This window comes from Gynuella sp. (assembly GCF_050297175.1).
GTDB lineage: Bacteria > Pseudomonadota > Gammaproteobacteria > Pseudomonadales > Natronospirillaceae > Gynuella.
The window spans coordinates 1-57,671 of record NZ_JBNKSF010000016.1; the positions used below are offsets into that span (position 1 = coordinate 1).

43 protein-coding genes are annotated in these 57,671 nt (G+C 48.3%); 13 read left to right on the forward strand and 30 right to left on the reverse strand.

Features of this window, described 5'->3' with window-relative positions; all coding sequences use genetic code 11:
• Window positions 1-585, reverse strand: a 585-nt coding sequence (locus tag ACQY6I_RS06020; protein ID WP_428240568.1) for a transposase, incomplete at its 3' end; no start/stop codon positions are given.
• A 155-nt stretch (window positions 586-740) separates the two neighbouring features.
• On the opposite strand from ACQY6I_RS06020, the gene ACQY6I_RS06025 reads away from it, so the two are divergent.
• Window positions 741-917 carry a hypothetical protein gene (locus tag ACQY6I_RS06025; protein WP_428240569.1) on the forward strand — a complete coding sequence of 59 codons (177 nt, stop codon included), beginning with the start codon at window positions 741-743 and terminating at the stop codon, window positions 915-917.
• A gap of 155 nt (window positions 918-1,072) precedes the next feature.
• On the opposite strand, the gene ACQY6I_RS06030 is transcribed toward ACQY6I_RS06025, so the two are convergent.
• The 20 genes from ACQY6I_RS06030 to ACQY6I_RS06125 form a co-directional block, all read right to left on the reverse strand.
• A complete protein-coding gene (locus tag ACQY6I_RS06030; RefSeq protein ID WP_428240570.1) occupies window positions 1,073-1,510 on the reverse strand; it encodes a hypothetical protein in 438 nt (145 codons plus the stop codon).
• A gap of 2 nt (window positions 1,511-1,512) precedes the next feature.
• The gene (locus tag ACQY6I_RS06035) at window positions 1,513-2,439 is read right to left on the reverse strand and encodes an RHS repeat-associated core domain-containing protein (RefSeq protein ID WP_428240571.1); all 927 of its coding nucleotides are present in this window, start codon (window positions 2,437-2,439) and stop codon (window positions 1,513-1,515) included.
• 12 nt (window positions 2,440-2,451) lie between these two features.
• Window positions 2,452-5,193, reverse strand: coding sequence for a hypothetical protein (locus ACQY6I_RS06040; protein WP_428240572.1), 2,742 nt, complete (start codon window positions 5,191-5,193; stop codon window positions 2,452-2,454).
• A gap of 1,721 nt (window positions 5,194-6,914) precedes the next feature.
• The gene (locus tag ACQY6I_RS06045) at window positions 6,915-7,553 is read right to left on the reverse strand and encodes a response regulator (protein WP_428240573.1); all 639 of its coding nucleotides are present in this window, start codon (window positions 7,551-7,553) and stop codon (window positions 6,915-6,917) included.
• A gap of 45 nt (window positions 7,554-7,598) precedes the next feature.
• Window positions 7,599-8,849, reverse strand: a complete 1,251-nt coding sequence (locus ACQY6I_RS06050) for a sensor histidine kinase (RefSeq protein WP_428240574.1) — start codon at window positions 8,847-8,849, stop codon at window positions 7,599-7,601.
• Between the two features lie 8 nt (window positions 8,850-8,857).
• Window positions 8,858-11,974, reverse strand: coding sequence for an efflux RND transporter permease subunit (locus ACQY6I_RS06055; protein WP_428240575.1), 3,117 nt, complete (start codon window positions 11,972-11,974; stop codon window positions 8,858-8,860).
• A gap of 11 nt (window positions 11,975-11,985) precedes the next feature.
• Window positions 11,986-13,263, reverse strand: coding sequence for an efflux RND transporter periplasmic adaptor subunit (locus ACQY6I_RS06060; protein ID WP_428240576.1), 1,278 nt, complete (start codon window positions 13,261-13,263; stop codon window positions 11,986-11,988).
• Window positions 13,264-13,392: 129 nt separating this feature from the next.
• Window positions 13,393-14,106 carry an ABC transporter ATP-binding protein gene (locus ACQY6I_RS06065; protein ID WP_428240577.1) on the reverse strand — a complete coding sequence of 238 codons (714 nt, stop codon included), beginning with the start codon at window positions 14,104-14,106 and terminating at the stop codon, window positions 13,393-13,395.
• A 5-nt stretch (window positions 14,107-14,111) separates the two neighbouring features.
• Window positions 14,112-15,398, reverse strand: a complete 1,287-nt coding sequence (locus tag ACQY6I_RS06070; protein WP_428240578.1) for an ABC transporter permease — start codon at window positions 15,396-15,398, stop codon at window positions 14,112-14,114.
• 3 nt (window positions 15,399-15,401) lie between these two features.
• Window positions 15,402-16,616, reverse strand: coding sequence for an ABC transporter permease (locus tag ACQY6I_RS06075; protein WP_428240617.1), 1,215 nt, complete (start codon window positions 16,614-16,616; stop codon window positions 15,402-15,404).
• Window positions 16,616-17,893: a TolC family protein gene (locus ACQY6I_RS06080; protein WP_428240579.1), complete on the reverse strand. Its 1,278-nt coding sequence runs from the start codon at window positions 17,891-17,893 to the stop codon at window positions 16,616-16,618. Before ACQY6I_RS06080 ends, ACQY6I_RS06075 begins: the two co-directional genes overlap by 1 nt.
• A complete protein-coding gene (locus tag ACQY6I_RS06085) occupies window positions 17,883-19,013 on the reverse strand; it encodes an efflux RND transporter periplasmic adaptor subunit (RefSeq protein ID WP_428240580.1) in 1,131 nt (376 codons plus the stop codon). Before ACQY6I_RS06085 ends, ACQY6I_RS06080 begins: the two co-directional genes overlap by 11 nt.
• Window positions 19,014-19,450: 437 nt before the next feature.
• Window positions 19,451-19,927, reverse strand: coding sequence for a DUF4234 domain-containing protein (locus ACQY6I_RS06090; RefSeq protein ID WP_428240581.1), 477 nt, complete (start codon window positions 19,925-19,927; stop codon window positions 19,451-19,453).
• Between the two features lie 420 nt (window positions 19,928-20,347).
• The gene (locus tag ACQY6I_RS06095) at window positions 20,348-20,824 is read right to left on the reverse strand and encodes a DUF4234 domain-containing protein (protein ID WP_428240582.1); all 477 of its coding nucleotides are present in this window, start codon (window positions 20,822-20,824) and stop codon (window positions 20,348-20,350) included.
• 423 nt (window positions 20,825-21,247) lie between these two features.
• Complete coding sequence (locus ACQY6I_RS06100) at window positions 21,248-22,081, reverse strand: ABC transporter permease subunit (protein ID WP_428240583.1); 834 nt, start codon at window positions 22,079-22,081, stop codon at window positions 21,248-21,250.
• A complete protein-coding gene (locus ACQY6I_RS06105) occupies window positions 22,068-22,979 on the reverse strand; it encodes an ABC transporter permease subunit (RefSeq protein ID WP_428240584.1) in 912 nt (303 codons plus the stop codon). The genes ACQY6I_RS06100 and ACQY6I_RS06105 overlap by 14 nt, the downstream gene beginning before the upstream one ends.
• Complete coding sequence (gene potA, locus ACQY6I_RS06110; protein WP_428240585.1) at window positions 22,976-24,115, reverse strand: polyamine ABC transporter ATP-binding protein; 1,140 nt, start codon at window positions 24,113-24,115, stop codon at window positions 22,976-22,978. Before potA ends, ACQY6I_RS06105 begins: the two co-directional genes overlap by 4 nt.
• Before the next feature lie 57 nt (window positions 24,116-24,172).
• A complete protein-coding gene (locus ACQY6I_RS06115) occupies window positions 24,173-25,270 on the reverse strand; it encodes an extracellular solute-binding protein (protein WP_428240586.1) in 1,098 nt (365 codons plus the stop codon).
• Between the two features lie 40 nt (window positions 25,271-25,310).
• The gene (locus ACQY6I_RS06120) at window positions 25,311-26,678 is read right to left on the reverse strand and encodes an aspartate aminotransferase family protein (RefSeq protein WP_428240587.1); all 1,368 of its coding nucleotides are present in this window, start codon (window positions 26,676-26,678) and stop codon (window positions 25,311-25,313) included.
• A 23-nt stretch (window positions 26,679-26,701) separates the two neighbouring features.
• Window positions 26,702-28,054, reverse strand: coding sequence for a glutamine synthetase family protein (locus tag ACQY6I_RS06125; protein WP_428240588.1), 1,353 nt, complete (start codon window positions 28,052-28,054; stop codon window positions 26,702-26,704).
• 596 nt (window positions 28,055-28,650) lie between these two features.
• Here ACQY6I_RS06125 and ACQY6I_RS06130 point away from each other — a divergent pair.
• The 3 genes from ACQY6I_RS06130 (at window position 28,651) to ACQY6I_RS06140 (ending at window position 33,820) form a co-directional block, all read left to right on the forward strand.
• A complete protein-coding gene (locus tag ACQY6I_RS06130) occupies window positions 28,651-30,012 on the forward strand; it encodes a glutamine synthetase family protein (protein ID WP_428240589.1) in 1,362 nt (453 codons plus the stop codon).
• Window positions 30,013-30,397: 385 nt separating this feature from the next.
• Window positions 30,398-31,609 carry an ammonium transporter gene (locus ACQY6I_RS06135; RefSeq protein ID WP_428240618.1) on the forward strand — a complete coding sequence of 404 codons (1,212 nt, stop codon included), beginning with the start codon at window positions 30,398-30,400 and terminating at the stop codon, window positions 31,607-31,609.
• Window positions 31,610-32,413: 804 nt separating this feature from the next.
• On the forward strand, window positions 32,414-33,820 hold the full coding sequence (locus tag ACQY6I_RS06140) for a BspA family leucine-rich repeat surface protein (protein ID WP_428240590.1): 1,407 nt from the start codon (window positions 32,414-32,416) through the stop codon (window positions 33,818-33,820).
• A gap of 148 nt (window positions 33,821-33,968) precedes the next feature.
• On the opposite strand, the gene ACQY6I_RS06145 is transcribed toward ACQY6I_RS06140, so the two are convergent.
• Window positions 33,969-34,775, reverse strand: coding sequence for a GNAT family N-acetyltransferase (locus ACQY6I_RS06145; RefSeq protein WP_428240591.1), 807 nt, complete (start codon window positions 34,773-34,775; stop codon window positions 33,969-33,971).
• Window position 34,776: 1 nt separating this feature from the next.
• Window positions 34,777-36,063 (reverse strand): NAD(P)/FAD-dependent oxidoreductase, encoded by a 1,287-nt coding sequence (locus ACQY6I_RS06150; protein ID WP_428240592.1) that lies wholly within the window; start codon window positions 36,061-36,063, stop codon window positions 34,777-34,779.
• 308 nt (window positions 36,064-36,371) lie between these two features.
• Here ACQY6I_RS06150 and ACQY6I_RS06155 point away from each other — a divergent pair, with 308 nt between their 5' ends.
• The 5 genes from ACQY6I_RS06155 (at window position 36,372) to fos (ending at window position 41,939) form a co-directional block, all read left to right on the forward strand.
• Window positions 36,372-37,874, forward strand: a complete 1,503-nt coding sequence (locus tag ACQY6I_RS06155) for an aldehyde dehydrogenase (RefSeq protein WP_428240593.1) — start codon at window positions 36,372-36,374, stop codon at window positions 37,872-37,874.
• Between the two features lie 103 nt (window positions 37,875-37,977).
• The gene (locus ACQY6I_RS06160; RefSeq protein ID WP_428240594.1) at window positions 37,978-38,412 is read left to right on the forward strand and encodes a Fur family transcriptional regulator; all 435 of its coding nucleotides are present in this window, start codon (window positions 37,978-37,980) and stop codon (window positions 38,410-38,412) included.
• 232 nt (window positions 38,413-38,644) lie between these two features.
• The gene (locus ACQY6I_RS06165; RefSeq protein ID WP_428240595.1) at window positions 38,645-39,646 is read left to right on the forward strand and encodes a cytochrome-c peroxidase; all 1,002 of its coding nucleotides are present in this window, start codon (window positions 38,645-38,647) and stop codon (window positions 39,644-39,646) included.
• 764 nt (window positions 39,647-40,410) lie between these two features.
• On the forward strand, window positions 40,411-41,415 hold the full coding sequence (locus ACQY6I_RS06170) for a cytochrome-c peroxidase (RefSeq protein ID WP_428240596.1): 1,005 nt from the start codon (window positions 40,411-40,413) through the stop codon (window positions 41,413-41,415).
• A gap of 122 nt (window positions 41,416-41,537) precedes the next feature.
• Window positions 41,538-41,939, forward strand: a complete 402-nt coding sequence (gene fos / locus ACQY6I_RS06175) for a fosfomycin resistance glutathione transferase (RefSeq protein ID WP_428240597.1) — start codon at window positions 41,538-41,540, stop codon at window positions 41,937-41,939.
• On the opposite strand, the gene ACQY6I_RS06180 is transcribed toward fos, so the two are convergent.
• Window positions 41,902-42,813, reverse strand: a complete 912-nt coding sequence (locus tag ACQY6I_RS06180) for a DMT family transporter (protein ID WP_428240598.1) — start codon at window positions 42,811-42,813, stop codon at window positions 41,902-41,904. The genes fos and ACQY6I_RS06180 overlap by 38 nt on opposite strands.
• A gap of 98 nt (window positions 42,814-42,911) precedes the next feature.
• Between ACQY6I_RS06180 and ACQY6I_RS06185 the strand changes: the two genes are divergently transcribed.
• A complete protein-coding gene (locus ACQY6I_RS06185) occupies window positions 42,912-43,418 on the forward strand; it encodes a MarR family winged helix-turn-helix transcriptional regulator (RefSeq protein WP_428240599.1) in 507 nt (168 codons plus the stop codon).
• Between the two features lie 10 nt (window positions 43,419-43,428).
• Here ACQY6I_RS06185 and ACQY6I_RS06190 read toward each other — a convergent pair whose 3' ends face one another.
• The 5 genes from ACQY6I_RS06190 to ACQY6I_RS06210 all read right to left on the reverse strand — a co-directional run bounded on the left by ACQY6I_RS06190 (window position 43,429) and on the right by ACQY6I_RS06210 (window position 50,657).
• Entirely contained in the window at window positions 43,429-45,210 is a 1,782-nt protein-coding gene (locus tag ACQY6I_RS06190; RefSeq protein ID WP_428240600.1) for an EAL domain-containing protein, read from the reverse strand.
• Between the two features lie 11 nt (window positions 45,211-45,221).
• Window positions 45,222-45,935, reverse strand: a complete 714-nt coding sequence (locus tag ACQY6I_RS06195; RefSeq protein WP_428240601.1) for a sensor histidine kinase — start codon at window positions 45,933-45,935, stop codon at window positions 45,222-45,224.
• A 53-nt stretch (window positions 45,936-45,988) separates the two neighbouring features.
• Window positions 45,989-46,411 carry a response regulator gene (locus ACQY6I_RS06200; protein WP_428240602.1) on the reverse strand — a complete coding sequence of 141 codons (423 nt, stop codon included), beginning with the start codon at window positions 46,409-46,411 and terminating at the stop codon, window positions 45,989-45,991.
• An 18-nt stretch (window positions 46,412-46,429) separates the two neighbouring features.
• A complete protein-coding gene (locus tag ACQY6I_RS06205) occupies window positions 46,430-48,379 on the reverse strand; it encodes a sensor histidine kinase (RefSeq protein ID WP_428240603.1) in 1,950 nt (649 codons plus the stop codon).
• A 646-nt stretch (window positions 48,380-49,025) separates the two neighbouring features.
• Window positions 49,026-50,657, reverse strand: coding sequence for a methyl-accepting chemotaxis protein (locus ACQY6I_RS06210; protein ID WP_428240604.1), 1,632 nt, complete (start codon window positions 50,655-50,657; stop codon window positions 49,026-49,028).
• Between the two features lie 358 nt (window positions 50,658-51,015).
• Between ACQY6I_RS06210 and ACQY6I_RS06215 the strand changes: the two genes are divergently transcribed.
• A complete protein-coding gene (locus ACQY6I_RS06215; RefSeq protein ID WP_428240605.1) occupies window positions 51,016-52,200 on the forward strand; it encodes an aromatic amino acid transaminase in 1,185 nt (394 codons plus the stop codon).
• 50 nt (window positions 52,201-52,250) lie between these two features.
• On the opposite strand, the gene ACQY6I_RS06220 is transcribed toward ACQY6I_RS06215, so the two are convergent.
• The gene (locus ACQY6I_RS06220; protein WP_428240606.1) at window positions 52,251-53,849 is read right to left on the reverse strand and encodes a methyl-accepting chemotaxis protein; all 1,599 of its coding nucleotides are present in this window, start codon (window positions 53,847-53,849) and stop codon (window positions 52,251-52,253) included.
• A gap of 1,106 nt (window positions 53,850-54,955) precedes the next feature.
• Here ACQY6I_RS06220 and ACQY6I_RS06225 point away from each other — a divergent pair.
• Both ACQY6I_RS06225 and cydB read left to right on the forward strand, forming a co-directional pair.
• Entirely contained in the window at window positions 54,956-56,521 is a 1,566-nt protein-coding gene (locus ACQY6I_RS06225) for a cytochrome ubiquinol oxidase subunit I (protein ID WP_428240607.1), read from the forward strand.
• Window positions 56,518-57,657, forward strand: a complete 1,140-nt coding sequence (cydB, locus tag ACQY6I_RS06230; RefSeq protein ID WP_428240608.1) for a cytochrome d ubiquinol oxidase subunit II — start codon at window positions 56,518-56,520, stop codon at window positions 57,655-57,657. The genes ACQY6I_RS06225 and cydB overlap by 4 nt, the downstream gene beginning before the upstream one ends.
• Window positions 57,658-57,671 lie beyond the last annotated feature (14 nt).

Genomic DNA, 57,671 nt, shown 5'->3' on the forward strand with positions numbered 1-57,671 from the left:
TGCCATCCCTGCCCGCACTGGATTCAGATCCACATAGGCCATACAGGTCAATAATGCGCCTTCATCCAATAAGGCCTGGGACTTAAAACGCCCTTCCCAAAACCGGCCTTTGCAGTTGTCTTCTTCATTGGCCATACGGGCGATAGTTTCATTCACACCGCGCATAAACCAACTGATGGCACACAACCGCTCTCGCCATTGGCTGCTGGTGACTGAGCCGGCCTGTAGCTCAGCGGGTGACATCGTCTCACGAATCGCCAGCCAACGATTGATCAATACATCACCGTTGTACAGCTGTAGCCAGCGCTCCACCACCTCATCATCCGACCAGCTTTGAGCACGCGCCTGATCCACATGCAGCACCACATGATAATGATTGCTCATGATGGCATAGGCACAGATATCAATGGCGTAGATATAGGATAAAAACCGCAAACGCGATACCAGCCATTGCTTGCGGTGATCGAAATTCTCACCGGTTTCAGCATCCACACCACACAAATACGCCCGCCGAACACAGCGCACCATACAGTGATAAAAAGACGTCTCATCCAGAGAGACTTGTTCGTTACGGGGTTTGGTCATGGTGGCGAATGCTAGTCGATGTAAAAATAAATGTCAAATTTATGGATGTCCTTTTTATATGTTTAGCTTAATGGCAAAAAGCAAGACCTGACCCTATCGCTCCTCCCCAGACGGTCGAGTCAAGACGCGAGTAACTGGAGCGGATCAGTCGGCAGTTGACGGAGGTCTTGGCGACCTTGGAAGGCAGCCAGGTGATTACCCGGATCATCATCGAGACCGATGAGGAACACAGCGCTCAGGTGGCGCGGTTGGTCTCCGGGGTGATTGGGTCCATCGAACAGCAACTGAACCGGGTGTATGGGGAGGTGGAGGCGGTCAGGCTCTGGCGGTAGCGGGTTGGGTCGTAAACAGAACAGCCCCGTGTGGGGCTGTTGTTGTGAAGGGGTTGGTCATTTAGCTTAATGGCAAAAGGCAAGACCTGACCCCATGGCTTGCATTAACTCGTCACACCCATCAATCGGCAGTTAACGCGTCTCCTTTATCTTTGTTATGTTTTATTCAGGCAGCTATTAATTTCTTCAATAATTTTATTATGATGAGAACAAGTATCCACTATCCAATTATCGCCTTTAACGATAATTCTTTCTTGTTCCCTATTTTGAAATGAAATTAGCAAGTAAGGATCAAGCATATAACTACCATTGAAACAGATCATTCGATCTCTCAGTAACGAAATCTCACTGACCAAATCAGCAGATAATCCACTACTTTCCATATCATCAATAGTTTCAATAATAGCCAAAGCTTCTGTTTTCATTAATGAGTCAGAAACAGTAACCAGATTTTTAAAAAAAGAAGCCAAATCTAAGAGAATTGATTTTGCATTATATGTATACGCATCATTTCCTATTTTCTTGCTTTCAATCACAAGAAAACACTTTCCATCATCTAAAGTTCCATCAAGCTCTACAGATATGTTGTTCATACTTATTTCCCCCAGGGAGAATTTTTGCCAGTAGCTTTCTCAAAACCCAGAGCTTTTCTTACTATGTCAGGGATTCTATTGCGCGTTAAGGGTGCTGAGACATCACGGGTACTTCCTGACCAATGATAAGTTCCATTTCCGTTATTTGAATATCTATATATTGCCTTTCCATCAGCACTTCTTGCGTATCGTACTCCATTGTATTCTATAGAATTTTTATATGCGTCAGCATAATCTTTAGGCTGCGTACCAGCAGATCGATTATACCCAGGTCGGCCAGGAATATGCTTATCATTAGTTTCTAATTCAGGTAAAGGATCTTCATCGTCCCCACCATTAGGAGGTGTTCCATATGTATCAGCTCCTTGGCGTTTGCGATAGTCGGGAAGCCCATTCAGTTTTGGCTGATCAACTTGTTGCTCAACCCACCAGCCAAGAGCGACACCCGCAGTAAACTGAATAAGTTCCCAAGCAGGTATTGCTAGAATCGCAAACTGCCCATCCGGATCAGTGTACTTATACGGATTATTATTCGCATAAGCATACCGATTGAAGGACAGTGGATTTGTCTCCACGAACCCCACCGGATCCACGGCATAAAACCTTCCCAACACCGGATCATAATAACGGGCCTGCATGTACGTCAAACCCGTATCCGGGTCATGCTCATGACCAGTATAGCCGATGCGGTTGTTTGTTTTCAGGTCCTGATTTTCGACCTTACTGCCATAAGGCATGTAGTTTTCTTTCCAGATCACCTTGCCCAGCTCATTAGTAGCTGCGACCGGTGAGCCCAAGGCGTCGTTATGGTAGTAGGTGGTCAGGATTTCGGCATGTGGCTGAGCTGCAAGAAAGTACAATGCCAAAACCATCAATCGGGATACTGAAAACGAATTCAATATCCGAAAAGTAGCTCTTAAAATATTCATAGTCTGCCCTCCTTAATGCAATATCAGACTGATAATGGCGACCATGGCACCGGCGTTATAACTCGGCATACTGTCTTCAGCATCAGCAATGCCATCACCATCGGTATCCGAATTGGTTGGGGAACTATGATATTGATTGACTTCTTCTGCATCGGTCAGGCCATCACCGTCGGTATCAACATTTTGGGGATCAGACCCTAGTGCAACTTCCTGACCATCCGTCAGACCGTCATCGTCATAATCATTATCAAATGGCAACGTACCTGCTTTGATTTCTTCAGCCCAGCTCAAACCATCATGATCAAAGTCTGTATCGGTTCCATCCTGAGGATTGAGCTCCCAGTGAATTTCTTTACAGTCTGACAAACCATCATGATCACTGTCTACGTCACTACAAATTTCATTGGAAGCGATTTTCTGTCCGGCTGAATATAAGTATATCGTTGGATGGCTGTCCGCAGCTTCTTCGTATACCAGTTGTCCCTGACTGTTGTATACGGAATAACGCTTAACCTTACCATTGAGTGTTTCCACAACTCGTCTACCATTGGTGTCATACTCATAGCCATAAGTGTTATTTCCCTTTTTTAGCGAAGTCATGAGTTGCTGCGCACCATATTGCATAGAGGCTTCACCATTAGCGATGACATTACCCACAGAGTCATAATCAAACTGATATGGCAAATCGCCTTTAACCTCATTCAATCGGTTTGTCTGGGGGTCGTAATCATAAGCTAAGTCTATACCGCCCGTATTTTTACTCACAATGTTGCCTAGTGCATCGTAACGAATTTTGCCTTTCGCCCAAGAGGGGCCGTAAACCGCAGTCAGCTGACCATGTTGGTCATAACGCAACGACCGGGCATTACCTTTCTCCAATACATTACTTAACTGCATAATTTGATTATTCGTGTAGAAGACATATTTGATATCGATAACACCGGGCACACGAATCTCTGAGCGGCGTTGACGGTCATCCATTGCATAGACAGCTGCTCCGTTTATACCGGGATACTTAATAGTGCTGGGCCGATTATATACATCGTGACTCAGCGCCCTAAATACCTCCACATGATCCTGTTGATAATTGGCGGTTGCTTTAGACAATCGCCCGGCATGATCGATATCCAGGGTATAGCTGAATGATTGCGGGTACTCTATTCGCTTTAGCTGGTCCCACTGATTATATTGATAGCTGATGTTGATGGTCTTATTACCATGGTTCAATAACTGCAGGCGTTCTGACTGAAGATTACCATTTGGATCATAGGTGTAACTCCATTCATTGATATCACTTCCCTTACTCTTTAATTGTCCTGTCGAGTAATAATTCAATACATACTTAAGTGCGCCGTTATCAAAATCCTTGGTGATTAAACGATTCAGTCCGTCATAACTATAAAGCGTTGCAGTCTGCCCGGGATAACGCCGTGAAACAAGATTTCCATTTGCATCGTAACGGACATCAACAACCCCGATCTCAGGCACTTCATAAGAGCTCAGTTGCCAGTCTTCCGCATAGTTGTATTTTTGTGACTGTAATAATCTGGCATTAGGACTTGTGTCTAAACCCGCTTCTTTCTCCAGTTTATCCACTCGTGTGATTAAACCAAGGGAATTGCGATGGATCCTGGTGACTGCATTTTTGTCAGACTCATGAACAGACCCACGGTAAGCATTAATATTGGAAATTGCTTCAGTCGTTATTAGGAGCTGCTCATCCGGACTGCCATAACTAAGGTAGGCATACCGGGTAGTCACACTTTCTTCATCAGTGACTTTGACCGAATTACCTGCCAAATATTGATAACGGATACTGGAACCATCAACATGAGTAATACTCAGCAAACGCCCCAATGCGTCATAGTCAAAAGAATCACCCTTATTTTGTTGACCAGGATAGCTTGCGAAGACCTTACGCCCATTATCATCGTACCTGTAATACACCGTAGCACTACGATTACTTTGATAGTCTTCCATGACTCGTCCCAAGCCATCAAGTTGTGATTGATTTATGGATTGTCCACCACGCAGAGCATTGGTTTTCAGCCCGTTACCGTTGTATTCATAACCCACGTCAATATCGCTGTCATCAGCACGTGCTGTAATAATTTTTGTCAGTCGGTTGGCAGCATCATAACGGTACTCGTGCTTCACACTACTCACATCTCCATTCGAAACTCTGGTAAAAGACTGTAAATTACCGTAATTATCAACCTCTTTGCGCACACTATATGCTTCAGGTCCACGGACATTACGCGCCACACCCAGCCTGTAATCAGAATAGCTGTATTGGTTATTTAAGGGGTCTGTTATGGAGGTTATCTGGCCAATGGAATTATAGGCATATGTCGTGGTATGTCCGTATACCGTTTTACTGACCATCCTGCCCTGATTGTCATAACCATAGTGGGTTTCCCCACTTATTCCGTCAATGGATTCAGTCTGCAATAATCCAATCACCCAATGCTGATCATTAGCAATATTGCGATAAGTTCGTCGGGTGACTCGTGCTGGGTTTGTGGTCCATGCACTACTACCCTCAAACTTAAACCGTGAGTATTCACTAATACTTCTGGGGTTGCCGAAACCGTCAAAATCTGAATAGTCGGTTACATATTGATCCTGGCCATCACTTTTATAGTCTGTGATTTTTACTTGCTTGGTTAAGGGACGATAAGTATTGGAGGATGAATTTAATGGGAAGCGCGAAAAAGATACATATACTTTTTGATTAGCACTTGAAACTTTCATAGACTGATATTGATATTCGATCTGTCTCAGCTTATTACTTTTACAATCATTACTTCCATAAATAACTTTTCGTTTTATAGTCCCAGCCAGATAAAGATCTTTTTGAGAGTTTGAATAGTATACGTTCTCATAACAATAGTTCTTCCCTTTCTCATAAGCGTATACTTCATCGTGATTATCAGCATAGTCATAATTAGTAATTATTACCCCATAACCTGGCACAGTCATCTTTCGAGAGTGCAACCTGCGTGAACTAGAGCGATTTATGGAGTAGTTTTTGTAGCCGTACTCTGCAACAACCCCCAACTGAGAAACAAATTTGTCACGCCTTGCGTCAGGCATAAATGAAGTACCATCAGCATATAACATACTCTTGATAGAAAAGTGACCATAAGAATTTTTCTGATATTTATATTCAATGATCGTTCGTCCACTTCTTTTGACTGACTTCAGAAGATAATGCTGAACTGGGTAGTTCTTTGGACGAGTGATTTCCATTTCGTAGTTAAAATCCAGTGTCAAACCATTTGAATGTTTTACTCTGGTTACGTAAGTCACATTGTGGTGTTTTGTTTCATCACTTTCTTTTTCAAGTAAAGTTTTACGGTCGTATGAGATATCAATATATGCTCCAGTATTACTTTCAATCTTTTCAACCAAAAAAGAGATGCCATGAATACCCAGAGAATGAATACCCAGAGAATACGTCAAGCCATCAGGGGAATGGACTCGTATTTTTCCATTATTTCCTTGACTACATGTCAAGGTCCATAAATCTGTTGATATTTTTTCAGCACCTCCAATAGATGAATAATAAAATGTCTTTATATAACCATTTGGCAAGCGAAAGAAAATTGACTCACCATGATCACATCCCTCCGAAGCACTTTTAAGGCTTATCGAACCAAAGAAGATGGAGCGCCCCTTAAAACTGTCATCAACACTGTACAAACTTAAAGCCAGGCCACCTGGATCCTGCAGAACCATATCAGGGCGATTATAGAGCATACTACCTGTATAAGGATCATAATCACCAAATGAACTATTAAAAGTAGGTCTGAAAGTCGCCAATCCCGGAGAAGAGTCCTCATACAAAACTTCATCGACAGCGAAAACGCGGGCTGAACAGAAAACAGCCACTACAGAAAAAATACAGGCAATAAACCGAAGTCGGCTTTGGGAGAAATCAAGCATGGGTAAATATACTCATTAATATATTCGCAGAAGTTCTGCTAAAAAAGCAGTTATCGTTTTAGGAGAATTTGACCAAGAGGAAGAGCCATAAACAGCTCGTGATATATCCTTACTGATAACCCCTTCCATCGACAGCATCTACATGTCCTTCATAGAAACAACCAAGTACAGACAACAACAGAGATGTGGTCGTCAGTTTTTTGCATGAAACAGGTACTTCAATACAACCAGCTTCTCATTTTTTGTGTGAAATAAACCAATATTTCCTGCCTACCAACGATATCGGATAGCCAGGGCCACCCCACCACCCTATATCGTCATACATGCAATCCATTGGCGATCAAATGTCTGGCATGATTTCATCACAACAGGATTTCAACCATTCAAAATAAGTCTTCTTGACACGCATTTATTATTGGTGAATTTTTAAACACAAAAATCCGTTAGCGTCACCCCAACTCTTCCAGCCTCCAACAACGCCAGAACATCAAATCAGCTGAAACAATTATTTTCATCGAACAGGCAAATCAACGATCCAAACCATGCTTAACCGCAAGAATAGCGGCCTGGGTACGGTCGGTGACTTCGAGTTTGTTTAGTACGGTGGAAACGTAGTTACGTACGGTGCCTTCCGACAGGTGTAGCCGGGTGGCAATACGGGGATTGCTGAGCCCCTGTCCGATCAGTTTCAATACGGCCAGTTCACGTTCGTTCAGTTCTGATAACCACGGTGGTGCCGGTGGCCGGCAAGCGGTATCGTTTTTAAAAAGTAAACCGGCTATCTGAGGATCAAGATAGTGTTTGCCATCCAGGGTTCCGCGAATGGCTTTGATGAGGTCTTCGCGCGTGGTGTCCTTAAGCAGATATCCACTGGCACCGGCAGCGAGGGCCTGGCTCAGCCACTCGTCGGTGTCATAGGTGGTTAACATGAGAACGCGCAGATCAACATGGTTTTCGAGGATTCTGGCGGTCGCGGCAATACCATCGAGCCTCGGCATGTGAATGTCCATCAGGATCAGATCAGGCCGGTGCAGGTCGGCGAGTTCAACAGCTCTGATGCCATCTTCTGCCGTGGCCACTACTTCAAAATCGGCTTCCAGCGAGAGGATCAGTTTTAATCCATCTCTGACGATGGCCTGATCATCAGCAACCAATATACGAATCACTCGATATTCCTCAAACAGGTTTTATAAAGGGCAAATAGGATGCCTTTAATCAATTGCAAATGTTGCCACCACCCGAGTTCCTTTTTCAGGCCGGGAGATCACCGCCAGTTCCCCACGTGCAAGTAGTGCCCGTTCTTTCATACCTTTGATGCCGAAGCTGTCACGATCTTGATCACTCAAGCTAAAGCCTCTGCCATCGTCCTTGATTTCCAGATAGATACGATTGAAATCACACTCCATACGCAGACTCAAATGACTCGCATTGGCGTGCTTTTTGACATTGTGGATCGCCTCTTGGGCAATGCGATATAGCGTATTCTGCAAGCCCTGATCAAGTTTATTGATGTCAGCCTCATCGGGTAGTAAAACCTCGACGTCAATGGTATCACCCAACTCTGTCAACAGTTTATTCAGTCCGGTTACCAGTCCCATTTGTTCAATCCGGCCGGAGCGCAGGTTCTGCAATGCAAAACGGGTTTCTTTCAGGCCATCGCGGGCCGTGTCCAAAGCAGTCTGGACGGCGGTTTTGGCCTGCTGAGGATCAGCATCAATCAGTGCTTTGGTAACTTCCAACTGTACGGTCAGTGCGGTCAGAGAGTGCGCCAGCGTGTCGTGCAGTTCTCTGGCCATGGATGCTCTTTCACGATTGGCCGCCAGTTGTTCCAGAGTGTCATGATAGTTCAATAGATGAGTGTTGGACTGCGCCAGGCGGTTACCCTGTTCATGAGCGTATTTCACCATTCCAGCCATAACGTGACCAATAAACAATATGATGATAAGGCGGAAACAGAGCAGGTACCAAACTTCGTGGTGCTCAGACATGGGATCAAGTACGAACCAGAACAGTGGCAAATCAATCAATGTGATTAGCATCGCAAACAACAAGACGCCTTTATGCCGGTAAAACCATGCGGTAAAGATCATGGCGACAAACAGGAAAGGAATCTGATGGTAGAAGTCAATAAAGACATCGCGCTGGTACGTCACCGGTTCAAGCCAGAACCGGGTATTGATCATGACGGCCGGAATCAACAGTAACATCGCGATAAACACCAATGGGTAGTAACTGCCGAACCATCTTTGAAAGACTGGCGCACTTAGAAAGAAGATCAGCGCCAGTAACGAGATGGGAAAAAACACCCGATAGGTATACAAATCCTCTATCCGTCCAAGAATAATTGCCATGATGACGGATACCACAAACTGAATCAAAAACCAGATGGTCAGGCTCTTTTTCAACACAGGAAAAACGTCATGGTCCCATTGGCTGACGATATCCGGTTTTTGCGGTTGCATAGAGGGTCTTAATCCTTTTCCAGTTGCGTCAGTTCAGGCCGGAAATCAGCGATGATGCTGTACAATGCCGGCATCATGAACAGGACAAGAACACTGGCTGCCAACAGCCCAAACAGCATACTGGTCACCAGCGGGATCAGCGATACGGCCTGCCGACTGGTTTCCAGCATCATGGGTGCCATGCCTACCAGAGTGGTGGCTGAGGTCATGATGATAGCACGGAAACGATCCATGGCTGATTGGATCGCGGCTTCCTTAAGCGTCATCCCCTCTTTTAACCGCAGGCGGACAAATTCGCTTAACAGAATGGAGTTATTAACAACAATGCCACCGAGGGCGATATACCCCATCATACTTGGCATGGAAAATGGTTGTCCCATGATCCAGTGTCCAATCAAAGAACCGGATAATGCGATTGGAATCACCCCCATGACCATAATCGGTTCAAAGTAATTTTTGAACTGCATGCTGAGCAGAAAATAAACACCAAACAGGGCAATCCCAAATCCCATCAGCAGTGTGGTCATGCTCTCATTGACCCTTTCCGACTCTCCACGCAGCTTCAATTCCAGATTCGGATACTGCCGCCGAAGTTCGGGGAACAACTCCGTTTTCAATTTCCGGGTAATATCACCGGTAGATGTCAGGCTGTTGTTAATATCACTGCCAACGGTCACCACCCTGCGGTTATTAACCCGGGTAATGACGGCCCAGCTCTGATCCCAACTGTAATCCATCACCTGATCGATGGGAACGGCGTCGGAGTTGGTCAGTAATACCAGGTTATCGATATCCGCCAGGCTGTCACGGGCATCCTGGCTGTATTTCAACACCACATCAGTGGTGACGCCACCGCTTTGTATCTGGTCAATCGTCTGTCCAATAAAAGCCGTTCTAAGCTGAGAGGCGATGTTCGAAGAGGTCAACCCCATAGAATAGGCCCCAGGCTTCAGGGAAAATTTCAGCTCACTTTTACCCAGGGTCATGTCGTCCTGAATATTAATGGTACCCTGGTAACCAGCCAGTGTATGTTTGATCTTTTGTGCCACCAGAGTCAGGTCATCCAGATTATTGCCAGCCAGTTCAACAGAGATAGCCTGACCGGCCGGACCAAAACTGGGCTCCTTAATATTAAACGCCGAGGCATCTGCAATCACCGGTGCATGTTTACGCCAGTACACCATGAAGTCGTTGGTTGAAGTTTTGCGCTTGTCCGAATCCAGCAGATCGACCGAAACCGTTGCCATGTTATCACCGCTGATAGACGAATCCTGGTTCACACCATAACGAATCAGGATATTCTGCACCGGGTTCTCATGGTTGTGCTGTTTGATCTCGGCAATGGTTTGATCCAGTGAAGCGAGAATCTCGGCCACCACTTCATGGGTGCGCGACAGGGTAGTGTCAGCAGGCAACAGAACCCGTGCGTCGACATTATTGCCAGCGGCCGATGGAAAGCCCTGGAATTTCACCAGGCCACTGGCGAACAATCCCAGGCTGGTAAAAAACATGATAAAGGTGAGGGCAATTACGAGATAAGGTCGGCGCACGGAAAAACCTGCAACCCTGCCCACTTTCACCGTCAGCGCTGCAAACTGGCGATTAAACCAGCCTTTAAAACCGTTGCTCTCGGTTCCAACATGGGCGCTGCCATGGGCCAGGTGGTTCGGCAGAATCAAAAAAGCTTCGATCAGACTGATACTGAGAACGATCAACAATACAATCGGCAGGAACTTGAGGATCTGCCCGATATCTCCCTGGATCGTCAGTGTCCCACCAAAGATTAATGCAGTGGTGGCAAACGATGACAATACGCCCCGCCCCACTCGGGTAACGCCCTCATAAACAGCATCGAACAATTCATTGTGCGTCAGCTCATGTCCCAGTTTCGCTTTGGTTTCGGTAATCCTGGTGGCAATGCTTTCGGCAATCACGATGGCATCGTCCATCAGAATGCCAAGAGAGATCAACAGCGCCACCAGGGTAATCAGGTTCAGGCTGATACCGAACATCCACATTACAAACAGTCCGGCAGCAAACGATACCGGCAGACCAATTGCAACCCAGAATGCATAGCGGAAGGAAAAAAACAGCCACACCACCAGCAGTACCAATACCAACCCCTGAATACCGTTTTGTACCACCAAACGAATACGGTCGGAAACGATGGACGCAACATCCAGAGTCACATCAAGATGAATACCTTTCGGCAACGCCGCCTGACGGCTATCGAGATAGGCCTGGATTTCATCAAACACTTTTAAGCCATCATCCGATACCGCTTTGTTGATGGTCATAATGATGGCAGGCCTGTCGTTGAAGATCACTTCATTGTCACGATCACTGAACCCATCGCGTATGGTGGCAATATCCCCCAAGTGCACTTCGCCGCCATCGGAATTACCCAACACAATGATGTTTTCATAATCAGCAGCCGTCAGTCGCCGGTCAGCAACACGCAGGGAATATTGCCGGTCTTTGGTTTCCAGCGTACCCAATGGCAGATTCTTGCTCTGTGCGCCGATGATGCTGGCGAGATCTGAAATATTCAGATTCAGACTACGGAGTTTTTCCGGGCTGATTTCAATCCGAATTTCCTTGTTGATGTATCCGGTCATGTCTACATCGGCAACCCCATTGAGGCGAAGCAGATCCTGCTCCATTCCCTGACTCAACTGAAACAGGTCCAGTCTGGAGACATCTCCACTGATGGCCACAGACGCCACGATATCGGTAAAGCCGGATACCGAGATGACCGGGTCGTCAGCGTCGTCCGGCAGCGTCGTCACAGCATCAACCTGGCGCTGAACATCATCCTTGAACCGCGCAAAATCAGCACCTTCTTTCATTTCCAACTTCAACGAAGCGCCGCCTTCAACGGCAACACAGGTTTTCTCTTTCATATTATTAATACCATTGGTGGCTTCTTCCAATGGCTCGCAAATGCCGGATTCAACCTCTTCTGGTGTGGCACCGTTATAACTGACGCTTACCCGCAGAATCCGACCATCTATAGACGGAAATGTTTCCCGCTGTAATTGCGGCAAACAAAATGCGCCCAATGCCAGCGCCAGTAACATCAACAGGTTGGGAACGGTAGGATGCTGAATCAAATATCTGAGCATGATGTTCCCCTTTATTGCCGTGTCAGCGTATCAGACATGGCTTGAAAGACTGAACGCTGCTCAGTGCCGGCGATTTTCATGCCGGCCACCGCTGGAGCAAGAGAGGACACAATCACTTTATGATGACTGGGCGATTGAGCCAACACAGCATAATCGCCCTGGTAAAACAGAATATCGACAGGTTCGATTAACAGCGTGTCATCATCTCCGACCAGATATACCTGACGTTGATGAATGGCGCTACGGGGAACCACCCAATAATTCCGCAATGGCGCTCTGATCGTAACAGCGGTATACAGCCCTTTCAGTGACACGGGGACTTCAACATTAAAACCAACCACGATACCCAACATCCGGGTAGTGGTATCAAAACCTTCGCTTAAACGTAAGGGCTGCGCCGGCACTGCATTTTTGGCCGATGTTTCGGAAGGCCTGACGGTTGCGGTCATATCGGCAAATCCAGTGTCCCGACCAAGGTTCTGAACGAATTGGGTATCGGATAATTTTGCTTCGACTTCATAATCGTAAGGACTGCTGACAGAAAACAACTTCGAACCAACAGCAACATAACTACCCGCTGAAACGCTCACTTCGCCAATCCGGCGATCAGCCTGAAGAGTGATTTCCGTGCGTTCGAGATCCCGCTGTTTCTGTTCGACAACAGACTTCAGGTTATCGATCTCTGCATCGATCATTTCCAGATTGGAGGGCACCAGCGCCAGCTGTAATTCAGCATTACTGACCTCAGTCCGGGTGCTCAAAATGACTTGTCTCTGACTGTCCAGAGCAGAGCTGGACACATTGCCGTTTTGAGCCAGATTTTCCAACCGTTTGAATTCTTTCTGTTGGAGTGCCAGCGTTTGTTTGGCAGCATTCAGATTGGATTGCAGGTTCTCTTTTTCCAGTTCAGCCTGCTGACGGCTGATCTGCTTGGCTTTGAGATTGGCCTTAGCCTGAACCAGACTCAGTCGGATATCCGTCGGATCGATGGTCAGTACCACGGTACCGGCTGGCAGCACCTGACCTTTTTTCAGATTGGGATGAACATAGGATACGGTACCGCTGGTTTCAGCACTGATCTCAAGTTCGGTTGTGGGCTGTACGGTGCCATAGGCCACAACATAGGGACGAATATTCAGCGGCTGAAGATTGATATAGTAGGCGGCGGTGCCATCATCCACTTCGACAGCCTGGCCCACAGGAGAACGGCTGGCACCCATGACCGCCAGTATCAGAACTCCGATCACCAGCCCGGCCACCATAATGGCGATATTCTTGATGTGCTTCATATACAGGCTCCCCATTAAAATGGAGCCAATATATAGAGGCAGACTGGCAATGTCTGGTGAGCAGAGTCATTTAATGGTATGACAGCTATCATAAATTCTGGCTATGACAGCAATATGCCCTACAAACGGTTATTGGCCGTTTTTTATAGTTTCATCCGATTCCATACGACCATCTCTGATGGTGATGATTCGATGGGTACGATGGGCCAGTTCAACGTCATGGGTCACTACAATCAGCGTACGCCCTTCCTGATGCAGTTCGCGGAACAATGCTTCGATATCATTGCCGGATTTTGAATCCAGCGCGCCGGTGGGTTCGTCTGCAAGAATGATATCGGGATTGTTTACCAGAGCCCGGGCCACTGCCACGCGCTGTTTCTGACCACCTGAAAGCTGGTTGGGTTTATGATGCAGACGATCTCCCAGACCAACCCGCTCCAGCAGTTCCGCAGCCCGTCGCCGCCCCTGGCGACTGCCGACACCGGCGTATATCAACGGCAGTGCCACATTATCGAGTGCACTGGCATATTCCAGCAGGTTAAAACTCTGAAACACGAAACCAATCTTACGGTTGCGAATATGTGCCAGTTGATGACCGGACAATGAAGATACCTTCTGACCATCCAGCCAATATTCACCGGCAGATGGTAAATCAAGACACCCCAGCACATTCATCAGAGTTGATTTACCAGAGCCGGAGGGCCCCAGGATAGCCAGGAACTCACCACTGTGAATCTCCAGAGACACGTTATCCAGAGCCCGTACCGGTTCGGCATCGCTCGGATAGATCTTATCAACGTCCTGCAGCTGTACCAGTGCTTGTTTCACGGTTTGCTCAATCATAGAGACTACTCACTCTGTAATGCAGCCAGCGGCATGACACTGGCCGCCTTGCTGGCCGGAAACCACGCTGCCGCCATGCCCACCAGAGCCAGCGCCAGAATGACCAGCGAAACGATGGGCCACGACAATTCCGGCAACGGCTGCCCCAACTCGTTGAACAGCATATTACCGTCCAGCGGCAAATGACGGATACCGGTGATGACTGCCATAGTCAGCAATAATCCGAGGCCACCACCGATGGCCATGGTCAGCAACGCCTGCACAAAATAATGTACCCGGATGGCGGTCGGAGTCGCACCAACCGCCATGCGTACACCAATATCGCGGGTGGAACGCCTGACGGCAGCAAACATGACATTGGCAATGCCGATACCGGCCACCGTCAACGTGATCAACCCGATAATGCCCAGAAATGCCTGCAGCCCCAGCAGGAAACGGCGCATGGTCTTTTGCTCCAACAGTATGTCTTTGATCTGCACAAACTGTGGATCGTCCACCGCTGCACCATATTTGCGGCTGATTACCTGTCGGGCAGTACTGGCCAGGCGCTCGCGACCGGCACCGGTAGCCGGCAGAATATCAATGGCCGAAACCGGCTCACCCGGATTGAACTGCTGCCAGGTGGCGAACGGCATAAATATCGAATAGTCCGCCGGTACACCCTGTTCCAGCTGCGCACTGGTTTTGCTCAGCACGCCAATCACAGTGAAATCCTCTTCCCCCACTTTGACCTGCAGACCGACCGGATCGGTTTCCAGTTTTCCAGCGTCAACCCAACTCCAATGCCGGGAGGCATTGAACAGCCCAACCGCCGCAGAATAGCCCAAAATGATGACCTTACGCCGCTCAGCCTGATCCAGAGGATTAAACCAGCGTCCACCCGGCAATACCTTAAGACCGGTAAGACGCTGATAGCCCGGGCTGACGGCAATAGGGGTCCGCCAGGCGCGACGATTCTCGTATCGAACCCGCTTATCCCAAACAGCGGTCACCTCGGCATGATCCACACCGGGTAACGCGCGTATCAGTTCCACATCTTCAGGCTTAAGCTTGAGCCGGGTTCCCTGAATCACTGCACCGTGACTCTGCTGGGCATAGCCACCGCTCAGATAAATCAGATTGCCGTTACCACTGGTGGAAGTACGGATGATGCCCTGTCGCAACCCCTCACCAATCGACAAAATCGTGGCAATACTCAGAGCCGACCAGGCGACTGCCAGAATCGTCAGCAGCAGGCTCAACTTTTCCGCAGCCATTTCCTGAAGAACCTGTTTCAACGGTAAAACCATCATCGTTCAGGCCCTCGCACTCAAAGCCCGCACGGGCGTCATTGCCGCAGCTCTACGAGCCGGAAAATAAACGGCCAGCAACGCCAGCAGCGCTGTGATAACCAGTACTATCCAAATAGATGTTGAAGTTATCACTGGCTGTCCGAGCCAGTCAGGCAGACCCACCGCATTGAGTAGCGAGACGACGGCAAAGGCGACCGCCACCCCTGACAGGGTGCCCAGCATGACCAGAATCATGCCCTCCAGCAGAAACTGTCCGAGGATATTGCCGGATGTTGCACCGATAGCCAGACGCACGCCGATTTCGCGGGTACGTTCAGTGACAGACAAAAACATGATATTGGCCACTCCGAGAGATCCTACTGCCAGCGTCATGGCCCCACTGGCTCCCAGAAACATCTGAATTCCCCGCAACAGAGTCCTGAAAAACCGGGCGCCGCTACTGAGATCCGGCAGATAAATGGCCTCCTGATCGGTCGGATCAAAGTTTTTAACCCTGGCAAAAAAATCCAGCAACTGCTGCCGCAGCAGTACTGCCGGAACTCCGTCTGCAGCTTTGACCACCACAGAATCCGGTGACTGATCCCATAGGTCCTGAAAGGCCGTGACCGGAATCAGCACCTGGGATTCATTATCCCCAAATGACACACCGCCCTCGGTCTTGCGTATTATCCCGACCACCGTGAAGGCAACACTGTTAATCAGCAACGGCTGCCCAACAGACAAATTACCCGTTTGTGCCAATTGCCAGCCAATCACGGCCACTCGTTGATGAAACTGCTGGTCTCTCTGATTGAATGGCCGACCGCCACGCTCCAGGCGAATCTGATTCAAATCCAGATAGTCATTGTCCGCACCGGTGACGTATCCCTGCAACCGCCGGCCGCCGCCGCTACTCAAGGAAACATTACGCTGGCTATAGGCGACGGACAGACTGGCCACGGCCGGATGTTGGCGCAGTGTTTGCCAGTCCACACCGGTAAAGCTAATAACCCGCCGGGCCGGCAAGCCCTGCCAGGGCTTACTGGTCCAGCCCGGATAGGCCGTCTGGCTGCTATCGATCAGCAGCTCGAACGAACGCGTGTTCACTCGGTAAAAACCTTCTCCCAACGCGACCAGAATCAACACAGAAACAATGCCCAGAATGATGGCGACCAACGCCAGCAGACTACGTAAACGATGAGCATATAACGTTACCAGAGTCTGATGGATCAGATTCATCACGGCACAAACACCCGGGCAATCTCGCCGATGCTCTGGTCATTCAGCATCCCGGCAGCCTTCATCAGCTCCACCCGCTGCTGCCAGTACTGATACAACCGGCTCTGTAACTCATGCCGACTGGCAAACAGGGCGTTGTGTGCATCAATCAGTTCCGATGCCTCAACCAGACCGGCATCATACACGGCCTGTTTCAGCGACAGCGCCCGCTGTCGCGACTGTACCTGCTGATGAGCAATGCCAATTCGCTGCCACTGTAGCTGTAACTGTTGAAAACGGGTTTGAATATTTTGTTTCAGGGCAATTTCGACCTTGCGCACATCCTGTTCGGCACTGGTGATTTTCAGTTCACTGCTGGCCACACTGATCCGGGTCTTGCCATTCAGGTCAATAGGAATGGACACACCGACGCTGGCACTGAGGGTACCGTCATCGCCATTGTCACTACCACCGTAGGACAGCGAACCCGACACCGTTGGAAAATAACCAGATTGCGCCACACTTCGGCCAGTACGAGCCGCCTGCAACTGCTGTTTTGCAGCAAGCAAATCAGGACTGTGATTCTGAGCCAGTTGCAACCATTCGGTAGTGCTGCTCACTGGCAGCCGGGGAGCTTCTGCCATGTCGATCTGAATGTGACTGACCTGATCCACCGGCCGGTTGATCAGTACCGCCAAAGCCAGCTGCCGTTCGGCAAATGCCGCCTGAGCAGACAACAATCCAGCCTGCTCATCCACATGATTGGCGCGCACATCCTCAACCGTAGTGAGCTGGAGCTTACCTGCCTTATAACGCTGTTCGGTAATGTCCAATAGCCGCTTACCATCATCCAGCTTCTGTTGCGCCAATAGTACATCGTCGGAGGCACTGGCCAGATCGAGATAGGCATTCAGCAGCCGGCCGGCCAAATCGTTATAAGCCACCTGAATATTCAACTGCCCGGTTAACTGATCGGCCTGAGCCTGACTCAGTTGCGCCCATTGGCGACTATCCCAGAGAGTCTGATTGAGTGAAATGCTGTAGCTACTACTGTGGTTCCCCCGGTCATCCCACTGAGATTTGACCCCCGCTTCGAGCCCTGGCCACCAGGAGTGTTCTGCATCTTTAACCTCCAGCTCACTGATCCGGGCCTTAATACCTGCCTGCTTGAACTCGGGATCATTGGCTTTGGCCGCCTGCCAGGCTTCGGGTAGATCCAGTGCCTGTACCAGCCCCGATAAACTGAACAACAGACCGACAACAGCCATTCGCTGACTGGCGGCTATCCTACGGGACATCAACACCTCCCATCTGACTGTTATCCACTACGCTTTCGCCTTCGCTCAAACCTGAAACCACCTCGACCTGAATACCATCAGACAACCCGAGGGTAACGTCACGGGGAGTGGAAGTTATGCCATCGGCACTTGGAATCAGCACCTGCGGTTGATCGCCTGCGAAAGACAGCGTCCGCTCCGGAATCGTCACCACATTATCGGCTTTTTCCAGAGTAATCCGGGCCGTGGCAGAAAAGCCGGAGCGCAAACCAATATCAGCCGGGAAATGAATCTGATCAACTTCAACTTCAAAACCGTTATCAAAACGGCTGTCGGTGGCTGTACCGTTGAGTTTGGCGGACTGGACGGCCACTTTGCTCAATACCCCGGTCACCGTCTGCTCCGGATAAGGCGCCAATGTCAGGGTAACGTCCATACCGGGTTTCAAGCGGGCCGCATCGTGTTCACTGACGGTACCTTTGAAAATCATCGACTGCATATTGGCAATCGTCATCATTTCCGTAGCGGCCTGACTGGAGGCTGTGGAGATAATCGGCTCTCCAACATCGACCTTCAAATCCAGAATAGTGCCATCCACCGGCGCGACGATTGTCGAAGTCAGACGCGAATCCCCCACTGAAGCCTCACCACTTTTGATCAGATCAAGATTCTGCTGTTTCTGCCGTACATCGGCCAGACGGGACTTAACGGTGCTGCGGGCATCCACATATTCGCTATAGTTGGGCGGGATAATTTTTTGATCAACCAGACTCTGGAGATTCGCAAGAGTCTGACGGGCCGATTCCAAACTGGCTTCACTCTGCATCAATGCAGTGCTGGCATCGGTCAGTGCCTGGGGAGTTGGATTTGGAGTGATCTTGATCAGCGCGGTACCAGCAGTTACCTGTTCACCTTCCTGGTGATATATCCGGCCAACAATCCCCTCGATCTGAGACTTGATCGCCACCGAATGTACCGGGACAATCTGACCTACGGCCAGAGCCTGTTTCTCGATGGTTCCCTTGGTTGCTTTTATGACCGGCAGGCTGTGATCAACCTGCTGACCACTTGTTATTTTCCAGTATCCCCCTGCCAATGCTGCAATCACAACTACTGAAGATATCAGCCAAGTTTTTTTCATGTGTTTAAACCAGCCCTAATAATTCGAACAACCTTGATTCAAAGGGCACAAAGCCTAGCACATCATATAACTTCTGATATGTCAGATATCGGTAATAAAATGGAGATATGGATAGCTCCATACACACTATCAATATGGTTGTTATATTTGCCTGCGTAAGTGATCAAAAAGCCGTCATTTTTAGGCTATCAATACACTTCTTTTGCCTGGACTTTGAAATCCATGCAGCCTTAAAGCGCGTTTATCTCTATAAAGTCAGACAAAGCAATGTGTGAGGGCAATGCCTAGGGAACCTCTGAAAAATGGCCTATTTTCGAGCAGGACATTGTCAGAAAGCCATTTGGGATGTGCAAAGTGTTGGTCAGCCATGGCTTACGATGACTGACCGGAAGGTTACAAATCCGAAACCACAGGATTCCGGATTACAGGTCATCGCATCACTTTCTGTCGATGAACTGGTTAATCTTATATTGCATATACAAGGTCTGGAAAAAGAACGTCAAAACACCATTGGCGCGAAAGTCTGGTTGACCATGGCTTTGGGCAATGCGCACTATTTCAGCTCTAAAACCGAATATCCAGATCAGCATAAAAATGAAATATGTAACAGCAGCAAGCAGCTGTACCAAAACGACAAATTGGCTATTCAGCAACAAGGCTCCACCATAGGACAATACCATATTAATGATGTAGGCAACTAACGTAACCCATATCACTGAACTGGAAATACCCTGATCAGAAATGCGGTTGAGAATCTTGGTGCGGGAGAACATCCAGTACATGGAGTAAATACCCAATGTCACAAGCGACAAAAAGAATACTCCCCAGGCACTGAAGCGCCCAAACGCCTGAAGATCTTCACCGGATGCTTGCATTTCGAGGTTGGAAGAGGGGGTTTTATATACGTCAGTCATAAATCAATCCTTTAGATTAAATCTCCGAAAAATCAGTTTTTCAGAAAAACATTAAAAAAATATTATTTGAAGATGTCATATAAAGACGCCTTTTTGCTTAATGGACAATCAGGAATCTCAATATTCGAACACCACGGCCTTATATCACTAAACAACATTATGTTTACTGGCCACATGTGATTACCACAATAACAATCACACTCGATAAAGCCGATGGCAATTCTATAACAATAAAACCGTCAGTGGCTACTGGTTATGTAGAAACTAACACTGATATAAAACACCTGACAACATTATCGAACACTGTCAGGCAATTATTTATAAATCTTCATATCTGCCCAGTGTCATAATTCTGGAAGTCACTGCCCACGGATGAAAATACTTCAGTGGATAACGTGATCAGGATTACAGATCGTGGTTTTACTGTCTGTCGATGAACTGATTGATCTTATATTGCAGATAAAATACCTGGAAAAAGAATGTCAGAATCGCATTGGCATGAAAATCCGACTGACCCTGGCTTCGGGCTATGCGGGAGATTTCAGCCCTTAAACCGAATATCCAAATCAATGCAAAAACAATATAAGAAACGGCAGCAAACAGTCCCACCGCTGCGGCAAACTGGCGACCCAGCAACACTTGGCCGAGAATGGGCGATATAACATAGACGGCACCGGAAACCAGTGCGATCCGGATCACTGAACTGGAAATCCCCTCCCGGGTGATGATGTTCAGTAGCCAGGTACGACTATACATCCAATAAATGGGATAAATGCCTAGTGTCACGATTGTTAAAAAAAGCATATTCCAGACACTTACACGTTTATACACGTTAAGGTCTTCAGTGAAGGCAGGAATATTGAAGCTGGAAGCAGGGGTTTTGTATATATCAGTCATAAATCAATCCTTTAAATGAAATCTCCTAAAATCTGTTTCTCAGAAAAACACTCACAAGAAACATTGTATACATATGTTAAATAAAGGCGCTTTTTTGCCGACCCGGCAATGAGAAGCATCAATATTCAAACAGGCTTACTGGGCAGGACCATGCGAAATTGTGATCGCGATCACACTTGGTTATCACAACAACATTCAACCTTGAAAGCCGGCGCAATTCTATAACAACAAAACCGGTGTTGGCTATGGCTATATGACAACTAAGGAGCCTCCGAAAAACAGGAATAATGTTGATGCAATCTATGAGAAGTTGAGAGAGGATAGAACTGACAAGGCCCTGCACGAAAACAGGAAATGTTTCAGAGGTTCCTCAACACAGAGATGAAACACCGGACAGCATTCTCAAACGCTGTCCGGTGATCATTATTGAAGGCTCATCTCAGCCCGGCGACGTTGATCGATCCTACGGGTCACGTACCAGCTTATCAGGGCTGTCAATGAAACCAGACCGATTATGATGGTCGCCAATGCATTGATCTTGGGAGTCACGCCACGACGCACAGATGAAAACACCTCAATGGGCAGCGTGGTGGCACCAGGGCCGGTCACAAAACTGGCAATCACAACATCGTCCAGCGACAAGGTAAAAGACAACAACCACGCTGACAGAATCGCTGGTGCGATAATCGGCAGGGTAATCAATATAAATGCCCGGACCGGAGTGGCACCGAGATCGAGCGCCGCTTCTTCGAGACTGCGGTCCATTTCCCGCAGACGTGAGCTAATGACGACCGTCGAATAAGCGAGGCAAAATGTACTATGGGCAATCCAGACGGTTACCAGGCCGCGATTCTGAGGCCAGCCGACAATTTGTCCCATGGCAACAAACAGCAGCAGTAACGATAAACCGATGATCACATCAGGCATTACCAATGGCGCGGTAATCATGCCGGAAAACAGGACTCTACTGCGAAAACCACGAATCCGGACCATCACCACCGAGGCAAATAATGCCATGAACACGGCTGCTGTAGACGAATAAAAGGCCACCTCAAGGGAACGCAGCACGGCACTCATCAACTGCCGGTCACGGAACAACTCTCCATACCATTTGACAGACCACCCGCCCCAAACAGTGACCAGCCTGGATTCGTTGAAGGAATACACCACCAGCACCACCATTGGCAGATACAAAAAGGCAATGCCAACCCAGAACATGATATTCACGAAGGTAAAACGCCGCTCAACTGAACTCATCAGCGCTCTCCTTATTCTGATAACGGTGAAACAGCGCTATCGGCGCCAGCAAAATAAGTAACATAATCACCGCCAGTGCTGAGGCTACCGGCCAGTCACGGTTATTAAAAAATTCCTGCCATAAAATTCGTCCGATCATCAGGCTGTCTGCTCCTCCCAATAACTCAGGAATGACAAACTCACCCACTACAGGAATAAATACCAGCATCGAACCAGCCACCACACCGTTTTTGGACAACGGCAATGTGATACGCCAGAAGCTTACCCAGGCTTTCGCCCCCAGGTCGCTGGCTGCTTCCAGCAGGGTATGATCGTGCTTGACCAGGTTGGCATATAACGGCAGCACCATGAACGGCAAATAGGAGTAAACAATGCCGATATAAACAGCAAAGTTGGTGTTCATCATCTGCAATGGCTCTTGGATGATGCCGGTCCACAATAAAAAATTATTGATTAAACCATTACTTTTCAACAACCCCATCCATGCGTAAACCCGGATCAGAAACGAAGTCCAGCTTGGCAGCAATATCAGCAACAACCAGATCGCCTGTGTTCGCGCTGGCGCACGGGCAATGGCATAGGCCATCGGATAACCCAGCAACAGACAGAAAATGGTCGAGAAGAATGCCATTTTGATGGAATTCCAGTATGCAATCAGATACAGCTGATCACTACCCAACCAGATGAAGTTACTGAAACTGATGTGAATACTGAGCGTATCTTCAGCCCATTCAAACATCGAGGTGTAAGGAGGAATGGCAATATCTGCTTCGGAAAAGGCAATCTTCAGCACAAAGATAAAAGGCAGCATGAAGAAAACCAGCAGCCAGAGATAAGGCACACTAATAATCCACCAGCGTCCTCCCGGCAACAGCCGGGAAAGATCGAAGCGTTTCATGACCGCAGCACCACGCAGTTGTCTGAAGACCAATGGATATAAGCCTTGTCATCCCAGGTGGGACGTTCTGCCCAGCGATCAACGTTGGCCAGAAAGCACTGTACGATTTTACCGCTGCCAAGTTTGACGTAATAAACGGTATGCCCTCCGAGATAGGCTATGTCATGGATAACACCTTCAGCCCAGTTGTACTCCTGTTCGGGCTGAGCGGTGGTCAACAGGGTCTTTTCCGGTCGCAGTACCACCAGCATGGTTTTTTCATCAACTCCAGTGGAAACACCATGATCGATATACACCGGTACATTGAGGTCTTCACACTCCAGTGTCATACGGTCTTCAAAGTCTTCAACGATATCGCCTTCAAAAATATTGGCCGAACCGATGAACTCAGCCACCATGCGGCTGGTCGGTGATTCGTAAATATTCATCGGTGTCCCGACCTGGGCAATGTACCCCTCATCCATGATGGCTATACGGTCAGCCATGGTCATGGCCTCTTCCTGATCATGGGTCACCATGACGCAGGTAACACCAACACTCTCAAGAATGTCGACGACTTCGAGCTGCATCTGAGTACGCAGTTTTTTGTCCAAAGCCCCCATGGGTTCGTCCAATAGCAACAGCTTGGGCTGTTTGGCAAGACTGCGGGCCAGTGCCACCCGTTGCCGTTGGCCCCCCGAGAGTTGATGCGGCTTGCGACGGGCGTACTTTTCCATGTGCACCAGCTTCAGCATTCGCTGTACCCGATCATGTATTTCGCCCTGCGGCAAACGCTCCTGTTTCAAACCAAAAGCCAGATTCTGCTCCACACTCATATGCGGAAACAGCGCATAAGATTGAAACATCATGTTGATAGTTCGCTCGTAGGGAGGGAGATCCGTGATGTCCTTACCGGCCAATATGATTCTGCCATCGGTTGGTGTCTCAAATCCGGCCAGCATACGCAGCAGTGTTGATTTACCTGAACCTGATGCTCCCAGCAGCGCAAATATCTCGCCTTTGTGAATGTCCAGCTGGACATTATCAACCGCGAGCGTGTCATCGTAATACTTACTGACACCCTGAATGCTCAACAGAGTTTCAACATTTGAGTTATTCGCCTTGGAATTTTTCCGGGCACCTGCAGCAATCGTCATTCGGACTCCTGTATGAAACCAGGGAGATCAGGTGACCTCCCACTGACACTGACTTGACTACCTACCGGTTCTGACTTTGGTCCAGGAACGGGTGCGGATACGGTCGATCTTTTTTGGCAACGTTTTGAAGGTAAACAGCTTGGTACCGGCAACCGGGAAAATGCCGGGATCGGCCAGAATTTCGGGTTCGATAAACTCACGCGCGGCCATGTTGGGACTGCCGTACATGACATAGTTAGTAATATCGGCCGAAACTTTGGGTTGAAGAATGTAGTTAATAAACTCGTGAGCCTCTTCAACATGCTGGGCATCTTTCGGAATCAGCATCATATCCGACCATACGGCCGCACCTTCTTTCGGAATGTAATAACCGATTTCAACACCGTTATCAGCTTCTTCGGCCCGGGACTTGGCCTGGAAGATGTCACCTGACCAACCGATGGCCACGCAGATATCACCATTGGCCAGATCCGAAATATATCGGGAGCTATGAAAATAGGTAATGGAGTCACGCAGGCTCATCAACAGTTCGGTGGCCTTATCGTAATCCTTAGGGTTCTCGCTGTTGGGGTCCAGCCCCAGATACTGCAGTGTCGCCGGATATAACTCACTCTCGGCATCCAAAAATGCCACCCCACAGCTACTGAGTTTTTTCAGGTTCTCAGGCTTGAACACAAGGTCCCAGCTGCCGATCACCGCGTCAGCCTGATCGCCTAATGCTGCTTTGACTTTGGCTACGTTATAACCAATACCACTGGTACCCCATTGATAGGGAACACCATACTCGTTGCCCGGATCATAATTCTGCAGCGTGGCCAGCAGTTCGGTATCCAGATTCTTCCAGTTGGTCAGTTTGGATTTATCGAGCTTCTGATAAGCACCTGCCTTAATCTGACGGGCCATAAAGTCGGTGGACGGCACCACGATATCGTAGCCGGTATTGCCGGAGAGCACCTTGGCTTCGACCACTTCATTGGAATCGAACGTGTCATAGACCACCTTGATACCGGTAGCGGCTTCAAAATTGTCCTTGGTGTCTTCAGCAATATAGTCAGACCAGTTATAAACCCTTACCACCCGGTCTTCAGCCATGACATGACCAGTGACCAGTGTCGCCATCGCTGTGGCAATCAGAGTTTTGCGGATGTTTTTCATAAACGTTTTTGTCTCCTAACAGATGGCATTTGTTTTGTTCTTAACTTTCAGATTCCAGGGCGGTTTGAGTGGCATCCAATGCCTGTCTAGCCCTCTCTACAAGGATGTTGATTTCATCCCGGGTTATGGTCAACGGCGGAGATATCAGCATGGTATCGCCGGTTGCCCGTAAAATGAGGCCTTGCTGCAACGCCAGATCACGACACAATGCCCCCACACGACCATTGCCGTCATAACGCCGGCGGCTGCGTTTGTCCGCCACCAGCTCTATCGCCCCCAGCATGCCGACTCCGCGCACTTGTCCCACCAAGGAATGGTCTGCCAATGTCTGCAACTGCGCTTGCAAATAAGGGGCCGTTTGCGATCGAACCTGATCGATGATCCGTTCCTCTTTTAAGATCCTCAGGTTTTCCAACGCCACCGCAGCACATACGGGATGGCCGGAATAGGTGAACCCATGACTGAACTCCTCGCCAGCCTGCTTGAGAGTCTCGGCAATATGATCGGCCACCATGACTCCGCCGATGGGCAGGTAGCCGGAAGACAGGCCTTTGGCAATCGGCATCAGATCTGCGCGAATATTGAAATAATCGCAGCCAAACCATTCTCCAGTACGTCCAAACCCACAGATCACTTCGTCGGCTACCAGTAACACGTCATACTTCTGAACAATGCGCTGGATTTCCGGCCAATAAGTGGAGGGCGGGATAATAATGCCTCCCGCGCCCTGGATAGGCTCTGCAATAAACGCAGCCACGTTATCAGCGCCCAATTCAAGAATCTTCTCTTCCAACGCCCTGGCGGCCAACAGACCAAACTCGTCCTCACTCAGATCCCCGCCTTCGTCATACCAGTAAGGCTGCCGGATATGCTCCACCCCCGATACCGGCAGTCCACCTTGGCGATGCATGGGCTTCATGCCGCCCAAACTCGCTCCCGCCACAGTGGAACCGTGATAACCGTTATGTCGGCCGATAATCACTTTCTTATCGGGATGACCTTTTAGTGCCCAGAAATAACGTACCATCCGGAATACCGTGTCATTGGCCTCACTGCCGGAGTTGGTAAAGAAAACATGGTTGATGTGCGCCGGTGCAAGTTCCGCCAGAGTCTGTGCCAGGCGGGCAGCCGGCACATTGGAGGATTTGAAAAACAGGTTGTAGTAAGGCAGTTCATTCATCTGCCGGGCAGCCGCTTCGGCCAGTTCCGAACGTCCATAACCGAGGTTCACACACCACAGTCCGGCAAATGCATCCAGGTATTTCCGGCCTTCGGCATCCCAGATATAGACGCCATCAGCGCGGGTCACCATTCTGGCCCCTTCACGAGCCAGGGCACCGTTGTCCACAAATGGATGCAGATGATGAGCAGCATCCAATGCCTGCCAGGCGGCATTTTGTTCAACCATGTTTTTCACCTTTGTAACAGTTGTCAGACGGTAGTCAGTAGATATTCCCGCTCCCAGGAACTGATCACCCGTTTAAATCCCTCATTTTCGGCCCAGCGGGTAGCGATGAAACCATCCACGAAGTTGGCACCAAGAACATCACGGATCTCTTCAGCTTCTGACATTGCAAACAATGCCGCTTCGAGATTGAACGGCAGATCCGGGTCTGCCTCATCGCCCAACCGGCCGGACACAGGTGGCCTTGGTTTGAGATCTCTGATCATGCCGATATAGCCGGCAGCCAGATTGGCGGCCATGGTGAGATAGGGGTTGGTATCTGCACCGGCCAGCCGGTTTTCCACCCGCCTTGCCTGTGGTGATGAATTTGGAACCCGTAACCCGACGGTCCGGTTTTCCTCACCCCATTCAATATTGACCGGCGCATTACCGTCTGCTCCCGGCAAATAACGGCGATAGCTGTTCACGTTCGGTGCAAACATCGGCATGATCTGCGGAATCACCGCCTGCAAACCACCAATGTAATTTAAAAACAGTGACGAGGCGGTGCCATCCGGTTGGGAAAACAGATTTTTCCCAGTTTTCATATCCACCAGTGACTGGTGAACGTGCATCGAACTCCCCGGCTCTCCGGTAATCGGCTTGGCCATAAATGTGGCACTAATATTGTGCTTCAGTGCTGCCTCACGAACGGTGCGCTTGAACATGAACACCTGATCAGCCAGTTTCAGGGCATCTCCATGACGGAAATTGAATTCCATCTGGGCCGTCCCCTCTTCGTGAATCAGGGTATCGATATCCAGTTCCTGGGCTTCGCACCAGTCATATACATCCTCAATGATCGGGTCATATTCGTTAGCAGCGTCAATACTGAATGACTGACGCCCGCTTTCCTGCCGACCAGAACGGCCAATCGGCGGCTCCAGGGGCAAATCCGGATCGGTGCAACGTTTAGTCAGATAAAACTCCACTTCAGGCGCAACAATGGGCTTCCAGCCTCGCTCGGAGTAAAGCTCCAGTATCCGTTTCAATACCGCTCGCGGCGATAGAGATATCATGTTACCAACCACATCGTAACAATCGTGAATGACCACAGCCGTTGGTTCCAATGCCCATGGCACCATAAACACCGCGTCTTCGTCAGGGCGCAAATGCATATCAATGTCTTTCGGATCCAACAGATTGTAATAAGCCTCATCATCCGGGTAGTCTCCGGTTGCTGTCTGCAACAGTACGCTTTCCGGCAACCGGATTCCGCGCTCAGCGAGGAATTTATTCGTGGGCATGATCTTGCCCCGCGCGATACCTGTCTGATCAGGTGTAATACACTCCACTTCAGTGATTTGACGATCTTTAAGCCACTTGCTTAACTTTTCCATGGTTATTCATAGAGAGCTATCACATGAACCATGCTCTGACGGCTCATGCTCGCTTCAATGCCTCAATAATGTTTTGTTTTGCCCAGGATCTGTCACTCGACAGCACAACGATGTGGCAACCACCAACATCGAAATCCCCCCCGGAATACCGCCTGATATTCCGGTCTTTGGACGGCCCCCAGACAATAGCCGCCCCAATCTATTGTTTACATGTATTCACAAAGTCTGCCACTTCATACCAGTACAGCCCATGCCAGCAACCATTTCGAGCTCACACATAAACGATGCACTACTAAAGAACACATGATAAAAAAATGCAACCGGACTGATCTATGAGGTGCTTGCTCTACAATCGCCGGAAATGAATCTCATGGACAGAGAATGGCTGATCGTGGAAGTCTCGCACATTGGCACAGCCTCTTGAGGAACACAATATGGCACCGCCCGGGATCCGGTTTTTTTCATCAGCCCCTGATACATTTTCTGTACACCTTCACAAGCATCGTAAAATCACTGAGAATCACATCTCCGGCTGAGGAAAACATGGGTGATTTAATACCCGGACAGCCAAAATTGGGTTTAATGAGTAAACATAAATGTCCAACGATGAAGTTTCGGCTTTCCTTACAGAGTATCCCGATGTACAGACTATAGAACTTCTGATTACCGACCTGAACGGCGTCGTCAGGGGCAAGAGAATCGAACGCGAATTACTGGAAAAAGTCTTCGCCCAAGGATTTTATCTCCCCGGCTCGGTCATGGCGCTCGATGCCACCGGCACTACGGTTGAAGAGACCGGCCTGGGTATCGAAGCCGGCGATCAGGACCGCGTGTGCTTCCCCATCCCCGGTACCCTTGCCATTGTCCCCTGGCAAGGAAATGACCGCGCCCAGGCATTGGTCAGTATGTTTGACGCAGATGGAGAAGTTCCATTTCTGGCCGATCCCCGTCAGGTGCTGGCTCGGGTGGTTGAGAAATTCAGCGCCCTTAATTACACCCCCTGCGTGGCCGTAGAACTGGAATTCTATCTGGTGGACCGCGAGCGTGATGCCAACGGCTTGTTGCAGCCCCCTATCTCTCCGGTCAGCGGCCGGCGCATGAACTCCAAACAGGTCTACTCCATGGATGACCTGGATGACTACGACTTTTTCATCCGCGAAGTTCTGGATACCGCCCACGCCCAGAACATTCCGGCTGATGCGGTGGTGGCGGAATATGCTCCGGGACAATTTGAGGTCAATCTGCCACACGTTACCGATCCACTGGAAGCAGCCGATCACGCAGTGTTATTGCGCCGGGTCATTCGTCAGGTGGCACGCAAACACGATATGGAAGCCACATTTATGGCCAAACCCTATATCGATGAGTCGGGCAGCGGCACCCACGTCCATGTCAGTCTGCTGAACGACGCTGGCGAGAATATTTTTGCAGCCGAGGATCCATTGCTGCATCCACCATTGCGATATGCCGTCGGTGGCTTACTGCAGATGGCCGATTCGGTACAGGCGCTGCTTTGCCCCAACATCAACAGCTATCGCAGACTGGCACCGGGAGCTTATGCTCCGACCAGCTACACCTGGGGTTATGACAATCGTACTGCCTCGATCCGTATTCCCTCTGGGGAGATCGAAGCCACCCGTATCGAGCATCGCATGAGTGGCGCCGATACCAATCCCTATCTGGCCGTTGCGGTAGTGCTGGCGGGAATCGGTGAAGGTCTGATGAAACAGATAGAACCACCGGAACCTATCACCAACAATGCCTACGATCAGGATCATCCTCAATTGGCAGATAATCCACGCGATGCGTTGCGGGCCATGGAGGCCAATGAAGAGATCAGTGCGTGGTTTGGAGAAGAGTTTTTAAGAATTTACAGTATCTGCAAATGGTCGGAAGTCAGTCTGTTTGAACGGCAAGTCACTGAACTCGAATACAGTTTGTTACTGCCCTACCTTTAAGCTGATTTTGCACCAAAACAAAACACAAAAACTTTGCAACGTTTTGTTTTGGTGCTAAAAAACCACCACTCTGTCACGAACACGCGATACCGACAGTACCATGGCAATTTTCCTTACCAGAATGCCCGACAATCAGGCATTTTCACTTAAAACGCCCCAAAAAATACAAACCAACCAGATAATCCTTCCTGAATGGTACGATTCATGCTCGTGCGACGCCCTGATTTGTCATTAAAGACCCATATCGAACCTATAGCGCCGAACGAGGCACTTAAAACGAGCGTTTGCTGACCATCTAAACGAACCAAAACAATACATCAGCAAATGGCTATGGCGCTGTATCTCATTGACACTGGTAAGAGGACATTTTGTGGATAGCACAGCAATTAACAATATCAGCGCTGCCATCACCACCCTGAGCCAGAGTACCGATACTCTGTTTCTGTTACTCGGCGCAGCAATGGTGCTGGCCATGCATGCAGGGTTCGCTTTTCTGGAAGTCGGCACCGTGCGTCATAAAAACCAAGTCAATGCACTGGTTAAAATCATCACTGACTTCGGCGTTTCCACCGTGGCCTACTTTTTTATCGGTTATCAGATTGCTTATGGCGAAAACTTTTTTGTGCCGGCCTCCGAGCTGGCGCAAAACCATGGTTATTCCCTGGTGAAGTTTTTCTTTTTGTTAACGTTTGCAGCTGCCATTCCTGCCATTGTTTCAGGTGGAATCGCAGAACGTGCACGGTTCTACCCGGTGTTAATTGCCTCGGCCTTGATCGTGGCACTGGTATATCCATTGTTTGAGGGCATTGTTTGGAACAATAATTTCGGCTTTCAACAATGGTTGATCGATCACTATGGATTTGCGTTTCATGACTTTGCCGGATCCGTTGTCGTCCATGCGGTCGGCGGCTGGATTGCCTTTGGCGCTATCGTCCTGCTGGGTACCCGTAAAGGTCGTTACCGCGATGGCCGGGTGGTGGCGTTTGCACCTTCAAATATTCCTTTTCTGGCTCTTGGTGCGTGGGTATTGGCAGTCGGCTGGTTCGGCTTTAATGTCATGTCAGCGCAAACCATTACCGGTATTTCCGGACTGGTAGCAGTCAACAGCCTGATGGCAATGGTGGGCGGCACACTGACCGCCATGGTGATCGGCCGTAAGGACCCGGGATTCATCCATAACGGGCCTCTGGCTGGGCTGGTGGCTGTATGCGCCGGATCCGATCTGATGCATCCGATTGCAGCGCTATTGGTAGGGGGCATGGCCGGCATTTTGTTTGTATTGGTCTTTACCACAGCACAAAACCGCTTCCCAAAATTTGACGATGTACTGGGTGTCTGGCCATTGCACGGCCTTTGTGGTGCCTGGGGTGGTCTGGCTGCCGGGATTTTTGGTCAGGAAACATTTGGTGGTCTGGGTGGCATCAGTTTTATTGCCCAGTTGTTGGGGACCCTGGCCGGTATTGCCATCGCTCTACTCGGAGGCTTTATCATTTACGGTATGGTGAAAGCTTTCATCGGATTGAGGCTAACTCAAGAAGAAGAATTCAATGGTGCGGATTTGTCCATTCACTATATCAGTGCGAATCCGGAAGAATAATCATACGGTGGTCCAGGGATGGACTGTCAGTATCAATAACGACATCTCCCACACTCTCAAACATCACGGCTCAATAGCCGTCGATTTATCTGTTTCATCAGAAGCCTATTGATGGAATCTTTGAAAAATGGCCTATTTCCGTGCAGGAGGCCGTCCGTTTCGTTCGAAGGCAGCCCTCTCTCTAGTCCTCATTGATACCAGTAAACTCCGGTTTTGCGAGCAGTGCTGACCGGTCTGCATCAAAACTATCCCTCTTTTTTTAAAGCTCCTGATAAGAATCTCTAGACCACATCACAAAAACAGGACGGCTACTCTTAAAGAACCTGCCGACAAAACATACCTCAACGAATCAACGAGTTGATGAGTATTTTATCGGCTTCTCTTGTTATCCCATGACTATATCTTCAGCACATACATATCAGGCCATATATGTTTGGTCGCAGCAAAAGTATCCAGATAAACACTTATGCCGATCGCCTCAACTCCTCAAACACATGTTTGTCAGGTTTAAAACTGATTTACTGGTCACAACAAAAACTTGATGCGTGTCTCTTTTATCTGCGACAACCCGTCATAAAGTTTTGAACACCCTCGCAAATTTCACTAATAAACCCCAAAAAGCAGTTTCATATATTGGGCACACTCACAGATAGGTCTACTATTGCGCCATCGACTCACCGAAGCCCGTTGCAGGTTATTAAAGTAACTATTTCAAAAAATCAAAAGATTCACTTATGCCTGCCAAGCGCACAGAGTTTTAAAATCAACAACCATATTGACGGAGTAAGAAGGAGGCACACCCTGATGATAAGGAAAAAAGCCACTTATCTGCCGCTGTTATTTGCTGTTTCTTCCACATTACTGGTTGCATGTAATGTTCAGTACAGTCACCGCGATGACAACACTAATGGAAATGACAACAACAGTCAGAACAACAACGACAACAATGGTAGTCAGGACGGTAACCAAAATGGACCGGACACGTCCTCCCCTTCACCATTGATTACTACCTGGAAAGTGGATGATGCCAACGGACAAATCACCATCTACACCAAAGGCAATGGTTATCACTACACCGTAGATTGGGGTGATGGTCAACAAGATAGCCAGGTAACCGGTAACACCAGCCACAGCTATGCGAATGCCGGTACTTATAGTGTCGAAATCAGTGGGGACTTTCCACACCCATACTTCTGTGAATTATCCACCAATAAAGCTCAGTTGCGCAGTGTCGAACAATGGGGAAGTCAGAATTGGAAAAGCATGAATAGCGCATTTTCAGGCTGCAGCAACGTTGTCATCAATGCCTCGGATACACCCAACCTGACACAAGTGAAGGATATGAGCCGGATGTTTTATCATGCCGAATCCTTCAATCAGAACATTAATGACTGGAATGTCAGCTCCGTCACCAATATGAACAATCTGTTTGCCAGCGCCAGCGCCTTTAATCAGGACCTCAGCAACTGGGATGTCAGTGCGGTTACCAGCATGAACGGCATGTTTGCAGGTGCCAAAGCATTCAATCAAGAACTGAATGGCTGGGATGTCAGTACCGTGACGGACATGAAGGGAATGTTTTCCGGCGCCAGCAGCTTCAATAGCCACCTCAACAGCTGGATTGTAAGTGCAGTCACCAGCATGGAAGGTATGTTTGCCGGGGCTCGGTCATTTAATCAGGACATCGGCACCTGGGACGTTGGAAAAGTCACCAATATGGGTGCCATGTTTGCCGGTGCCAGTTCGTTTAACCAGAACCTGAGCAGCTGGAATGTAAGCTCAGTCACCAATATGAACGCCATGTTTGCCGGTGCGACGATGTTCAACCAGAAATTAGACTGGACTGTGACAGCCGTCACCGATATGAGCAGCATGTTTGCCGCTGCCGGAGCGTTTAATCAAGATCTCAATGAATGGGACGTCAGTGCAGTGACAACCATGAGCAGCATGTTTGCCGGTGCATACTCTTTTAATCAGACGCTGAAAAAATGGGATGTTGGCACAGTGAAAAAGATGGATGACATGTTTGGCGGCGTTTCTCTATCAACAGCCAACTATGATGCTCTGCTATCCGGCTGGAGCGCACGTTCGCTACAGTCAGACGTCGTATTCAATGCAGGAAACAGCAAATACTCCACCAGTGCACAAAGCGCTCATAATGTTCTGACTGATTCGTATAACTGGAACATTACAGATGGCGGAGTGAACTAGTGAAACAACAATTTTCCTTCTGAAAACGGAAAATTGCCAACAGATGGCAACCTTTCAGATCAAAACTGAATGGTTGCCACGATGCTTCATATACAAACGCCCTTTCTCCTGTTCCTTTATTCGCCCTTATCACACAGCGCACAAATGCTTAGCAGGGATAACGACACAAACTGCACTCGTGCTCAACAACCTGAAATCCAAGCCCTTGATATAACAAAGTCGCATGATAATTAGCGTCCGCAACAATGACCTGTTGCGCGGCAAACTGACTCACCCATTCAGCCATATGAAACAGCAGATTTCTGGCCAGACCGCGGTTCCGATATTCCGGCATCACCCAGACATTCTGATAACGGGCCAGGCCATTCAAATGATATACCCCGGCATAGGCCAGTAATCGTGAGCCGGCAAAAACCCCGAACTGACAGCCATACTGCCGTTGTTGCAACAATTGATACTCATAAAGGCGTTGTTGCAAATATGATTGATGATCGCCACCAGACTCCTGCTCCAGCAATGACTTCATTTGTTCGTCATACCACTGCAGCCAGTCTCCAGGCTCAGTGAAAGCTCTGATCACAAACTCCGAATCCATAGCGAGTGGACGCTGCAGGGCTTCTATACCTGCACTGAGCACATGATTCTGTTCATATAGAAAACCATCCTGTTGAAACAGCTGAATCAGACCTTCATCCATATCATCATTTGCGACCCAGATAAACGTCTGATGTCTGACCTCTGGCAGTCCGGAAAAACACTCGCAGAACAATGCCTGCCACTGCAACATGCTTTTCGACACCAGCGAAACCTTCAAGGCCAATGTATTGCCAAAATAAAAATAAGGATTCGCTGGTGTCCGGGTTATCAAATACTCATCAGTCTCCTGCTGCTCGCAACGCAAATGGTGCACCACATAATCACTGCGCACACCCAACCCAATCTGCCTGTTGGCCATTTCAGATACCGAGTTTGTCCCTGAGACCATAATAAACGGCACCAATTGCCGTATAAGGCGCACGGAACAAACGCCCTCCTGGGAATGAAAAGTGCTTCAGACTGGCAAAGGCATCAAATCGTTCTGCCTGACCTTTTATTGCTTCGGCAATCAGTTTGCCGGCCAAATGTGTGGTCGTGACACCATGGCCACTGTAGCCCTGGGCGTAATAGATATTGTTACCAATACGACCAAACTGCGGCAATCGGCTGAGGGTCAACAGAAAATCCCCGCCCCAGGTATACTCGATTTTAACACCGCGTAACTGCGGGAAGGTGGTTTCCAGTTTTTTACGGATAAAACGCTCGATGGAGGCTGGATCACCACCACCATAGGTAACCCCGCCGCCGTACAACAGCCGGAAATCTTCAGTAATACGATAGTAATCCAGCTTATAATTACAGTCTTCGATACAATAAAGTTCAGGAATCAGACTGCGGGCGCGCTCTTCTCCCAACACTTCGGTAGCGACCACCTGGGTACCGCAGGGCATGGTTTTCGCCGCCAGTTCCGGAATCAGATTACCCAGATATGCGTTACCGGCGATCATCACATATTGACTGCGCACCAACCCGCCATCGGCCGTTTTCACGACCACTTTATTGCCTCGCTCAACAGCCACCACTCTGGAATCTTCATAGATCTGACCACCTAGTTCCTCCAGTGCGGCCGCCTCGCCGAGGGCCAGATTCAAGGGATGGATATGGCCGCCGCTCATATCGAGCAGACCACCGCAGTAAACATCCGTCTTCACCACATCACGAATGTCCGCCTGTTCCAACAAGGTCAGTTGTTCATGGCCATAACGCTCCCACAGTTTTTTCTGTGCTTTCAGCTCATGCATCTGGCGCGCATTAAACGCTGCAAACACACCTCCCTGACGATAAGCGCAGTCGATATCATACTGCTGGATACGCTGGCGGATAATTTCTGCACCCTCGAAAGCCATATTGCCAAGCACCCCTGCCAACTCACTGCCATAGGCACGTTCAATCACATCGATGTCGCGGCTGTAACTGTTGACCAGTTGTCCTCCATTGCGACCACTGGCGCCAAAACCGATTCTGGCGGCTTCGAGCAGCACGACGTTATAACCCGCCTCAGCCAAATGCAGAGCACTGGATAAACCGGTAAAACCACCTCCGATGACACAGACATCGGTATCCACCGGTCCTGCCAGACACGGGCGATCCGGGCTATCGTGAGCAGAGGCTGCATAGTAAGAACGAGTATGGGGAGTTCGGCTCATTAACGCGATTCCTGTTATCCAATTATGATGAAGAGCCTAGCGGAAGCCATGCAAAATGAGAATAACCGCGACCAAGACAAATACCACAATACTTGCCTGCCGGTAGAAATCCGATATACCGTATGAGGATATAAGCAGCTTTGCAGAATAGGGTATGAGTAGTTCAATCCGTTGCAGTAGCTCTTCGCCCGAATATTTCTGACTGACACAAATGATTTTGACGAGCCGGCAATCCGCCCGCTCAATCCAAACATGGCCGTTTTGCCTTTGCAGACATCAACCCTACTAACCAGATAGAACTGAATACTATGACTGAGCTACACGACCTGAACTACTGGCAGACCAAGGCCAAAGGCCTGAGTTTCGAAAACCGCGCATTTATTGATGGCGAATACACCGCGGCTGCATCCGGTGCAACATTTGAATGCATCAGCCCGATCGATGGCAAACTACTGACCAACGTCACAGCCTGCGATGCCGCCGACGTGTTGCGCGCAGTGACCGCGGCCAGAACAGCATTCAACAGCGGAGCCTGGTCACAGATGGCACCTTCTACGAGAAAAAAGGTTCTGCTAACGTTTGCCAGCCTGATTGATACTCATCGCGAAGAGCTTGCTCTGCTGGAAACTCTGGACATGGGCAAACCTATTGCCGACGCCCTTGAAGTGGACGTCTCCGCCACGGTGAGAGCCATCAGCTGGAGCGCCGAAGCCATCGACAAACTATATGACGAGATTGCTCCCACAGCGGCGGACGAGCTGGGTCTGGTGACCCGTGATCCTGTTGGTGTGGTCGCCGCCATCGTACCCTGGAACTTTCCCATGATCATGGCCAGCTGGAAAATCGGCCCGGCCCTGGCAATGGGGAACTCCGTTATTCTCAAACCTTCAGAAAAGTCTTCGTTAACAGCCATTCGGCTTGCCGGATTGGCCCGGGAGGCAGGCATTCCCGCCGGGGTATTCAATGTCCTGCCAGGTTTTGGACATACTGTCGGCAAGGCACTGGCGGTCCATATGGATGTCGATACCCTGGTATTCACCGGTTCCACTAATGTTGCCAAGCAGCTACTGGTCGATGCCGGGCAATCGAATATGAAACGGGTCTGGACCGAAGCCGGTGGCAAATCCCCCAACATCGTGTTCGCTGATGCTCCGGATTTGGATGAGGCCGCAGAAGCCGCAGCGGCGGCGATCTGTTTTAATATGGGTGAGATGTGCACAGCTGGATCACGTCTGCTGGTCGAAGAGTCTATTGCCGAAGACTTCATAGCCCGGGTTCGCCAAGCCTTTCAAAACTGGCGTCCTGGACACCCCCTTGACCCTGCCACCAATATCGGCGCGATCGTTGATGAAGTGCAGTTAAACAGGGTGTTAAGTTACATCGACAAAGGTCAGGCAGAAGGTGCACGTCTAAGCCTGGGCGGCCAGCGCAGCCAAATTGTGTCCGGTGGGTTTTATGTTGAGCCGACCCTGTTTGATAAGGTCGACAATCAGATGACCATTGCCCAGGAAGAAATCTTCGGACCAGTACTGAGTGTTGTCACCTTTCACGATGAAGCCGAAGCTGTGCAATTGGCCAATGATTCCATTTACGGCCTTGCAGCAGCCCTCTGGACCAGCAACCTGAGTCGTGCCCATCGAGTGGCCCGGGCTTTGCGGGCGGGTTCCATCTGGATCAATCAATATGACGGCGGAGACATGACTGCCCCATTTGGTGGTTATAAGCAGTCTGGCAACGGCCGAGACAAATCACTGCATGCTTTCGACAAGTACTGCGAAATCAAAGCCACCTGGATAAAACTGGCACCCTGAACAAAAATCAGGGGTAATCCACAAATTATTTGACCTCGGACATAGCCACCAAATGCAGGGATGCCTATGGTGGCTATTATTTACCTGATGAATGGTCATATCTATGTCAAACAGTGCTTCCACCACACATATTTCTGCGCATACTTCTGTGGTGCAAAAGCTACTTGATCATGACGTACTGCCGACCCCCCAACGACGGATCATTGCCGAAACCCTGTTTGCCAAGCCTCAGCATTGCACAGCCGAACAACTGCATGACCAGATCAAAGCCAGTGGTTACAAGGTTTCCAAAGCAACGATTTACAATACCCTCGGGTTGTTTGCGCAAAAAGGTCTGGTCCGAATGATTTATGCGGACACTGCCACGACGTTCTACGATTCCAACACCTCAGCCCATCATCACTTCTTCAATACCGACAACGGCGAGATTTCCGATATTCACGAAAACCTGATTCACAGCTATTTGCAGGATTGCCTGCCAGCCGGTACCCGGCTGGATTCAGTCGATCTGGTCGTGCGTATTCGCAACAAGTTCTGACACGCTGTTTTTATCCACCAATCATTTATCTGAATTGATCTGAATCACACCACTTGGGTTTAGAATAAGTCTAAATATAACCACACTCAAAAAGTGGTTATAACAGGATGGTCGGTTACTATTTTTGAGTGTGAACATCTTCCAGACACATATTCACATTTTTGAAAACTTGATGTTTTCGTAGCGGGAAAGTGTGAAACCAATACAACAAACACATGTAAGGAATAACACCATGAAATTGAAAGTAACCGCTAGCCTATCGCTCATGATGGCGTTCAGCTTTTCAGGTCACCTGATCGCCGCCACCCGCTCAGAACCCATAGAGCCAATTAAACCGGTTCAGTCCATCAATCTGGGAATGGTGGAACTTGGTAAGAAACTGTATTTTGATCCACGCCTGTCCAAATCCGGCTTTATCTCCTGCAACTCCTGCCACAACCTGAGCATGGGAGGAACTGACAACTTGACCTCTTCAATTGGTCATAATTGGCAACAGGGACCGATCAACGCCCCCACGGTCTTAAACTCAAGTATGAATGTGGCACAATTCTGGGATGGTCGCGCAGCTGATCTTCAGGCCCAGGCGGGCGGCCCCATTGCCAATCCAGGGGAAATGGCCTCAAGCCATACACTGGCGGTGGACGTATTACAGTCCATTCCTGAGTACGTTATGGAATTCGAGCAGGTGTTTGACAGCGACAAAATCACTATCGATGAAGTCACCCAAACCATTGCGGAATTCGAAAAAACCCTCGTCACGCCCAACTCACGGTTCGACAAATGGCTGCTCGGCGATAACAATGCCATCAGTGAACAAGAACTGGCTGGTTATAACCTGTTTAAAAACAGTGGTTGTACTGCGTGCCACAATGGTGCTGCGGTAGGTGGTAGTTCTTTTCAGAAAATGGGATTGGTTGCACCGTATCAGACCAGTAATACGGCAGAAGGTCTCAGTGCGGTAACGGGAAAAGACGCTGACCGCATGAAGTTTAAGGTACCAACTTTACGTAACGTCGCACTCACTTATCCCTACTTTCACGATGGTGCTGCTGGAACGCTCAGCGAGGCTGTTGAAATCATGGGGCAGATTCAGCTGGGCAAAACATTCTCAGATACAGAAAATACTCAGATCGTTGCGTTTCTGAAAACACTGACAGGTGAACAACCTTCTTTCCCATTGCCGATTTTACCACCTTCAAACGAGAATACCCCCAAGCCCATTCCTTTTAACTGATCATTTATCGACCGGCGGGAAAGGCCGGTCGCTCGGCACTTACATCCTCCCTAAATGCCACGATGACACAGGTATTTCATTAGCATCAAAATCATTTAGGGGCCTCTGAAAAAGGGCAACCATTTTGACCGCTCGCAAAGTCGTAGTTTACGGGCGTAAATAAGGATTAAAAAGAGTGCAACCTTCAGATGGGGCTAACAATGTCCTGCACGAAAATAGATCATTTTCAGAGGATGTTTAAATTAATTCTCATTAATCATTGGCAGAAAAAAACATTCCGTCAGTAGCAGAGCGTTTCAACGCCTCATCAATTAGTCTTATTCAGTTTTTTGAAAAGGCGTTTTTTTTCGTCTTGAATATTCAACCAGACACATCGAAAACTATATTTTTGATCGTAACAAATTATCGAAAACACTATAAAAACAGCTATTTTACTCATTATTAAACCAAACTTAATTTTCTGTAATGATGATAATTTACAGCCAAAATACACCTGAATATTTTTTATTCATGCAATACTCGTTTACACAAACATTTGAACCATATCACTTCTACTGTCTTTAGAATCATTCCAATCAATTACAGAATAATGCCAAGCGTAATTATCGTCTCCGTCGGAATTTTTTTACGCTGCATGACTCCTGACTAACACACCCCCTGAAATAGGAATTCAAAAAACAAAGGTAAAAGCACACCTATAGGGTGGTGTCATGGGGAATATTTGCCTGAACTCAACACTGACAACCAACAGATAGGATAACAACATGCCCTTTAAATTTCCCAATAAACACTCTGCAGTACTGATCAGTCTGCTGTCTTTGGGAGTGGTGAGCCAAGCGGCCACAAATGAACCTATTCAACCAATCAAGGCACCGGCCCAGATCAACACAGGTCAGGCTGAACTGGGGAAAAAGCTGTACTTCGATCCCCGGCTATCGAAGTCTGGATATATTTCCTGCAACTCCTGTCATAATCTGAGCATGGGGGGAACGGACAATATCACCTCCTCTATCGGTGATCACTGGCAGCAGGGGCCAATTAATGCTCCAACAGTATTAAATGCCAGTATGAATCTGGCTCAGTTCTGGGATGGCCGGGCAGAAGATCTGAAGGATCAGGCCGGTGGCCCAATTGCCAACCCCAAGGAAATGGCTTCCAACCATACACTGGCAATTGAGGTGCTAAAGTCAATCCCGCAATATGTGGTAGAGTTCAAACAGGTGTTCAATTCTGATCAGATCACTATCGATCAGGTCACCACGGCCATCGCTGAATTCGAAAAAACCCTGGTCACACCTGGTTCCCGCTTTGACCAATGGCTGGAAGGCGATAAAACAGCACTGAACGACACTGAACTGTCCGGCTATGAGTTATTCAAAAGCAGTGGTTGTACCGCCTGTCACAATGGCCCGGCAGTGGGTGGGACCATGTATCAGAAAGTCGGCGTGATCAAACCTTATCAGACCAACAATCCAGCACTCGGTCGCTTTGATGTGACTGGCAACGAGGCGGATAAAAATGTCTTCAAGGTACCGACCTTACGCAATATCGAGCTGACGTACCCGTATTTTCATGATGGTGCTATCAAAACATTGAGTGAAGCAGTGAATACCATGGGCGAGATCCAGCTCGGTAAAACTTTCAATGCCACAGAAAATACACAGCTGGTTGCTTTTCTAAAAACACTGACCGGTGAGCAACCACAGATCACTCTGCCAATACTGCCACCATCCAACGACAATACTCCACAACCACAACCCTTCAAATAGTCTGTCATCCGGTCGCGCTTGCGGCCGGTCTTTTACCCTGACCCTGGACTGCCAGCACAAAGAACCTGGCCGACGGTTGCAAAACGAGATACCTTCTCGCGCAAACTGTACGGACATTCATCATGATCACCCAGCTCAATCACCTGACCCTTGCTGTTTCAGAACTCGATCGCGCCTTTCGGTTTTACACCATCGAACTGGGCCTGACACCACATGTCAGATGGCAAAACGGTGCATATCTCAGTGCAGGTGAATTGTGGCTCTGTCTGTCCGTCGATCCGGATACCCAAGCCGTTCAGGACTACACCCACATCGCTTTCAGCGTTCCGGAAGCAACCTTTGCGCAAATGCAGGCCCGGCTGATCAATGCGGGTGTCACGGTCTGGAAGCAGAATCGCAGTGAAGGTGAATCGTTCTACTTCCTGGATCCTGATGGCCATAAACTGGAGCTACACCTGGGGTCTTTGGACAGCCGGCTGGCAGCTCTCAGGAAACAACCCTATCCGGATTTAGAGTGGTTTTAGCAGCAGCAGAGCCCCGGGGCTTCTGCGACAACCATTGTGCCAACAACGAGGTGGCAACCATGACGGCCATGATCAGATACTGTGGCCAACTGAAGTGCTCGTGCACCAACCAGGCTCCGATGATGACGCCGCCAATCGGATTGGCAATGCTGGCAAACGCAAACTGAACGATGGAGACCCGCTGTAAAACCCAGATAAAGAGCGCATAAGCCAAAGCCGTATTGATGACCACCAACCAAATGCCCGACAACACCCGAGACATGTTGATATCCAGTGCGGTGGCGTAAGCCTGAGGATTCGACAGCCACTGCCAGGCAGCAAACGGTAGCAACATGATCCCGCCCAGAATCAATTGCCAGACCACCATCGTCCACCAATTCACCTGACTCATGACCTGCTGAGCAAATACCGACCCCGCCACCATAACCACCATGGCCAATACCATAGCGATAATACCAAGCCACTGAACGTGCTGGTTGCCCGGTGAAAACAGCGTCCAGGTTGCCAGCACCAGTAGCACACAGGCGAGCACCTGGTAGACATTGGGTATCGAGCCTTTATACAGAAAGCTAAACAACAGGGCGACGACCGGCGTACCCGCCATACCGACTGCGGCAAAAGTGGCCGGCAGATTCTGCGCAACCAGAAAAATCAGCCAAAAAAACAAGGCGATATTGATCGCCGAATGAATCAACAACAAGCGCCACTGTCCAGCTTTCGGCCACACAGGTTTAATCAGTAGCAGTAGCAGTCCGGCTGGCAGAGATCGTAATACCGCCAACGCCAGTGGCGGCCAATCCATAAACCCGAGGTGCGTGGCTGAAGCAGTTGTTCCCCACAGAAATGGAACTATCATTGCAATAAGAATATTCATATGAAGTATCTCGATATCAAAATATTTTAAAAACTATACCCAGGTAATGTCATTGAGTAAAGTATCTTAATATTGAGATATCAGAAAAAGGTTAAATAATGAGCACACAGGTATCCGATTCAGTCGATAAAATCAGAAAGCAATGGTCCACGGAGCGGCCGGAACTCGAATTATTGCCAATGGAGTTGATTGGTCGCATGTCACGTATCTATAAGCGAGGCATGAGGCTGCTTGAAGAATGTCACCTGGAATTTGATCTCAAACCTGGTGAATTTGATGTATTGGCTACTCTGCGACGTTCGGGAGCACCACATACGCTGACCCCTTCAGAGTTGTTTCAATCAATGATGCTCAGTTCCGGCGCTATGACCAATCGTCTGGATAAACTGGAACAGAAAGGTCTGATCAGCCGCAGTCACAGTCACGAAGACCGCCGAAGTGTCACCGTAACCCTGACAGACAAAGGACTGGCTTTGATTAATCAGGCGGTAACAGCTCACCTGCAGACTCAAGCACTCCTACTGTCAGAACTAACCCAGGATCAGCAGCAGCAATTAAACCAATTGCTTAAGAACTGGCTTATCAGTCTCGAGCAAAGCCCATAACCGGGTATCGCTAATCCGACTGAGCGCGATGATAAAACACCGCTACTTCATCGATGCTCAGGGGTTTGGCAATACCAAATCCCTGTAGGTAATGACAGCCCAGTTCGACCGCCACCTTGTATTCTTCCGGACGCTCAATACCTTCCGCCACCACCTTCATATTAAGACGCGACGCCATTTCAATGATTCCGGCAGTCAGGGCCTGATTACGTTCATTCCGATCGATACCATCCAGCAGCTTGCGATCCAGCTTGAGAATGTTCAGCGGCAAATCCAACAAATGTGTAATTGATGAATAACCACTACCAAAATCATCCAGAGCAATTTGAATATTATGCTGTTGCAGCAGATGAATCTGATCACGGCAGATATCAGCATTTTCGACGATCTGACGCTCTGTCAGCTCCAGGCAAATCTTGTCCTTGGGCAATGCAAACTCATCCAGCCACTCCAAAAACAGTCTGCAGAAATAACGACTGCTCAATTGCGAGGCACAAACATTGATAGCGATCTTATCGATTTTGTTCTGAAGAGAGATCAAGGCATTATAAAATTCAGCGGAATCTTTAACCGCCTGACGGGTGATTTCATTTATGGCCGGGGTAAACTCCGCCACCGGGATAAATTCATCCGGACTGATCCAGCCAAGTTTTGGGGAATACCAGCGCATCAATACCTCCACCAAAATCCGGTCAGTCTGCGTGGTATCGATCACCGGCTGAAACCTGGATGTCAGTTCACCGCGTGTCAAAGCCCGCCCCATTTCAACCTCTATTTTCTGGGTTCTTGCAAACTGCGCCGCCAACTGCTCAGTATAGAAACAGACAGGATTACCCAAATCTCCTTTGGCTTCATACATCGCACTGTCAGCCTGCTTAATCAACAGATCCAGACTGTCGGCCTCGGGAAAGAATGCAACACCGATAGCTGGCCTGATTACAATTTGATGGGTATCTATCTCGAACACATGATCAAACTGACCCTGAATGCGTCTAACCAGAGGATAAATTTCCTGTTTGCTTTCGAGCACATCGGTAATTACCACGAACTCGTCGCCACCCAGTCTGGCCAGAAAATCATTTTCGCGCACAACTTCCGTCAAACGACTAGAAATCTGTTGCAACAGCTTGTCACCGATCAAGTGACCATAGGCATCGTTGACTTTTTTAAAGCCGTTGAGATCAAAATATAACAATGCCACCTGTCCAGCCGCCCTCATTGCCCGGTGCAGAATACGATTGGCGGCATCGTGAAAATAAGTCCGGTTTGGCAGCCTGGTCAAAGGATCATACTTGGCCTGTGTTTCCAATTGAATATTTCGATAAGCTGCATCGTCCAGCGCCTTCTTGAGCTGTTGTTCAATGTATTTTCGTTCCTGCGCATAGCGCAGGCTGCGGGCCAGAATCTCCGGAGTAACGTGGTTCTTACTAAGATAATCCTGAGCCCCGTTCTGCAGTGCATCAATGGCAGAGCTCAGGTCATCCTGGCCGGTGAGGATCACAATAGGCAGATTAGGATAATGAGCTCCCAGTTGCATAATGTTATCGATACCGGACTGATCAGGTAGATTCATATCCAGAATCAATGCCTGAAAGGTTCCATCAGCCAGGGCATCCATTACCTTAGAGAAACAGTCCACGCAGACAATGGAGTATTGGGAATCAAAAGCCTGTCTCAGCATTTCAGTAACCAGTTCCGCATCTGCCGGATTGTCTTCGGCCATCAGAAAGATATCACTCAGGCCTTCACACTGCCTCAAATACGTAGTTCTCTGCTGCCCACTTGCACTCATTTGCCACGTCCTCATTCCAATCTATTCAAATGACAGGTAAAAGTAACAGCCAGTCCACCAAGGTCAGAACGGGAAAACTGTAACCAGCCATTATTCAACCGGGCAATACGTTCACAATATGCCAAACCCATACCGATGCCCGGATAATCCTCATGTCGCTGCATTCGCTTAAATGGCACAGTCAGTTTTTCCCACTGATTGTCGGCAACTTCCAACCCATTACTTTCTGTAGTAACGGATAACTCAGTACCATTCATGCGACAACCAATTCTGACAACAGGCATATGGTCATCTTTTTGGGGCTGATATTGAAACGCATTTTTCAGTACTTCAGACAATGCGAGAAACCAATGTTCACGAACACCGAAAATGTCCGGTGCCGATTCTGGCAGTTCAATTCTGGCCGTCTGAAAAAAAGTACCCCGAAGTGTTACCAGAATCTCATCAATCAGTTGCTGTAGTGAAAACGTGGTAGGCGCTTGTACTTGGGTCACCAGCCGGGAATATTTTTTCAAAGACTCTACCATCTGCTGCCCATGTAGCCCGGCTTCCTGAATCAACTGCAGCCAGTAGAGCTCTTTTTCTGTCAGTCGATCTGCCAACGATTGGGTCAACAGGTTCGAAAACTGCACAACGGTCCGCAATGGTGCCCCCATATCATGAGATATGCCGTATACCAGTTTTTGCAGGTCATCATCGCGCCTGTCATTACCCTGTGAATTCATCGCACTTACTCCGTATTACCCGGGAGTATTTCCACAGCCGGGGTTCACAACATTCAGTTTTTGGTTGGCAATTTAACGACCGACAACCAAAAATCTTCCACAGATTGAATCACCGTCAAAAACTTTGCAAAATCAACCGGTTTTGTTACATAGCTGTTCACTCGCTCATCATAACTCCGGGTAACGTCCTCATCCGCTTCTGATGAAGTAAGGATAATAACCGGAATATTATGGCTTATTTCAGAGGCACGAATTTTCTGTAATATTTCTATTCCATCGACTTTTGGTAAGTTGATGTCCAGCAGAACAATATCGGGCAAATTATCCGGTTGCAGTTGATCAAAGAAATCCCAGGCAATCTGCCCATCCGTGATAACCCTGATCTCATTGGTCACTTTGGCTTGACGAAACCCTTCCCTGACCAATTCAATGTCACCGGGATTATCTTCGATGAGCAAAATATTAATGGGTTTCATGTAGCACCTCCGCAGGGTTTATGTTTTTTTATTTCCACCAGTCGGCCATTCCAGAATAAAACAGCTACCCTTTCCGGCTTTGGACTCTATCGACAAAGAAGCCCCATGTTGATCAGCAATTTTTTTACAGATCGCCAAACCAATGCCGGTTCCGGGAAACTCAGCTTTGGAGTTCAAACGCTGAAAAATCTCGAACACCTTTTCCTGGTATTTTTTATCAATACCAATACCATTATCCTGGATCCTGATTTGCAGATTCTCCGCCTGCATGACTGCAGAAACATGAACGGCAGGCACTTCACTGACGTTAAACTTAATGCCGTTGCTAACCAGGTTCAGTATTAGCTGAAAGATCTGAGAGGGCACTGCGGCGATAACCGGCAAATTATCTTCCCAGGTGAATTCCGCCTGACGCTCTGACAATACTTCCTGAAGCGTGTTTTTAACCTGATAACATGTTTTTGTCAGATCAACCTGTTTGTGGCCATCCGTATTCTGGTCCAATCGGCAGAAGTTAAGAATATCAGTGATCATTTCCCTGGCTCTCATGGCACCATCAGTAATGTAATTCAGGTATTCCTGCGACTTTTCATCCAGCGAACCTTCCAGCCGGCGTTCAAGAAACTGAGAAAAGCTCAATACCATTCTGACCGGTTCCTGCAAATCGTGAGAACAAACAAAGGCAAACCGCTCCAATTGCTGATTGGATTGTGACAACCGCTCTATGGCCATATCCATCTTGATATTTTTTTCTTTTAATTCTTCCATCATCTGACGTCGCTCACTGACATCCACTACCGAGGTTAAGGTGTAATGGTGCTGATCCAACTCAATGGGAGCCAAGCCAATTTCCACCGGTACGCTGCTGCCATCCTTACGCAACCCAACCAATTCACTACTGGTTTTGGCCATCTGACGCATTTTGTTCTCACGCCGGAAGGCCTTTCTCAGCCCCACATGTGCACCACGAATATGCTCCGGAACCAGTTGTTCCACTGTCAGCCCAATAAATTCGTCAGGAGAATAACCAAACAACTTACAGACATGATCGTTCGCTTCGACGATAGTGCCTGACTCATCAATGAGCATAACTCCGGTTGGCATCAGTTGACTGATGGAACCATAGCGAAACTCAGATTTACTCAATTTCTGATTCAGTACCACCATTTCCTCTTCATCACTTTTTTTACGGAAATAAAGGCGCCGGAAACTGATCAGCATCCACAATACAGGAATCACAAACATCAACGTTCTGAGGATATAAAGAATCACAAAATCAGCAACACTGCCGCGACTACCAATAAAAAAAACAGTAGGGGGTATCATCAGTGCTGGAACAAGTGTGATCAGGATAACAACGGAACATTCATCTCGATGTTTTTGAAAATATTGCCTGGCCAAGTAGAAACAGACTGCATAAAAGAGCCCCACCACAATAGCCATTGGCATCGTTGCCAGCTGATATTGGCGATAGTTTGAAAACACCGCTGCTACTACCAGCGGTAAGATTATGCTGCAAGCCAACGTGACCATAAGCATGGACTGACTAACGTGAAGACGGGTGTCCGTTTGCGTTAATAATAGATAACCCAATAACAATACCAGTGACTGTACGCATGCGGATAACAACCGGCCATTCACCCAAGTACTGCCGCTCAGTAACCAGTCCACTTTTATATCGACGTACACATCCATAACCAACGACGCCAAGAGTGATACAAATAAAATGGCCACCAACGTTTCTTTGGTTATGTCCACATAGACCCAAAAGGCCAACAGACAAACAATCGCTACAAACGAAGTACCCCAAACAGTTCTGGCATGGACAACCGAGTAGGCTGATATATCCTCCATGAGGACAGTGCCCGTCCCCTGAATAAATGGAATGAACAGAGATAAAACGATACCAACGGATAACAGTACATAGGCGACAGGAAAACTACTTTTCCATAGAGGTATTTTATTCATTGAATTGCTGGTTATACGCATATAGTTTCTGGCTCTCTGAAAAGTGAACAGTTTCAGGAATACAAAACAGCCAGGACTCAAACCTCTCGTCATCCTGACATAACGACAGGAGCACCATTTCCCAACACTGAGTTTTTGTAAAAAATTAACTCTCCATCCTGAACCTGATCGTCAGATAAACCATTCTTACGACGATCTGAGCATAAGCGATATACCGATACAACATCTGATATAAGGCTACCAACTCAAAATAGCGCAGATCATTTCAGAGTGCCAATCCAGTATTTTTGAACAGTTCTTTTTGGACACATATTTATTTGATCGATTAACCGCGGAAAGCCGATTTAAACCATATAAAATGTAAGATGATTAATGGCCGCATGATCAGGCTTTAATTACTTTCAGATAGGAAAATATTCAAAAGACGCGACGATGTAAGACAAATGGGAAATTTACTCTGTAATAGCCTTATAAAAAAACAGGTTTTTAGTTAGTGTTTTCATACTAACAAAATCGGCAAAAAGTAGATAAATAATTTTACAAAAAAAGATAATTAAGGCGACGCCAATATGTTAACAAAACCGATTCATCTAGTGCTAAAGAGGTAGATGAATCGGATGAAGGAAAACAACGAACACTGCGTTTGCTATATCTTGAACCGAGAAATAACCTGACGCAGTGACTCAGCAATACTGGAAAGTTCATGACTCGCTTCTGAAACTTTCTGACTTTCATCATTGCTGATTTCTGCACTCTCATTAATGCTCAGAATGCTTTGGTTGATTTCATTGGCCACGGCAGCTTGTTCTTCAGAAGACGTGGCAATTTGAACACTCATCTGATTGATGGAATCGACATTCTGATTAATATGATCCAGCGATTCTGCCACCACCGTTACTTTCGAAACACTCTGATTGGCAGTGTCTTTGCTCTCCTGCATGACACTGACCGCACGACGGGAACCGTCCTGCAAACGTTTGATCATGGTTTCAATTTCGGCAATGGAATCCTGAGTTCGTTTTGCCAGGGTACGCACTTCATCAGCAACAACTGCAAATCCTCGTCCCTGTTCTCCTGCCCGTGCAGCCTCTATCGCGGCATTCAATGCCAGCAAGTTGGTCTGCTCAGCAATGCCACGAATAACATCCAGGATCGAACCAATATTTTCGCTGTCTTTCTCCAGGCCGTTAATAACCTCTGACGCATGTTGCACACCTTCCGCCAGCTCATTTATCGATGCTTTTGCCTCCAGCATTGTTTGATAACTGTTATTAGCTTCGCTGTGAGCCTCACGAGTACTCTGAGCAGTATTCTCAGTATTCTTCGAAACTTCCTCTACCGTTGAAGACATCTCATTCATGGCAGTGGCCACCATTTCAATGTCCTGGGATTGTTTGCGGATGGCTTGTTGGGAAGAAGCTGCAATGCCTGTCAGCTCGTTGGCAGCAGTTGATACAGTGTTCACCGTTTCAGAGACAGACGTCATACTTTTTTGTACGGTAGATAACATGGAGTTAAACGCAATAGCGATCTGTCCGACTTCATCTTTGCCTTCCAGATCAGCACGTAACCGTAAATCCATTTTGTCAGCAACATTTCGCATAACGTTTAATAGTTTGGCAACCGGCTTGGTAATGGTAGAGGCAATAAACCATGATCCAGCCAGTAACAACATCAATACCAAAACCAGGGCGAACAAAGACTTATAAATATTTTGATAGAATATGCTGTCAACATCATCCACATAAATACCTGATGCCACAATCCAGCCCCAGGGCTTGTGACCAAGTCCATAGGTGATCTTGGAAACATAGTGTTTATCGCCGGTTTTATCCCATACATAGTTGATATATCCCTGGCCTTTGGAACGAATCATTTTGATCAATTCCTGGTTTATCATCACACCATTGGGATCCTGAATATTAAGGGAATCGTTTCCTTCAAGACTGGCATGGGTACCATGAGCCAGCATAATTCCATCCATATTCAATACGAAAAAGTACTGGCTTTTATCGTATTTCAGCGAACGAATCACGGCCAAAGCCGTTTGCTGAGCCTGTGAATTATCCATTGCTCCTGATTGCTGCTGTTGATAGAAGAAATCAATTACATCATAGGCCGTTTCCACTACTGCCCGGGTCTCCAATTTCCGGTCTTCAAACAGATTTTCCCGCAAAACCAGAGACGACCTGAGTTGCAATAGTAAAATGGCAATGACTGCAATAGAGGACAATAACGCAATCTTAATTGCGATATTCAATTGTTTAAGCATATTCATAACCGTCAATTACCTTTATGTTTACCTTGTCATTATTAATTGTCAGATCAAATACTCTGATTTTCCGTCCTTATTAGGCATGTTGGCGACAGCTACCAACAGGTAAACCATAAACTGCAGGGTGGAATTATGAGGTATGAAATGACGTCATATCCCCAGTATAGCCAGAGGATTACTTCTAACAGACATTTGTGTAAAAAAAGTTGCCTATCAACGAAATCTCTTGAGGTAGATCAATGCGCCAGTGCCGGCGAAGACACCGAAGTCACCAGTGCTTATAGAAGATATTCAGGATACACTAAGGCCATCAAAAACACTGGCGAGCCCCGACCAGACACAGACTCTTATTGGAAACACCATGTTTGAACTACTCTCAGAACCTCGAAAAGACCCGATTTTAAGCTTGTCCGCCGCTTATAAGGACGATCCCAGAGCAAACAAACTGGACCTGGGTATCGGCGTATATCGCAACAACAATGGCATCACCCCGGTCATGGCCGCTGTCAAAACCGCTGAGCAATATCTGTTGGAAAACCAACCGTCCAAAGCCTATGTGGGACTGGCCGGTGATGAAATCTTCAACGAAGCCATCACCCATCTGTTACTGGCAGGCACGGAAGCCGAGCATCGGGCCATTGCCTTACAGACCCCTGGAGCCAGCGGAGCTCTAAGAATGCTGGCCGATCTGATCAGACAGACCAAACCCAATAGCACCGTCTGGATCAGTGATCCTGGCTACGTTAATCATCGCCCAATTATGGAAGCCGCTGGTCTGAAGGTGAGAAGTTATCCTTATTTTGACCCCAATACCAAGACCCTCAATGAAGCCGCAATGTTGGAACAGTTTGCTCAACTGGGTCCGGATGACATTCTGTTATTACACGGTTGCTGCCACAATCCTACTGGTGTTGATCTGGAATTCAGTCACTGGCAGCAAATCACGAGCATGAGCCAGAAACAGGGGTTCCTGCCGTTTATCGACATCGCCTATCAAGGGTTTGGCGACGGCCTGGAGCAGGACCTAAAGGGCTTGCAGCACGTGGTCGATCGGGTAGATGAAGTGCTCATCACCACCTCTTGCTCAAAAAACTTTGGCCTTTATCGTGAGCGTACCGGTGCAGCAATATTGGTTGGTAAAGACAAACAAACAGCCAGTAAGGCACGAAACCGGATGTTCGAAATCGTGCGCGCCAACTACACCATGCCCCCTGATCACGGTGCAGCCATCGTGGCACATATTCTGACAACTCCGGAACTTAAGCAGCAGTGGTTACAGGAGTTAAATGCCATGCTGACCCGCATCAAAAGTCTGCGTACATCGATAAGCACTCAATTTCGGGCCAAAACCGGAGAAGATCGGTTTGCATTCTTTGAGCATCATAAAGGCATGTTTTCTGTTACCGGACTGAGTACAGAACAGATTAATCGCCTGCGAGAGGAATTCGGAATATATATCGTTGGAGACAGCCGCGTGAACGTTGCTGGTATGCAGGAACAGGCTATTCCCTATCTGATCGACTCCTTCCTGGCTGTCGGCGCCTGACCTCAGTGTTCCGGTTGCCTGGATTCACCGAATCCGGGCAACCAATTTGATTACTCGGTTTTAAATCGACTCACCAACCCAATCAACTCACTGGCATGACTGGCTACCTGACGAGCGGATTGATCGTTGTCGTGTACAAAACCCGCTGAATCTGAAGCCTGATCGGCAATGACCGTAATTCGTTCAGCAACATCCCGACAGACACCACTTTGCTCTTCCGAAGCAGTCGCAATCTGCTGGGCCATACCATTGACGGAAGTCACCAACGTGGAGATCTTTTTCAACGATTCCGCTGCAGTGATAGCGGTTGACTGAGTGGATCCACTGCGTTTTTCCGATTGTTCCATCGCGGTGATGGCTTCTGTTGCCCCCCGTTTCAGACGCTCGATCATTTGACCAATTTCCTCGGTGCTGTTCTGTGTCTTGCCTGCCAGATTTCTGACCTCATCAGCCACCACCGCAAACCCACGTCCCTGTTCACCCGCACGAGCCGCTTCTATCGCGGCATTCAGCGCCAATAAATTAGTCTGTTCGGCGATGCTTTTGATGACATCCAGAACCGACACAATCTCGTTGACGTCATTACTGAGGACATTCACCCGCCCAGCGGCATTGCTGATCTCTGACACCAGCTTTTCGATATCGGCTAACGAGTGCTGCACAGTTTCTGTTGCCTCGCGGGCTTCCTTCTCACCATCGGTAATCGCATCAGCCACCACTGAAATATTCTCTGAGATCTCTACTGCTGACGCTGCCATTTCGGTGACTGCCGTGGAAATCTGATCGGTCTCAACGCGCTGGCTGTCGAACAGGTCATTGATCTGGGTGGAGTTACTGACAATCCGATCTGCCGAGTCATCCACCCGTTGGGAGGCACCACGAATCTGCCGCACAATATTTGCAAGATTATCTATGAAGTTATTCACGTGTAGCGACAACGTTCCGATCTCGTGGCGGTCCAGTACCTCCATCTTATAGGTCAGATCACCATGACCCTGACTGAGTTCTTCAAGTGATTTGGAAATCCGCTGGATGGCCCGAATCAATGGGGTCGCAAAGAAAACGGCCAGAACAACCGCAATTGCCAGACTGATCAATGCAATTATCAGGCTGACCATCAGACTTTTGTCTGAAGCCTCCTTGGCATGGCGCTTCAGAGTCTCCAGAATGCTTTGAATATCATCGAAGTAGAATCCAGTCCCGATTACCAGATCCCATCGTGGCAGGTAGATGGAGTACGCGACTTTTTCAAACGGTTCCTGCTCTCCCGGTTTGGGAAACCAGTAACTGCTGTAACCAGTCTTATCCTTACCGGCATTTATCAATCCCTGAATCAGATAATTGCCTTTCTTGTCCTGCAAATTCCAAAAATTCTCACCAATACCAGCGTCCGAAGCTCCCAGAAAAATCCGTATACCCTTGCTGTTGTAACCAAACATGTACCCGCTCTGACCAAACTTCAGCTGCTGAAGCTTGGGGACAGCCTCCTCCAGACTTCCTCCGGATTCATAAATATCAGCAATGGAGGAATAGGCCAGGTCAATATATTGCTTTAACTCGGCACGCTTAAGCGCAACCATACCTTCAGATGCACTCTGAACCTGTGTTCGGACGGTCTTTTCGTCCAGCAAGTATAAAGTTATCAGCATAACCACCGAGAGAAATAGTACGGGGAAAATTCCTAAAAAAACCAAACGAACCTTGACAGACATGCTCATAAAACAACCCTAATTGAAATTTTTTTATTAAGAGTACCTGGCACTTCACTGCTGTAAGACACCACTCCATTGGTCATTGATCCATCTTGTCTTACCATCAAAGCCATCGAGACATAAACCTCTTAGGGAACCTTTGAAAAAACGGCCTATTTTTCAGAGGCGCCTTAGCTTTCAACAATTCTCAGAAAATACTGAAAATTATTGTAAAAACAGATACTTACCTCAAAACTGTGTGATGACCCGAACTCGACAGTCCGCCAAAAAAAACCTGCATTACCTTTGGCTGTCGATTCTGTTTAAAGAAAAGACAAATCAACACTAAAACTATAGTCAAAAAAACTTAAAACGAGATAAATCTGCAGAATTAATTAACAAGACAACCGGTTTTCAGATACACAAAAAAAATACTTATCCATCACTACCGGGACTCTACTACCTGGCATGTAATTTTTTCAGTTGTCGAACAACTGACTTAACCATAAAACAGCCGTAATCCTTTTTGCCTTTCACCCTATACGACCTAAACAGAGAGTGCCTTTTACACGCGATCTCAGCCTGACCAGACTTTATGATGCATTGGAAATCTGACGACCTATGGCGGCAGCGTCTTATAGCGATCATTGATCCACCGATGATGACCAGAACTCTGCACCTCAATGCGACGGTATCAGGTAAAGGTCCCAAAAAATGGTTTGCTGGCAAAAGGTGAAGGGAAGGTTTGAAAATACTAAGGTGAGAATACGCATAGCAGCGCCAGTCGAAGCATTGGCAATATCGTATTTGCCGAATAAAGGAAAGCAATTCTGAATTATAACAATAGGACGTGCTTATTCTGTAGATCTATTAATAGATCAAAGTCTTCCTTATATAGCAACCTTTTTGTCGCATCTTTTTTATTTATTTTAGGTTTTACTGATATACATCATTGTTCGAAATGAACCAGTTCACTATATTTGGAGAGACTGAACAAAGGTGGCTCACACCAAGGCAGATACCGGCACAACGCCAAGGGACACTCAGCATTAAGAGGATCACCCATGAACGAAACTCTCATCGAGCTGTCGCGGCTGCAATTTGCATTCACCGCGATGTATCACTTTATTTTTGTACCGCTAACCCTCGGATTAACGTTCTTATTGGCAGTTATTGAATCTGTCTATGTGATGACCGGTAAAGAAATTTACCGTGACATGACTAAGTTCTGGGGAAAGCTGTTTGGTATCAATTTTGCCATTGGTGTCGCGACAGGTATTACCATGGAGTTTCAGTTCGGCATGAACTGGTCATACTACTCCCATTATGTTGGTGATATTTTCGGAGCTCCTCTGGCAATAGAAGGACTGATGGCATTCTTCCTGGAATCCACCTTTGTCGGTCTGTTTTTCTTCGGCTGGGACCGGCTCAGCAAGGTCAAGCACCTGATGGTAACCTGGCTGGTGGCAATGGGGAGCAACTTTTCCGCCTTATGGATTCTCGTTGCCAATGGCTGGATGCAAAACCCTCAGGGCTCTGTATTTAATCCAGAAACCATGCGGATGGAAATGACCAGCTTTTCCGATCTGATCTTCAACCCAGTGGCTCAGGTAAAATTTGTTCATACCGTCTCAGCCGGTTATGTCACCGGAGCCATGTTTATTCTGGCCATTTCCTCTTATTACCTGCTGCGCAACAGGCATGTGGCATTTGCCCGTCGCTCTTTTGCCATTGCTGCCAGTTTCGGCCTTGCCTCAGCACTGTCTGTGATCGTGCTTGGTGACGAAAGTGGTTATGAGCTCGGTGATGTGCAGAAAGTCAAACTGGCTGCCGTGGAAGCGGAATGGGAAACCCAGACTCCGCCAGCTGCATTTACCCTGTTTGGACTCCCCAACAGCGAGACAGAACACACTGATTTTGCCATCAAGATTCCATATGTTATGGGCTTGATCGCCACCCGTTCGATCGATGAACCGGTTCTCGGCATCAAAGATCTGAAAGACCTCAACCGGGAAAAAATCATCAATGGCGCCGAAGCCCACAGTCTGCTGCAAAAAATGCAGCAACAAAGCCTGACAACGGCTGAGCAGTCGCGCTTTGATGCCACTGTCAAGGACCTGGGTTACGGTCTGCTGCTGGAACCCTTTGCCAAAGACATGAATCACCCAACCGCGGCTGAAGTGGATGAAGCTGTCAACTACAGCATTCCAAAAATCTGGCCAATATTCTGGAGTTTCCGCATCATGGTGGCCGCCGGTTTCTTTATGCTGCTGGTGTTCGCACTGGCGTTCTGGTACAGCACCCGGCACCACATCGGCAAGCCCAAATGGTTCCTGAAAATGGCTCTGTTCAGCCTACCCCTGCCCTGGATCGCCTGTGAAGCCGGCTGGTTTGTGGCGGAATATGGCCGTCAGCCCTGGGCAATTGCAGAGGTTTTGCCAATACACACGGCAGTCTCCAATCTAACCATCACTGACATCGTCATCTCACTGTTGGGTGTTGGCCTGTTCTATTCCTGTATGTTCGCGGTGGCTATGTTTGTCATGGTTAAGTTTGCCCGCAAAGGGCCGGAGTCTGGCAGCAATACCCCTATTCCTGATAACAGCCGTCTGAAAGGAGTTGAAGCATGATTGATTATGAAATGTTGCGCATCATCTGGTGGGTACTGGTCGGAGTTCTGCTTATCGGCTTTTCCATTACTGACGGTTTCGATCTCGGGGTCGGTGCACTGTTAACCCTGGTCGGCAGAAGCGACAACGAACGCCGGGTCATGATCAATACCATTGGCCCGCACTGGGATGGAAATCAGGTCTGGTTTATCACCGCCGGCGGCGCTATTTTTGCCGCCTGGCCACTGATCTACGCAACCGCATTTTCCGGGTTTTATTTGGCCCTTGGCCTGACCCTGGCTGCTCTGTGGATGCGCCCCCTGGGATTTGACTACCGCAGCAAACTGCCAAACCGCAAATGGCGCGAGTTCTGGGATTGGGCATTGTTTGCCGGTGGTATCGTTCCCGCCCTGATCTTTGGTGTTGCGTTTGGCAACCTGTTGCTCGGAGTACCGTTCTCCATGGATGCCAACCTGAAAGCCACTTACAGCGGTTCCTTCTTCGGTCTGCTCAGACCATTTGCACTGGTCACCGGTCTGGTCAGTGTTGCGATGCTGCTATCCCATGGCGCCACCTGGTTACAGATGAAAACCTCCGGTGAGCTGCGAAAACGCGCCGAAGGTGTGGCGTTTGCGTTGTCTCTGACCACCTGCATGCTGTTCATTCTGGCCGGCATCTGGGTCGCCTTCGGCGTGGACGGTTATGCCATCACCTCTGCGGTGAACGGCGCAGCTGCCTCCAATCCACTGCATAAAACCGTCGAAGCGGTCAGTGGGGGCTGGATGCACAACTACACTCTGTATCCTTGGATGATCGCGGCTCCAGTACTCGGAGTGGTAGCGTCCATCATGACTGCAATGATGTCCAAAGCCGGAAAAGCCGGTTGGGCGTTTGTGTTCAGTTCACTGACCATCGCCGGTATTATTCTGACTGCAGGGTTCTCCATGTTCCCGTTCCTGATGCCCAGCAATACTATGCTGAATGCCTCACTGACAATCTGGGATGCAACATCCAGCCATAAAACCCTCGACATCATGTTCTGGGTGGCCATGATCTTTGTGCCGATTGTCCTGGCTTACACAGCTTACTGCTTCTGGGTCATGCGTGGTCGCCTGAAAGAAGAACACATTGTGGCCAACAGCCACTCCCTGTATTAACTGTCTGTTAGGAG

Coding starts and splice junctions, on each gene's coding strand:
- ACQY6I_RS06215 (WP_428240605.1), top strand. CDS start 51,016: ATGTTTGAACTACTCTCAGAACCTCGAAAAGACCCGATTTTAAGCTTG.
- ACQY6I_RS06040 (WP_428240572.1), bottom strand. CDS start 5,193: ATGAAAGTTTCAAGTGCTAATCAAAAAGTATATGTATCTTTTTCGCGC.
- ACQY6I_RS06170 (WP_428240596.1), top strand. CDS start 40,411: ATGCCCTTTAAATTTCCCAATAAACACTCTGCAGTACTGATCAGTCTG.
- ACQY6I_RS06030 (WP_428240570.1), bottom strand. CDS start 1,510: ATGAACAACATATCTGTAGAGCTTGATGGAACTTTAGATGATGGAAAG.
- ACQY6I_RS06185 (WP_428240599.1), top strand. CDS start 42,912: ATGAGCACACAGGTATCCGATTCAGTCGATAAAATCAGAAAGCAATGG.
- ACQY6I_RS06125 (WP_428240588.1), bottom strand. CDS start 28,054: ATGGAAAAGTTAAGCAAGTGGCTTAAAGATCGTCAAATCACTGAAGTG.
- cydB (WP_428240608.1), top strand. CDS start 56,518: ATGATTGATTATGAAATGTTGCGCATCATCTGGTGGGTACTGGTCGGA.
- ACQY6I_RS06140 (WP_428240590.1), top strand. CDS start 32,414: ATGATAAGGAAAAAAGCCACTTATCTGCCGCTGTTATTTGCTGTTTCT.
- ACQY6I_RS06080 (WP_428240579.1), bottom strand. CDS start 17,893: ATGTCCCGTAGGATAGCCGCCAGTCAGCGAATGGCTGTTGTCGGTCTG.
- ACQY6I_RS06115 (WP_428240586.1), bottom strand. CDS start 25,270: ATGAAAAACATCCGCAAAACTCTGATTGCCACAGCGATGGCGACACTG.
- ACQY6I_RS06195 (WP_428240601.1), bottom strand. CDS start 45,935: ATGAATTCACAGGGTAATGACAGGCGCGATGATGACCTGCAAAAACTG.
- ACQY6I_RS06150 (WP_428240592.1), bottom strand. CDS start 36,063: ATGAGCCGAACTCCCCATACTCGTTCTTACTATGCAGCCTCTGCTCAC.
- ACQY6I_RS06065 (WP_428240577.1), bottom strand. CDS start 14,106: ATGATTGAGCAAACCGTGAAACAAGCACTGGTACAGCTGCAGGACGTT.
- ACQY6I_RS06060 (WP_428240576.1), bottom strand. CDS start 13,263: ATGAAGCACATCAAGAATATCGCCATTATGGTGGCCGGGCTGGTGATC.
- ACQY6I_RS06050 (WP_428240574.1), bottom strand. CDS start 8,849: ATGCAACCGCAAAAACCGGATATCGTCAGCCAATGGGACCATGACGTT.
- ACQY6I_RS06035 (WP_428240571.1), bottom strand. CDS start 2,439: ATGAATATTTTAAGAGCTACTTTTCGGATATTGAATTCGTTTTCAGTA.
- ACQY6I_RS06070 (WP_428240578.1), bottom strand. CDS start 15,398: ATGATGGTTTTACCGTTGAAACAGGTTCTTCAGGAAATGGCTGCGGAA.
- ACQY6I_RS06105 (WP_428240584.1), bottom strand. CDS start 22,979: ATGAAACGCTTCGATCTTTCCCGGCTGTTGCCGGGAGGACGCTGGTGG.
- ACQY6I_RS06155 (WP_428240593.1), top strand. CDS start 36,372: ATGACTGAGCTACACGACCTGAACTACTGGCAGACCAAGGCCAAAGGC.
- ACQY6I_RS06165 (WP_428240595.1), top strand. CDS start 38,645: ATGAAATTGAAAGTAACCGCTAGCCTATCGCTCATGATGGCGTTCAGC.
- ACQY6I_RS06055 (WP_428240575.1), bottom strand. CDS start 11,974: ATGCTCAGATATTTGATTCAGCATCCTACCGTTCCCAACCTGTTGATG.
- ACQY6I_RS06100 (WP_428240583.1), bottom strand. CDS start 22,081: ATGAGTTCAGTTGAGCGGCGTTTTACCTTCGTGAATATCATGTTCTGG.
- ACQY6I_RS06075 (WP_428240617.1), bottom strand. CDS start 16,616: ATGAATCTGATCCATCAGACTCTGGTAACGTTATATGCTCATCGTTTA.
- ACQY6I_RS06200 (WP_428240602.1), bottom strand. CDS start 46,411: ATGAAACCCATTAATATTTTGCTCATCGAAGATAATCCCGGTGACATT.
- ACQY6I_RS06225 (WP_428240607.1), top strand. CDS start 54,956: ATGAACGAAACTCTCATCGAGCTGTCGCGGCTGCAATTTGCATTCACC.
- ACQY6I_RS06160 (WP_428240594.1), top strand. CDS start 37,978: ATGTCAAACAGTGCTTCCACCACACATATTTCTGCGCATACTTCTGTG.
- ACQY6I_RS06220 (WP_428240606.1), bottom strand. CDS start 53,849: ATGCTGATAACTTTATACTTGCTGGACGAAAAGACCGTCCGAACACAG.
- ACQY6I_RS06190 (WP_428240600.1), bottom strand. CDS start 45,210: ATGAGTGCAAGTGGGCAGCAGAGAACTACGTATTTGAGGCAGTGTGAA.
- ACQY6I_RS06205 (WP_428240603.1), bottom strand. CDS start 48,379: ATGAATAAAATACCTCTATGGAAAAGTAGTTTTCCTGTCGCCTATGTA.
- ACQY6I_RS06085 (WP_428240580.1), bottom strand. CDS start 19,013: ATGAAAAAAACTTGGCTGATATCTTCAGTAGTTGTGATTGCAGCATTG.
- potA (WP_428240585.1), bottom strand. CDS start 24,115: ATGACGATTGCTGCAGGTGCCCGGAAAAATTCCAAGGCGAATAACTCA.
- fos (WP_428240597.1), top strand. CDS start 41,538: ATGATCACCCAGCTCAATCACCTGACCCTTGCTGTTTCAGAACTCGAT.
- ACQY6I_RS06095 (WP_428240582.1), bottom strand. CDS start 20,824: ATGACTGATATATACAAAACCCCTGCTTCCAGCTTCAATATTCCTGCC.
- ACQY6I_RS06090 (WP_428240581.1), bottom strand. CDS start 19,927: ATGACTGACGTATATAAAACCCCCTCTTCCAACCTCGAAATGCAAGCA.
- ACQY6I_RS06120 (WP_428240587.1), bottom strand. CDS start 26,678: ATGGTTGAACAAAATGCCGCCTGGCAGGCATTGGATGCTGCTCATCAT.
- ACQY6I_RS06145 (WP_428240591.1), bottom strand. CDS start 34,775: ATGGCCAACAGGCAGATTGGGTTGGGTGTGCGCAGTGATTATGTGGTG.
- ACQY6I_RS06180 (WP_428240598.1), bottom strand. CDS start 42,813: ATGAATATTCTTATTGCAATGATAGTTCCATTTCTGTGGGGAACAACT.
- ACQY6I_RS06210 (WP_428240604.1), bottom strand. CDS start 50,657: ATGAATATGCTTAAACAATTGAATATCGCAATTAAGATTGCGTTATTG.
- ACQY6I_RS06130 (WP_428240589.1), top strand. CDS start 28,651: ATGTCCAACGATGAAGTTTCGGCTTTCCTTACAGAGTATCCCGATGTA.